At 66.1% G+C, this 57671-nt stretch carries 49 protein-coding genes, 1 tRNA gene and 1 pseudogene (1 of these 51 running past the window's edge); 16 read left to right on the forward strand and 35 right to left on the reverse strand.

Annotated elements, in window-relative coordinates; all coding sequences use genetic code 11:
• Nucleotides 1–64: 64 nt before the first annotated feature.
• The gene (locus tag RUU78_RS09470) at nt 65–556 is read left to right on the forward strand and encodes a hypothetical protein (protein ID WP_313915957.1); all 492 of its coding nucleotides are present in this window, start codon (nt 65–67) and stop codon (nt 554–556) included.
• A gap of 102 nt (nt 557–658) precedes the next feature.
• On the opposite strand, the gene RUU78_RS09475 is transcribed toward RUU78_RS09470, so the two are convergent.
• From RUU78_RS09475 to ruvC, 15 genes are all read right to left on the reverse strand, one after another.
• Nucleotides 659–733: transfer RNA gene (locus RUU78_RS09475), tRNA-Lys, on the reverse strand.
• Nucleotides 734–954: 221 nt separating this feature from the next.
• Nucleotides 955–1623, reverse strand: coding sequence for a 7-cyano-7-deazaguanine synthase QueC (gene queC / locus RUU78_RS09480; protein WP_313915959.1), 669 nt, complete (start codon nt 1621–1623; stop codon nt 955–957).
• Between the two features lie 119 nt (nt 1624–1742).
• Nucleotides 1743–2468, reverse strand: a complete 726-nt coding sequence (gene queE / locus RUU78_RS09485; RefSeq protein ID WP_313915961.1) for a 7-carboxy-7-deazaguanine synthase QueE — start codon at nt 2466–2468, stop codon at nt 1743–1745.
• Between the two features lie 33 nt (nt 2469–2501).
• Nucleotides 2502–3449, reverse strand: a complete 948-nt coding sequence (gene ybgF / locus RUU78_RS09490) for a tol-pal system protein YbgF (protein WP_313915963.1) — start codon at nt 3447–3449, stop codon at nt 2502–2504.
• A gap of 7 nt (nt 3450–3456) precedes the next feature.
• Nucleotides 3457–3972 (reverse strand): peptidoglycan-associated lipoprotein Pal, encoded by a 516-nt coding sequence (gene pal / locus RUU78_RS09495; RefSeq protein WP_313915965.1) that lies wholly within the window; start codon nt 3970–3972, stop codon nt 3457–3459.
• A 72-nt stretch (nt 3973–4044) separates the two neighbouring features.
• On the reverse strand, nt 4045–5391 hold the full coding sequence (tolB, locus tag RUU78_RS09500; RefSeq protein ID WP_313915967.1) for a Tol-Pal system beta propeller repeat protein TolB: 1347 nt from the start codon (nt 5389–5391) through the stop codon (nt 4045–4047).
• A 12-nt stretch (nt 5392–5403) separates the two neighbouring features.
• Nucleotides 5404–5769 (reverse strand): hypothetical protein, encoded by a 366-nt coding sequence (locus RUU78_RS09505; RefSeq protein ID WP_313915969.1) that lies wholly within the window; start codon nt 5767–5769, stop codon nt 5404–5406.
• A complete protein-coding gene (locus RUU78_RS09510; protein ID WP_313915971.1) occupies nt 5759–6577 on the reverse strand; it encodes a cell envelope integrity protein TolA in 819 nt (272 codons plus the stop codon). The genes RUU78_RS09505 and RUU78_RS09510 overlap by 11 nt, the downstream gene beginning before the upstream one ends.
• Nucleotides 6578–6585: 8 nt before the next feature.
• Entirely contained in the window at nt 6586–7023 is a 438-nt protein-coding gene (tolR, locus tag RUU78_RS09515) for a protein TolR (protein ID WP_313915973.1), read from the reverse strand.
• Nucleotides 7024–7063: 40 nt separating this feature from the next.
• Entirely contained in the window at nt 7064–7747 is a 684-nt protein-coding gene (gene tolQ, locus RUU78_RS09520; RefSeq protein ID WP_313915975.1) for a protein TolQ, read from the reverse strand.
• On the reverse strand, nt 7744–8157 hold the full coding sequence (gene ybgC, locus RUU78_RS09525) for a tol-pal system-associated acyl-CoA thioesterase (protein WP_313915977.1): 414 nt from the start codon (nt 8155–8157) through the stop codon (nt 7744–7746). Before ybgC ends, tolQ begins: the two co-directional genes overlap by 4 nt.
• Before the next feature lie 87 nt (nt 8158–8244).
• Entirely contained in the window at nt 8245–9279 is a 1035-nt protein-coding gene (gene ruvB, locus RUU78_RS09530) for a Holliday junction branch migration DNA helicase RuvB (protein ID WP_313915979.1), read from the reverse strand.
• The gene (locus RUU78_RS09535; protein ID WP_313915981.1) at nt 9276–11156 is read right to left on the reverse strand and encodes a potassium transporter Kup; all 1881 of its coding nucleotides are present in this window, start codon (nt 11154–11156) and stop codon (nt 9276–9278) included. The genes ruvB and RUU78_RS09535 overlap by 4 nt, the downstream gene beginning before the upstream one ends.
• A gap of 29 nt (nt 11157–11185) precedes the next feature.
• Nucleotides 11186–11779 (reverse strand): Holliday junction branch migration protein RuvA, encoded by a 594-nt coding sequence (gene ruvA / locus RUU78_RS09540; RefSeq protein ID WP_313915983.1) that lies wholly within the window; start codon nt 11777–11779, stop codon nt 11186–11188.
• Nucleotides 11776–12297 (reverse strand): crossover junction endodeoxyribonuclease RuvC, encoded by a 522-nt coding sequence (gene ruvC / locus RUU78_RS09545; protein ID WP_313916075.1) that lies wholly within the window; start codon nt 12295–12297, stop codon nt 11776–11778. The genes ruvA and ruvC overlap by 4 nt, the downstream gene beginning before the upstream one ends.
• A gap of 253 nt (nt 12298–12550) precedes the next feature.
• Between ruvC and RUU78_RS09550 the strand changes: the two genes are divergently transcribed.
• Nucleotides 12551–14080 carry a sulfotransferase gene (locus RUU78_RS09550; RefSeq protein WP_313915985.1) on the forward strand — a complete coding sequence of 510 codons (1530 nt, stop codon included), beginning with the start codon at nt 12551–12553 and terminating at the stop codon, nt 14078–14080.
• A gap of 160 nt (nt 14081–14240) precedes the next feature.
• Here the strand turns inward: RUU78_RS09550 and RUU78_RS09555 are convergent, their stop codons facing one another.
• The 6 genes from RUU78_RS09555 to clpB all read right to left on the reverse strand — a co-directional run bounded on the left by RUU78_RS09555 (nt 14241) and on the right by clpB (nt 21570).
• Entirely contained in the window at nt 14241–14846 is a 606-nt protein-coding gene (locus RUU78_RS09555) for a hypothetical protein (protein WP_313915986.1), read from the reverse strand.
• Nucleotides 14847–15184: 338 nt separating this feature from the next.
• Nucleotides 15185–15814 carry an alpha/beta hydrolase gene (locus RUU78_RS09560; protein WP_313915988.1) on the reverse strand — a complete coding sequence of 210 codons (630 nt, stop codon included), beginning with the start codon at nt 15812–15814 and terminating at the stop codon, nt 15185–15187.
• 50 nt (nt 15815–15864) lie between these two features.
• Nucleotides 15865–17637: an aspartate--tRNA ligase gene (aspS, locus tag RUU78_RS09565; protein WP_313915990.1), complete on the reverse strand. Its 1773-nt coding sequence runs from the start codon at nt 17635–17637 to the stop codon at nt 15865–15867.
• A 184-nt stretch (nt 17638–17821) separates the two neighbouring features.
• Entirely contained in the window at nt 17822–18331 is a 510-nt protein-coding gene (locus tag RUU78_RS09570; protein ID WP_313915992.1) for a DUF3011 domain-containing protein, read from the reverse strand.
• A 216-nt stretch (nt 18332–18547) separates the two neighbouring features.
• Nucleotides 18548–18880, reverse strand: a complete 333-nt coding sequence (locus RUU78_RS09575; protein ID WP_313915994.1) for a zinc ribbon domain-containing protein — start codon at nt 18878–18880, stop codon at nt 18548–18550.
• Between the two features lie 86 nt (nt 18881–18966).
• Nucleotides 18967–21570, reverse strand: coding sequence for an ATP-dependent chaperone ClpB (gene clpB / locus RUU78_RS09580; RefSeq protein WP_313915996.1), 2604 nt, complete (start codon nt 21568–21570; stop codon nt 18967–18969).
• Nucleotides 21571–21703: 133 nt separating this feature from the next.
• On the opposite strand from clpB, the gene RUU78_RS09585 reads away from it, so the two are divergent.
• Nucleotides 21704–22837 (forward strand): saccharopine dehydrogenase NADP-binding domain-containing protein, encoded by a 1134-nt coding sequence (locus RUU78_RS09585; protein WP_313915997.1) that lies wholly within the window; start codon nt 21704–21706, stop codon nt 22835–22837.
• A 52-nt stretch (nt 22838–22889) separates the two neighbouring features.
• On the opposite strand, the gene RUU78_RS09590 is transcribed toward RUU78_RS09585, so the two are convergent.
• The 3 genes from RUU78_RS09590 to rluD are packed head-to-tail and all read right to left on the reverse strand — an operon-like array spanning nt 22890 to nt 25870.
• On the reverse strand, nt 22890–23309 hold the full coding sequence (locus RUU78_RS09590) for a thiol-disulfide oxidoreductase DCC family protein (protein WP_313915999.1): 420 nt from the start codon (nt 23307–23309) through the stop codon (nt 22890–22892).
• Complete coding sequence (gene pgeF / locus RUU78_RS09595) at nt 23296–24870, reverse strand: peptidoglycan editing factor PgeF (RefSeq protein ID WP_313916001.1); 1575 nt, start codon at nt 24868–24870, stop codon at nt 23296–23298. Before pgeF ends, RUU78_RS09590 begins: the two co-directional genes overlap by 14 nt.
• Before the next feature lie 4 nt (nt 24871–24874).
• Nucleotides 24875–25870 carry a 23S rRNA pseudouridine(1911/1915/1917) synthase RluD gene (gene rluD, locus RUU78_RS09600; RefSeq protein ID WP_313916003.1) on the reverse strand — a complete coding sequence of 332 codons (996 nt, stop codon included), beginning with the start codon at nt 25868–25870 and terminating at the stop codon, nt 24875–24877.
• Between the two features lie 82 nt (nt 25871–25952).
• Between rluD and RUU78_RS09605 the strand changes: the two genes are divergently transcribed.
• Nucleotides 25953–26774: an outer membrane protein assembly factor BamD gene (locus RUU78_RS09605; protein ID WP_313916005.1), complete on the forward strand. Its 822-nt coding sequence runs from the start codon at nt 25953–25955 to the stop codon at nt 26772–26774.
• Nucleotides 26775–26849: 75 nt separating this feature from the next.
• On the forward strand, nt 26850–27386 hold the full coding sequence (locus RUU78_RS09610; protein ID WP_313916007.1) for an ECF-type sigma factor: 537 nt from the start codon (nt 26850–26852) through the stop codon (nt 27384–27386).
• A 16-nt stretch (nt 27387–27402) separates the two neighbouring features.
• On the opposite strand, the gene ugpC is transcribed toward RUU78_RS09610, so the two are convergent.
• On the reverse strand, nt 27403–28485 hold the full coding sequence (gene ugpC, locus RUU78_RS09615; RefSeq protein ID WP_313916009.1) for a sn-glycerol-3-phosphate ABC transporter ATP-binding protein UgpC: 1083 nt from the start codon (nt 28483–28485) through the stop codon (nt 27403–27405).
• Between the two features lie 119 nt (nt 28486–28604).
• On the opposite strand from ugpC, the gene RUU78_RS09620 reads away from it, so the two are divergent.
• Both RUU78_RS09620 and glk read left to right on the forward strand, forming a co-directional pair.
• A complete protein-coding gene (locus tag RUU78_RS09620; protein ID WP_313916011.1) occupies nt 28605–29957 on the forward strand; it encodes a GH1 family beta-glucosidase in 1353 nt (450 codons plus the stop codon).
• Between the two features lie 163 nt (nt 29958–30120).
• The gene (gene glk / locus RUU78_RS09625; RefSeq protein WP_313916013.1) at nt 30121–31107 is read left to right on the forward strand and encodes a glucokinase; all 987 of its coding nucleotides are present in this window, start codon (nt 30121–30123) and stop codon (nt 31105–31107) included.
• A 13-nt stretch (nt 31108–31120) separates the two neighbouring features.
• Here the strand turns inward: glk and RUU78_RS09630 are convergent, their stop codons facing one another.
• The 8 genes and pseudogenes from RUU78_RS09630 to RUU78_RS09665 form a co-directional block, all read right to left on the reverse strand.
• Nucleotides 31121–34276, reverse strand: a complete 3156-nt coding sequence (locus RUU78_RS09630) for a discoidin domain-containing protein (protein WP_313916015.1) — start codon at nt 34274–34276, stop codon at nt 31121–31123.
• Complete coding sequence (locus tag RUU78_RS09635) at nt 34273–35094, reverse strand: carbohydrate ABC transporter permease (RefSeq protein WP_313916017.1); 822 nt, start codon at nt 35092–35094, stop codon at nt 34273–34275. The genes RUU78_RS09630 and RUU78_RS09635 overlap by 4 nt, the downstream gene beginning before the upstream one ends.
• Nucleotides 35091–35969 carry a sugar ABC transporter permease gene (locus RUU78_RS09640; protein WP_313916019.1) on the reverse strand — a complete coding sequence of 293 codons (879 nt, stop codon included), beginning with the start codon at nt 35967–35969 and terminating at the stop codon, nt 35091–35093. The genes RUU78_RS09635 and RUU78_RS09640 overlap by 4 nt, the downstream gene beginning before the upstream one ends.
• On the reverse strand, nt 35966–37237 hold the full coding sequence (locus RUU78_RS09645) for a sugar ABC transporter substrate-binding protein (RefSeq protein WP_313916020.1): 1272 nt from the start codon (nt 37235–37237) through the stop codon (nt 35966–35968). The genes RUU78_RS09640 and RUU78_RS09645 overlap by 4 nt, the downstream gene beginning before the upstream one ends.
• A pseudogene (locus RUU78_RS09650) lies at nt 37237–38688 on the reverse strand (glucoamylase family protein); the annotation flags it as partial. The pseudogene RUU78_RS09650 and the gene RUU78_RS09645, both read right to left, overlap by 1 nt.
• Nucleotides 38689–38777: 89 nt before the next feature.
• The gene (locus tag RUU78_RS09655; protein ID WP_313916022.1) at nt 38778–41615 is read right to left on the reverse strand and encodes a carboxypeptidase regulatory-like domain-containing protein; all 2838 of its coding nucleotides are present in this window, start codon (nt 41613–41615) and stop codon (nt 38778–38780) included.
• 49 nt (nt 41616–41664) lie between these two features.
• Nucleotides 41665–42687, reverse strand: a complete 1023-nt coding sequence (locus tag RUU78_RS09660) for a LacI family DNA-binding transcriptional regulator (protein ID WP_313916024.1) — start codon at nt 42685–42687, stop codon at nt 41665–41667.
• Between the two features lie 267 nt (nt 42688–42954).
• A complete protein-coding gene (locus RUU78_RS09665; protein WP_313916026.1) occupies nt 42955–44586 on the reverse strand; it encodes an NAD+ synthase in 1632 nt (543 codons plus the stop codon).
• 155 nt (nt 44587–44741) lie between these two features.
• On the opposite strand from RUU78_RS09665, the gene RUU78_RS09670 reads away from it, so the two are divergent.
• Nucleotides 44742–46463 carry a hypothetical protein gene (locus tag RUU78_RS09670; RefSeq protein WP_313916028.1) on the forward strand — a complete coding sequence of 574 codons (1722 nt, stop codon included), beginning with the start codon at nt 44742–44744 and terminating at the stop codon, nt 46461–46463.
• A gap of 82 nt (nt 46464–46545) precedes the next feature.
• Here the strand turns inward: RUU78_RS09670 and sucD are convergent, their stop codons facing one another.
• Complete coding sequence (sucD, locus tag RUU78_RS09675; protein ID WP_313916030.1) at nt 46546–47421, reverse strand: succinate--CoA ligase subunit alpha; 876 nt, start codon at nt 47419–47421, stop codon at nt 46546–46548.
• Nucleotides 47422–47432: 11 nt separating this feature from the next.
• Entirely contained in the window at nt 47433–48593 is a 1161-nt protein-coding gene (gene sucC, locus RUU78_RS09680; RefSeq protein ID WP_313916032.1) for an ADP-forming succinate--CoA ligase subunit beta, read from the reverse strand.
• Between the two features lie 365 nt (nt 48594–48958).
• Between sucC and RUU78_RS09685 the strand changes: the two genes are divergently transcribed.
• The 8 genes from RUU78_RS09685 to pilB form a co-directional block, all read left to right on the forward strand.
• Entirely contained in the window at nt 48959–50635 is a 1677-nt protein-coding gene (locus tag RUU78_RS09685) for an ATP-binding protein (protein ID WP_313916034.1), read from the forward strand.
• Nucleotides 50636–50714: 79 nt separating this feature from the next.
• Entirely contained in the window at nt 50715–52124 is a 1410-nt protein-coding gene (locus RUU78_RS09690; protein WP_313916036.1) for a sigma-54 dependent transcriptional regulator, read from the forward strand.
• Nucleotides 52125–52512: 388 nt separating this feature from the next.
• The gene (locus tag RUU78_RS09695) at nt 52513–52971 is read left to right on the forward strand and encodes a pilin (protein WP_313916038.1); all 459 of its coding nucleotides are present in this window, start codon (nt 52513–52515) and stop codon (nt 52969–52971) included.
• A 187-nt stretch (nt 52972–53158) separates the two neighbouring features.
• On the forward strand, nt 53159–53611 hold the full coding sequence (locus tag RUU78_RS09700; protein ID WP_313916076.1) for a pilin: 453 nt from the start codon (nt 53159–53161) through the stop codon (nt 53609–53611).
• Nucleotides 53612–53917: 306 nt separating this feature from the next.
• Nucleotides 53918–54388 carry a pilin gene (locus RUU78_RS09705; protein ID WP_313916040.1) on the forward strand — a complete coding sequence of 157 codons (471 nt, stop codon included), beginning with the start codon at nt 53918–53920 and terminating at the stop codon, nt 54386–54388.
• 90 nt (nt 54389–54478) lie between these two features.
• Entirely contained in the window at nt 54479–55189 is a 711-nt protein-coding gene (locus RUU78_RS09710) for a methyltransferase domain-containing protein (protein ID WP_313916042.1), read from the forward strand.
• A 22-nt stretch (nt 55190–55211) separates the two neighbouring features.
• Nucleotides 55212–57026, forward strand: coding sequence for a sulfatase-like hydrolase/transferase (locus RUU78_RS09715; RefSeq protein WP_313916044.1), 1815 nt, complete (start codon nt 55212–55214; stop codon nt 57024–57026).
• Between the two features lie 93 nt (nt 57027–57119).
• Nucleotides 57120–57671 carry the 5' end (the start) of a type IV-A pilus assembly ATPase PilB gene (gene pilB / locus RUU78_RS09720; protein WP_313916046.1) on the forward strand. It continues 1170 nt past the right edge of the window, so only the first 552 of its 1722 coding nucleotides appear in the window; the start codon lies at nt 57120–57122; its stop codon lies beyond the right edge, outside the window.

The following is a 57671-nucleotide window of genomic DNA, read 5'->3' on the forward strand; positions in this document are numbered from 1 at the left end:
TGCCCGCACTGCCTGAAAACGCTCGGCTACACCCACACTGATCCGCGAAGACCCGGAAAACCTAGTGAAAGATCTCCTAGTCCGATTGCTCGCTCATGAGCGCAAAACCTTGGAACACGCGGTATTTCAGCGAATTTCCATCAAATTGAGCGAGTACTACAAGCTAAACAGAATTGAACAGATGGCGTATTTGGTAGAAATGCTAGAGAAAGATACTTCCTCAGCATTGAAGCAAGGTATAAATCGATTCGAGACACTGCTCGATGCCGTAGGGCTATCAGGCAAAGTGCCGGAAGATACGTCACGGGCAATCTTCGAGCTGCAGCAAGTACGCAACGTCATCGCCCACCGGAACGGCCGCTGCGACAAGCGACTCAGATCCCAGTGCCCATGGCTAAGGTTAAAGCTAGGTCAGAAGGTTGAGATTCGCGCGAGGCAGTTGGCGGTGTATCACACGGCGGCATCTGACTATGCGCTTGAGGTGCTATATCGCGTCGGCGATAGATACAACTGCGATCTTAGAGCAACGAAAAAGACCGCGCCGCCCCCGACGTAACGACCGGCGATTGTGCAGGCGCCGAGCCTTGTAATTTTACGGACGAAATTACGGAATGGCCTGTTATCCACAGGCAGATGCAGCGTAAGCAATTGATTCTATTGGTGGGCCGTGATGGACTCGAACCATCGACCAACGGATTAAAAGTCCGATGCTCTACCACTGAGCTAACGGCCCACGGAGGGTGCTGCGGGGCGCTGGCGGAGGCCGGCGCGCGCGAGGGACGCGAAGTTTAGAGCGTGTCTGCGGTTCGGACAAGCGGATTGAGGTGGGTGAGCCGCTGGCTCTGTCGTACTGATCACCGCTACCGAAGCATCCGCCTGGTCGAATGGCTCACCTCGACCGCTCGCGGCGGTGACCACGCCGGCGCTGTCGATCAGCGTGTGCGGCAGCAGCGCTCAGCGATACCGCGTCGGATCGATCAGCCCGGCCTCTCTGAACCCTTCGGCACGCAGGCGGCAGGCGTCGCAGTGGGCGCAGGCGCGGCCCTTGTCGTCGGCCTGGTAGCAGGACACGGTTGCGCCGAAATCGACGCCGAGGCGCGTGCCTTCGCGCGCGATGTCGGCCTTGCTCATGCGCATGAGCGGTGCGTGCACGCGGATCTGCGCGCCTTCGACGCCGGCCTTGGTCGCCACGTTGGCCAGTTGCTGGAAGCCTTCGATGAAGGCGGGACGGCAATCGGGATAGCCTGAATAGTCGACCGCGTTGACGCCGCAGAAGATGTCGCTGGAGCCGAGCACTTCGGCCCAGCCCAGCGCGATCGACAGCATGATGGTGTTGCGCGCGGGCACGTAGGTCACCGGGATGCCGGCGCCGCCCTGTTCGGGCACATCGATGTCGGCGGTCAACGCGGAGCCGCCGATGCTGCGCAGATCGATGGTGACGGTCTTGTGCGACGTGACACCGAGCATCGCGCAGACGCGGTCGGAGGCGTCGAGTTCGGATACGTGGCGCTGGCCGTAGGCGACGCTGAGCGCATGGCACGCGAAGCCCTGCTCGCGCGCGATGGCCAGGACCACGGCGGAATCCATGCCACCGGAAACGAGGACGACTGCGGGTTTGCTCATGCGGCGGCTACCTTGGTTCGGATCGATGGCGCTGGCGTGCCAGGCACTGCAGCGCGGAATTCATTGCGATCACGCCGCGCTTGCGCGCAGGCGCTGACTACGCGCACCCACGAGTTGCGCTAATGCCCTGGCTCTTCGCCCCAGAGTAGCTTGTGCAATTGCAGCTGCATGCGCACCGGCAGGCGATCGGCCAGTATCCACTCGGCCAGATCGCGCGGCTTGAGGCTCGCGTGCACCGGCGAGAACAGCACCTGGCAGCGCGCGTCCAGCGCGTGCACGCGCACGGTGTCGCGCGCCCATTCGTAGTCGGCGCGGCCGGCCAGCACGAACTTGACCTGGTCGTGCGCGCGCAGGTGATCGAGGTTGTTCCAGCGGTTGCGCTTGAATTCGCCCGAGTCCGGCGCCTTCAGGTCGACGACCTTGCGCACGCGCACGTCGACGGCGGACACGTCGAGCGCGCCGGAGGTTTCCAGCGACACCTCGTAGCCCGCATCGCAGAGCCGGCGCAGCAGCAGCAGACAGCGCTTCTGCGCCAGCGGCTCGCCGCCGGTCACGCAGACATGACGCGCGCCGTGGCTGGCGACCTCGGCGAGGATGTCGTCGATCTGGCGCCACTGGCCGCCATGGAAGGAATAGGTGGTGTCGCACCAGGTGCAGCGCAGCGGGCAGCCGGTCAGGCGCACGAACACAGTAGGCCAGCCGACCGCATCGGCTTCGCCCTGGATCGAGTGGAAGATCTCGGTGATGCGCAGGCGCTCGGCCAGCAGCGCGGCCGGCGGCGACCGCTCCGTTACGGAAGCGGTCGTCGAGGCGGGATGTGCGGGAGAGGCAGCTTCAGCCGACATGGCCGCAGCCGCCGGAATTCAGTGGGAAGGCGCTCAGCGCGCGCCTTCTGACTGGAGGGCGCGCAACCGGCCCTGGGCCAGACGCGCGACGGTCGTGTCCGGATATTTCTGCACGACGCGCGTGAGGGTTGCCTTGGCCGGCTCCCACTGCTTGAGTTCGTACTGGCAGTAGCCGGTCTTGAGCAGCGCGTCGGGCGCCTTCTGGCTGTCCGGATAGGACTTGAGCAGGGTCTGGAAGGTGTCTAGCGAGACGCGATAGTTCTGCGTGACGTAATAGGACTCGCCGAGCCAGTAGTAGGCGTTGGCGGTCAGTTCGCTGGACGGATACGCGTCGATGAAGGCCTGGAATCGGCGCGCCGATTCGGCGTAGCGGCCATCCTTCAGGGCGGCGAAGGCTTCGTCGTAGGTCGCCTTCTCGGAGGCCGGATCGAAACGCGTACCGCTGGCCACCGGGGGCGGCGTGGCGACCGCAGCTGCCGGTTCGATGGTGCGCGGAGCAGCGGCGCCGGGCATGGTACTGGCCGTGGGGCTGTCGAGCGACAGCGACGGATCGGTCGACGGCGGCGGCGGCGGCGTACTGCCGGCACCGGTCGGCGCGCCCAATTGAATATCGTCGAGTTGGCCGCTGTTCGCCGGCGCGGCGCCGGGTGCGGCTCCACCTCCACCGCCTTCGAGGCGGCCGATGCGGGAATCGAGGTCGATGTATTGCTGCTTGCTGCGCTCTTTCTGCTCGTCGAGCTGATGGCGCAGTTGCTCGACCAGGCCATTGAGCTGCTGCACTTCGGTTTGCAGCGCTTGCAACTGGTTGACGAGATCGAGATTGCCTTGGCCGGCCTGGGCCTGGGTTTCCAGAGCGGTGACGCGCTCGGCGAGACTGAGGCGTTCCGCGGCGACCGGCATGGAAACAGTCGCGGCGGCCAAGGCCGCCGCGACTGTGATGCGGACACCGATCAGGTTGGTGATCACGCGCATCGCTTTCATTTATTGCTTAGTTCTTGGTGTAGACGATTTCGACGCGACGGTTCTTGGACCAGCAATCTTCGCTGTGATCCTTGCAGGTCGGACGCTCTTCACCGTAGGAGACGACGTTGAGCTGGGTGCCCGGCGCGCCGGCCGAGGACAGGCCGCTCTGCACGGCGTTGCCGCGACGCTCGCCCAGACCCAGGTTGTACTCGCGCGAACCGCGCTCGTCGGCATTGCCTTCGAGGGTCACGTTGTAGTTCGGGAACTGGCGGATGAACTTGGAGTGGCAGGCGATCTGGGCCTGGAACTCGCCGCGGATTTCGGTGCGGTCCAGATCAAAGTAGATCACGCGCTGACGCAGGCAGGAATCGGAATTCAGGCTGGCTTCGGTGTATTCACCGGTGTCCGAGCCGCGGTCGGTCGTGGTCTGCGAGGTGCTTTCTGCCGGGGTCGGGGTCGGGGTCGGCTTGACCTTCTTGGCGCAACCAACGGCGGTGACGCAGAGCAGGGCAGCGATGGCGAGGCGGAGCGAGGTGTTCATGGGTGTAGTCCTTAGGAGGTCAGGTCAGATTACAAGGTCAGTAACTAGCGCCGGTTACCCGGCGTCTTTGATTTATCGCTGGCGGAATGGACCCCACGACGGCTCACGAACATCGCCGTCCGCCAGAACCAGACGTTGGCGAACGCGACCGTCAGCAGACACCGCATACAGTACGCCGCGCGGTCCGTCGGTCGCGGCGTACAGCAGCATGCTTCCATTCGGTGCAAAACTCGGTGACTCGTCGACGCTGCCCGGCGAGATGGGCTTCATCGTCCCCGCGCCCGTGCTACGGTCCAAAACCGCAATACGATACACATTCCCCGTGCCTTGCGCCATAGCGAACATCTTGCCGTCGTAGGAGATCGAGGACTTCGCGTTGTACTCGCCCTGGAACGTCAGGCGGGTCGCGTCGCCGCCGGAGGCGGAGACCTGATACAGCTGCGGCTTGCCGGAGCGGTCCGACGTGAATACCAGGGTCTGGCCGTCGGGCATCCACTGAGCTTCGGTGTCGATGGAGAAATGGTTGGTCAGACGCTTGGTCTCGCGGCTGCCCAGGTCCATGACGAAGATATCGGGATTGCCGAGGTAGGACAGGGTCAGGGCCAGCTTGCTGCCGTCCGGGGAGAACGCCGGTGCGCCGTTGATGCCCTTGCGGTTGGAGACGACCTGGCGCGAACCGGTCGCGATTTCCTGGATGTAGATGGCCGAATCGCCGCGTTCGAACGAGACGTAGGCCAGTTTCTTGCCGTCCGGCGACCACGACGGCGACAGCAGCGGCTCACGCGAGCGCACCAGCACCTGCGGGTTGTAGCCGTCCGAGTCGGCCACCATCAACGCGTAGTTGATGTTCGGGCTGACGCCAGCGGCGGTGACGTAGGCGATGCGCGTCCAGAATGCGCCACGCACGCCGGTGATCTTTTCGTAGATGAGGTCGGCGACCTGGTGGCCGACGCCGCGCAGGTCGCTGCGCTGGCCAGTGATGGCGAGGCCTAGCAGCCGCTCCTGCTTGGGCACGTCGTAGAGTTCGAACTCGACCCGCATCGCGCCGCCTTCGGCATCGGTCATGCGGCCGACGACGACATAGGTCTGCTTGAGCAGGTTCCAGGTCGGGAACTTGATGTCGCCGCCGCGGGAGGGGAATTCGACGACGTCCTTCTTGTCCAGCGTCCTGAACTTGCCGGAACGCGCGAGATCCATGCGCACCACGTCGGACACATCCGTTTCGGCCGGTGCACCGGCTCCTTCGAACGCAAACGGGACGACGGTGATCGGCAAGGCGGAGCCGGTACCGTCCCTGATCACGATGGTCGGAACATCACTGCTCAGGCCTGGGCCGGACGCGGGGCTTTGCGCCTGCGCGGCCGTGCCGAGCAGGCAGAGCAACAGGCTGGCAAATCGGGAAATGGAATTGGCTGGCATATCGATCCTGCTCTAGTGACCGCTGTGTTTGAAAACGAGGTGCATGCGGTGCTGAAAGACGCGTTCAAAACCGGCATACGGTAACGGGGAGGCTTTGCGCACAGCGCGCTCGAGAGCTTCGCGCGTGGCCGCATCAGCATTGCAATCGTCCCCGAAGCTAACCTGAACGACCGCTCCGCCGTCAGCTTGGTCGATGCCCAGCGGGCAATGCAGATCCGGCCGCGTCGACGGCGGTTGTACCCAAGTGCGCATGATTGCGGCGTGGACGGACTCTATGTAGGCCTGCATAGGCGCGGCCGGATCGGCACGTGCACCGACAGACCACAGCAGGAGCAGGCCGAGCAGACCGGCAGACCAGGACGCACGGTCAGCCGTCATAGGTGAACTCGAAACGAATCTTGCGCTTGAACACTTTCTCGTAACCCGAATACGGCAGCGGCGAAGCGCGGCGTGGCGCCTGCTCCAGCGTCGTTCGCGTCGCAGCGTCGGCGTTGCACGGACTGACGACCACGGCCTGGATCACGTCGCCGCCGATGATCTGCGTGATCTCCAGCGTGCAGCGCACCCCGGGAGGCGTTGTGTCCGGACGCAGCCATGCGGCCGTGACGGCGCTCTGGATCGCGGCGTAGTACTCGGCCTCGAGGCTTGAATCGGTGCCTTCCTGGCCGGTCCTGGCTTCCTCCGCGATCATCGCGGCAAGATGTTCGGCTTCCGCTTTCGCAGCGAGCTCGCGCGCCTTCTTGTCGCGCTGCTGCTGTTCCTTTTCTTCCTTGAGTTTCTTCTGCTTTTCGGCTTCGGCGGCCTGTTTCTCGGCCAGCTCGACCTGCTCTTTCTTCTTCAGCTCTTCCTGCAGCCTGGCGTCTTCCTCGGCCTTGAGCTGGGTGAGCTTGTCGGTGATTTTTTCCTGGTCCTTCTTGTCTTCCTTGGGCCGCTCGGGCGCGGGCTCTTCGGCCTGCGGCTTGGGCTCCGGCGGCTTGACCTCGACGGGCTTCGGCTTGGGCTTCACGGCCTTGGGCCTGGGCGCCTGAGCCGGACCGACCAGGGTCGCCTCGATGATGGGGCCAGGAATGCTCACGGCCACCGTCGAGCTCGTCCACCACAGGCTCACGCTGACGATGGCGAGGACCGCGAGATGTACGGCCAGCGAATACAGCCACGGCAGTAGGGGATTTTCGTCGCTGGCCATGCGCAAGCTCAGTTGGCCTTGTCCTGGGGCGGCTGGCCCATCAAGCCGACCTTGGGCACGCCAGCGGCCTGCAGCAGCGCCATCGCGTCGTAGACCTTGCTGTACTCGGCCTTGCCGTCGCCGGCGACGTAGACGGGCTGCTTGGGGTTCACGCGCACGAACGCGGCCATCTTGGTCTTCAGCGCCTCGGCGCTGACCTCTTCGCGTTCGGCCTTGGGCAGGGTCAGGAACAGCTTACCGGTCGGATCGACCGTGACGACGACCGGATCCTTGTCGACGTTGAGGCTCTTGGCGGCCTCGGATTCGGGCAGCTCGATGTCGACACCGAGATTCAGCAGCGGCGCCGTCACCATGAAGATGATCAGCAGCACCAGCATCACGTCGATATATGGCACGACGTTGATGTCGGACTTGAGCTTCTTGCGTTTGCGGCGATGGGTTTGCATCAGCGACTCCAACGGTCGGGGAAAAAACGCGGGGTCGCGCTCACTCCTCGACGTGCGCCTGGCGCTGCAGGATGGACGAGAATTCTTCGGTGAAGGCTTCGAAGCGCGTGGCGACGCGTTCGACCTTGTTGGAATAGCGGTTGTAGGCCCACGATGCCGGGATCGCGGCGATCAGGCCCATGGCCGTGGCGATCAGCGCTTCGGAGATGCCCGGTGCGACACTCGCGATCGTGGCCTCCTTCATGTTGGCCAGGCCCTGGAACGAAATCATGATGCCGTAGACCGTGCCGAGCAGGCCCACGTACGGACTGATCGAACCGACGTTGGCGAGGAATTCGAGGTTGCCCTCGAGGCGGTCGATCTCGCGCGACTGGGCGACGCGCATCGAACGCTGCGCGCCTTCGAGCAAGGTACGCGGATCAACGCCGCGACGCTGGCGCAGGCGGGCGAACTCGCGGAATCCGGCTTCGAAGATGCTCTCGATGCCGCTGATCTGTTCGCCGCGACCGGTGACTTCGCGGAACAGCGCGGCCAGGTCGGCGCCGGACCAGAAGCGTTCCTCGAACTCGTTCGCGCTGCCCAATGCCGTTTTCAGCATGGTGTGCTTGCGGAAGATGATCATCCACGACAGGAACGAGAAGGCCAGCAGGACGAGCATCACGAACTTGACGAACAGGCTCGCATGCAGCACGAGCTGCCAAAGATTCAGATCACCAGCGTTCATGCCTTGGAAATCTCCACAAACAGGTCGTCGGGAATGGGGCGGGGGCGAAAAGCGGCAGCGTCGACACAGGCAGCTCTCACGCGCGCCTCGACCAGCGGAAGGCCATCAGCCGCACGCAGGATCTTCTGTTCGAACACCAGACTGGCCGGGCGCCGCTCGGTCAATGCCACGGTGACATCCAGCAGATCGTCGAGTCGCGCCGGCTTGAGGAAGCCGATCGCGATGTCACGCACGACGAAGACGATGCCATTGTCCTTGCGCAGGGTCTCCTGCTCAATACCGAGATGCCGCAGGTATTCGCTGCGCGCGCGCTCGAGAAATCGCAGGTAGCTCGCGTGATACACCACCCCGCCTGCGTCGGTATCTTCCCAGTACACCCGGATCGGCCAGCAGAACTGGGCAGAGACCATCGACTCTTCCTTGGCGGTTGGTGTTTCTGCGCGCAAAACGATGCGGCGAGCATAGCTGCGTTCGCCTGAACGCGGTGACACCCGGACTCAAGCGGGCTCAAACAGATCCGGCGGCGCATCCGGCCGGCGCGGCGGCTTCAAGCCGAAATGATGATAGGCGCGCGCAGTAACCATGCGGCCACGCGCCGTGCGCACCAGATAACCCTGCTGGATCAGATAAGGCTCCAGCACGTCCTCGATCGTGCCGCGCTCCTCCGACAGCGCCGCGGCGAGCGAGTCAGCGCCGACGGGACCGCCGTCGAAGCTCTCCATGATGGTCTTGAGCAGGCGGCGGTCGAGCGCGTCGAAGCCTTCGGGATCGACCTTGAGCATTTCCATCGCGGCCCTGGCGACCTCCAGCGTGATGGTGCCTCCGGCACGCACCTCGGCGTAGTCGCGCGCACGGCGCAGCAGGCGGTTGGCGATACGCGGCGTGCCGCGCGAGCGGCGCGCGATCTCCGCAGCGCCGATGGGATCGCAGGCGATGCCGAGGATACGCGCGGAGCGGCGCACGATCGCGGCCAGCTCTTCCGGCGTGTAGAACTCCAGCCGCTGCACGATGCCGAAGCGGTCGCGCAACGGACTGGTCAGAAGGCCCGCGCGCGTCGTCGCCCCGATCAGCGTGAACGGCGGAAGATCGAGCTTGATCGAGCGCGCCGCCGGGCCTTCGCCGATCATGATGTCGATCTGGAAGTCCTCCATCGCCGGATACAGCACTTCCTCGACCACCGGCGACAGGCGATGGATTTCGTCGATGAACAGCACGTCGTTGGGCTGCAGGTTCGTCAGCAGCGCGGCCAGGTCGCCGGCGCGCTCGATCACCGGCCCCGATGTAGTGCGCAGGCTCACGCCGAGTTCGTTTGCGATGACGTGCGACAGCGTCGTCTTGCCCAGGCCCGGCGGGCCGAAGATCAGCACATGGTCCAGCGCGCCGCCACGCCGCCGCGCCGCCTCGATGTAGATGCCCAGTTGCTCGCGCGCGGCCTGCTGACCGAGGTATTCGGCCAGCCGCTGCGGGCGGATCGACGCTTCCAGCAGCTCGTCTTCGCGCGTGGACGCGCCCGACGCGAGCCGGTCGTTCATATTTCCACCTGTGTACCCAGCTCGATCAGGCGGTTGCCGGGTATCTTGAAGAAGGCCGTCGCCGGCAGGGCGTTGCGCTGCATGAAAGCGAACAGCCTGTCGCGCCACAGCGGCATGCCCGGCCGGTCAGTCGCGACGATGCTTTCCCGACTCAGGAAGAACGTCGTGTCCATCATGTCGAAGACCAGACCGACCTTCTCGCACTTGGCCAGCATGTCGGGCACGTCCGGGTCCTCGGCGAACCCGTAGCGCAGCGTGAGCTGATGGAACTCATGCCCCAGCGACACCAGTTCGATGCGTTCCTCGGGCTCTGCCGTCGGCGTTTCCAGCCATTCCACCGTGAGCACCACGTTCTGCTCGTGCAGCACCTTGTTGTGCTTGAGGTTATGCAGCAGCGCATGCGGCACGGCCTCGGGCTGGGCGGTCAGGAATACGGCATGTCCCGGCACGCGCAGCGGCGGGTGCTCGGCGATGGATTCGATGAACGGCTTCAGCGCGAGGCCCGCCTGCTTGAGTTCGCGGATGACCAGTTCCCGGCCGCGGCGCCAGGTCGTCATCACGATGAACACGACGACGCCGAGCACGAGCGGGAACCACCCTCCGTGCTCGACTTTTTCGAGATTCGCACCGAGGAACGCGAGGTCGACGACAAGAAACAGACCGCCAAGCGTGGCGACGCGCCAGCGCGTCCAGCCCCAGACGCGGCGAGCAACGATGATCACGAGGAACGAATCGATCGTCATCGTGCCGACCACGGCGATGCCGTAGGCCGCAGCCAGATTGGTCGAGCTGTGGAAGCCGATCACGACCGCGACAGTGAGCACGAGCAGCACGCGGTTGAGCCAGGGCAGGTAGATCTGGCCCATGGTCTCGCGCGAGGTATGCACGACTTCCATGCGCGGCAGATAACCCAGCTGTATCGCCTGGCGGGTGACCGAAAAGGCACCGGAAATGACTGCCTGAGAGGCGATGACCGCGGCCAGCGTCGCGAGCACGATCATCGGATACAGCAATACCGGCGGTGCCAGCAGGTAGAAAGGATTCTTGACGGCGCTCGGGTCTTCGAGCAGGAGCGCACCCTGCCCCAGATAATTGAGCATCAGGGCCGGCAGCACGAACGCGAACCAGGCGCGACGGATCGGCTGCTTGCCAAAATGCCCCATGTCGGCATACAGCGCCTCGGCGCCCGTCACGGCGAGCACTACCGAGGCCAGCACGAAGAATCCGATGCGGCCGTTTTCGACGAAGAACATTACGGCGTAGTAAGGATTCAGCGCCTGGATCACCTCCGGCGCCTGCACGATCTTCATGATGCCCAGCGCCGCAAGCGTGAGGAACCAGATCACCATGATCGGCGCGAACACGCGCGCCACGCGCGCCGTTCCACTGCGTTGCAGCGAAAACAGCGCAATCAGCACCAGCACGGCGACCGGAACCACGTAGCGGTTCAGCGCTGGCGCGGCCACGCCGAGGCCCTCGACGGCGCTGAGCACTGATATCGCCGGCGTAATCACGCTGTCGCCGAAGAACAGCGCGGCACCGAACAGACCCAGCACCATGATGATCCAGCGCGCGCGCGCGCTCGAACGCACGCCGCGGTGGGCCAGCGTGGTCAGCGCCATGATGCCGCCCTCGCCCTTGTTGTCGGCCGACATGATGAAGGTGGCGTACTTGACCGATACGATGACGATCAGCGACCAGAAGATCAGCGACAGCACACCGAGCACGTTGTCGTGGCTCACGGCGACGCCGTGCGGGCCGAAGGCTTCCTTGAGCGTATACAGCGGGCTCGTGCCGATGTCGCCGTAGACCACGCCGATCGCGCCGAGAGCGAGGGCGTACAGGTTCTTGTTGCCGTGTTCTTGGGTGCTGCTCATGTCGTCGCGATCGCCAGAAGGGGTAACACTCAGCGCAGCGCAGCGCGGAGGGCTTTGCGGATGATGGCTTCGGCGCTGTCGCCGGGTGCGGCGGCGTCCTTGACCAGGCGGCTGATTTCAGCCGGCTTGTAGCCAAGCTGCTGCAGCGCAACGCTGGCCTCGGTCACCGGATCGTGCGGCACGGCGCCACCGAGACTGATGCCCGGCACGCCGCCGCCCAAAGCGTCGACGCGGTCGCGCAGCTCGACGATGATGCGTTCGGCGGTCTTCTTGCCGATGCCGGGAATCCGGGTCAGCGCAGCGACGTCGCCGCCTTGCACGAGACGCGCGAATTCCTCTACCGACGCGCCTGACAGGATTGCCAGCGCAATTTTCGCGCCGATGCCGCTGACTTTTTGCACATGTCTAAAAAGGCTGCGCTCGGCCTCGCGCAGGAATCCATACAGCGCGACTGAGTCTTCCTTGACCGCATAATGCGTGCACAAGGTGACTTCGCGACCGGTTTCCGGCAGGTCATAGAACGTCGACATCGGCGCTTCGAGTTCGTAGCCGACGCCGTTGACGTCGACCATCAGCCAGGGTGGCTGCTTGGACACGAGTACGCCTTTCAACCGACCGATCATCGCCTGCGCCTCCATGCGGTGCGCGGTATGCCGATGCGCTGCGTCGTGGCCCGCGTATGCGCGTGGGTCAGCGCGATCGCGAGCGCATCCGCCGCGTCGGCCTGGAGTTTACCCGTCAATTGCAGCAGCACGCAGACCATGTGCTGGATCTGGGTTTTGTCGGCACCGCCACCGCCGACCACGGCCTGCTTGATCTCCTTGGGCGCGTATTCGGCCACGGTCAGATTGCGTGTGACCACCGCGCAGATCGCCGCGCCGCGGGCCTGGCCGAGCTTCAGCGCCGAGTCGGGATTCTTGGCCATGAAAACGCGTTCGATCGCCGCTTCGTCAGGCTGGTAGGTTTCGATGATGGCGCTGGTCTCTTCGAAGATCTGCTTGAGGCGCAGCGCGAAACTGTCGTTGTCCAACAGCTTCAGGGTCGCATGAAAGACGTGCACGGCCTTGCCGGAAACATCGGTGTCGATGATGCCTATGCCGGTACGCTGCGAGCCGGGGTCGATGCCGAGAACGCGCGTCATCGCCGGGCCGCCACGCCCGAGGTACGGCTCGCCGGAGCGATGCGCGTCGTTCGTGTCGTGGAATCGCCACCGGCCATCGTCGTACCGCATCCTTCGCCCACCCTGAGCCGACGAGTCTAGCAAGAGCTTCGCTGCGGTGCAGCGTAAACCCGGCCGCGGTTGCCGGGCCGCGGACTCGCGTGCGAGCATCATCGATTGGCTCAATCCGGCCGTTGCCGGCGTCTGCTTTCGTTGCGGTACCGAACTCATGCCGATGAAATCCCCGGCGGACTCCGATCCGCACGCACTGGCCCTGCGCCGACTGGTGCGCGATGCCGAGCGCTTTCTGGCCGCCAAGGACCTCACCGGCGCCGAAAAAGCCGCCGTCTGCGCCCTGGCCATGGACCCGGACCACGTGCAGGCGCTGCGCTGTTTCGCGCGCGTGCAAATGGTGCGCGGACGGCCGGCGGAAGCGGTCTCCGCACTGCAGCGCGCGCTGGTGCAGCAGTCCGACGATGTCGATGTGCTGCGGGAGCTGGCCCAGGCGCAGGCTTCGAACGGCGCACTGGACGATGCTGCTGCCACGCTGCGCCGGGCCGTGGCATCAAGGCCTGATGCCACGAACTGGTTCGAACTCGGCCTGATGCTCGACCGCAACGCGGAATGCGCCGACGCGCTGGACGCTGCCCTGCGTGTCGTGCAGATGGCGCCAAAACGCCATGCCGCGCGGTTTCTCGCAGCCCGCGCACTGACGGGGCTGGGCCGTATTGCGCAGGCCGCCGAGGAATATCGCCGGCTGAGCACGGTCGCCGGAGAATCCGCCAAGGCCTGGTTCGGCCTGGCCGACCTCAAGACCGTGGCATTCGACGACCGTGACGTCACTGCCATGGAGGCGCTGATCGCCGACCGGCGCAGCAGCGAGGAGGACCGCATGCTGACCAGCTTCGCGGCCGGCCTGGCCTGCGAGACACTCGGCCGCGCCGCCGACGCGATGGCGCATTTCCGGCGCGCCAATCAGCTGCGGCGCAAAGGTATTTCCTGGGACGGCGCGGCGCACCGACGTTATTGCGACAGCATCCGCGAGGCCTTCAACGCGCCGCATGCGAGCGCACCGGCGCCACTCGGAGACCAGGTGATCTTCATCGTCGGCATGCCGCGTTCCGGCACGACGCTCGTGGAGCAGATGCTGTCGGCACACCCGGACGTGGTGGGCGCGAGCGAACTGCCGCACCTCGCCACGGTCATCCAGGAAGAATCCGCGCGCCGTGGGCAACCCTTTCCGCGCTGGGTCGGCTCGGCGGGCGCGGCGGATTGGGAGCGCCTCGGCCGGCGCTACCTGCAGCTGACCGAACGCTGGCAGACCGCCACCCGCTTTACCGACAAGCTGCCAGAAAACTGGCCATACGTGGGCGCGGCGCTAGCGATGCTGCCAGGCGCGCGCGTGATCGGCTGCGAACGCAGCCTCGTGGAAACCTGCTGGTCCTGCTACAAGCAGTTGTTCGCACCCAATCGCGTGGCCTACAGCTACGACCTCGACGAACTGGCCGGCTATGCTCACGACAGCCGCCGCCTCTGGGCCTGGTGGCAGCAGCAGTATCCTGAGCGCTGCCGCACGCTCGTCTACGAAACCTTGCTTGCCAGTCCCGAAGCCGAGATACGCAGCCTGCTCGACTTCTGCGACCTCCCCTTCGATCCCGCGTGCCTGACGTCGCAGGACAGCCCGCGCGTCACCCGCACGGCGAGCGCCGCCCAGGTGCGTCAGCCGCTGTTGCGTACGACGGCGCGCGGGGACCGCTACGGCTAACTCTACCCGCCCCTGCGCGACGCACGGGCACCAACCGCCCACCCCTGACGGCTCGTTTCCCCCGATCGCCGAAATAAACAAAGGGCGCCACCCGGCGGTCGCGCCCTTTCAGAGGTATTGCCGACATCCGCGATCAGAATCGCGGCACGGGCTACCGTTCTCAGTCGATCGAGAACTGCTGCAGCGAGACCGGCGTCGTACCCGCATTGAGCGTGGCACCGGTGTTGTCGTAGCAGTACTGGTTGATCGTCGCCGGGAAGCCGTTGGACGCGCCGGTATCGATCTGGAGCCAGCCGAAGTTGATCGCCGACGTCGCTTCGTTGAAGAAACGCACGCCGAGGTAACGGCCGGTCTGGGCGGTCGTGGTCTGCCAGTTGACGTACGGAGGTGCACCGCCGCCGCCGGAGCTGACGATGTAGGTCTGCGCTGCACCGATCGGGGCGCCGGTCGTCAGAGAGTCATAGACAGTACCGGTGGCGACACCGCCGAAGCTGTTGGCGGGCGACGACGGCCAGAAGAAGTACAGGGCGGCCGGGGTACCGGTCTGATACAGGTTGATGTCCCAGCCGGTGACACTGCCGCCAGCCGTGCCGGTCGCACCGGTCACGAGATTCATGTAGACGCCGTCGATGTTGGCCGGCACCGGGACCGCAGCCGAGCTGCACAGCACAGCGGCCATGCTCGAAGCGGAAGCGAAGGACAGGACGAGGGCACCGGCTGCGAGACCGAGATTCTTACGAACGGAATTCGACAATTCAAAGCGCATTATTTTTACTCCCCACGGGCGAAGAGGGCAGGTGTCTGGACAAACACCGGAACTCAAAAATGTAGCTACTGGAAATGACTTACTGCTGAAACCGCTTCCCTGGCCGCGCCAACAGCTTCCGGAACCGCTTGTGCGCGAGTACAAAGCGTACCGTCTCCAAGCCTGTCGGATTGGCGCAGGGGTGTCAAGAATGGGCGCATGGCTTTTTCCTGTCGGGCCCGCTCTATCCGGGCATCGTGACGTAAGCGGCGCTACGGGGCGTGAAGGAGGTCGATCGCGTTCTTGCACGATCGACCTTGGGCGCAGGCGGCGGCTATTGCCGATCAATCCAAAGGAAATCAGTTACTTCCCTCGAAACGCCCGGTGCGTAGAAAGCGCGCCGTCAGTTCGGCGGCCTCGCGTGAGAAGGTCAGTCCGGTATGCGAGGTGTTCACCTCGCGATGCGCGCTGGCGCCAGGCCAGCGGGTTTCGGCCACGCCGACAGTACCGTCGTTGGGGCCGTCGAACGCGCCCATCAATTGCCCGAGCCCGAGCGCCCGCGTGCCGGCGATGACACCCACGCTCGCCGCGGAAGCTTGCGGCGGCAGGCCACTGCATAGCACTTCGGTACTGCAGCCCAGCAACTGCGCGCCACTGCCGCGGCGGGTGAGCCGCTGTGCAACGGCGCTGCCGTTCAGTGGTGAACCCAGGCAGACCACACGCCCGTTGAGTCCCTCCGGCAGCAGGCCGAGGGCTCGCAGCGCAACCAGCCCGCCAAGACTGTGGCCGACCAGATGCACCGAGCGTGCACGCTGCGCGTGTATGCGACGGCTCAGCCGGTCGAGGCTGCGCTCGTCACGGCCGAACACACTTGCATAGTCGAACAGTTCGGTATGAAACCCGGCTTCGCGCAGGCGCCTGCGCAAAAGCAGCAGGCTGAACGCCCGCATCCAGACGCCGTGAATCAGGATGACTGCCTCGTCGCGCATGCCGCATCCTGCCCTCGCGGCGGCCGCGGCCGCAAGCCGTGGCCGTTGCATCAGCCCTTGACCGGCTTGACCACGCGTACATGCAGTTCCTGCAGCTGCGCCTCGGGCACGCTCGACGGCGCCGAGGTAAGCAGGCACTGCGCGCTCGCGGTCTTGGGGAACGCGATCACGTCGCGGATCGACTCGGTGCCCGCCATCAGCGCAGCAATGCGATCGATGCCGAAGGCGATGCCGCCGTGGGGCGGCGCGCCATACTTGAGTGCCTCGAGCAGGAAGCCGAACTTGGCTTCCGCCTCTTCGCTGCCGATGCCGAGCAGATCGAACACCGTGCTCTGCATGTCCGAACGGTGGATGCGGATCGAGCCGCCGCCGATCTCGTTGCCGTTGAGCACCATGTCGTAGCCGCGCGACACCGCGTTCGCAGCGTTCGCCCGCAAGTCGGCAACGTCGTCCACCTTGGGCGCCGTGAACGGATGATGCAGTGCGACGTAGCGCTTGGCGTCGTAGTCGTATTCGAACATCGGGAAATCGACGACCCAGAGCGGCCGCCAGCCTTCGGCGACGCGACCGAGGTCGCGACCGACCTTCAGGCGCAGCGCGCCGAGGAAATCGCTGACCGTCTTGTACGGACCGGCACCGAAGAAAATCACGTCGCCGGTCTGCGCGCCGACGGCACTGAAGATTGCCTTGACCACGTCTTCGCCGAGGAACTTGACGATGGGCGAGGTCAGGCCTTCGAGGCCTTTGGCCAGATCGTCGATGCGGATCCAGGCCAACCCTTTCGCGCCGTACTTCTGCACGTACAGACCGTAGTCGTCGAGCTGTTTGCGCGTGAGTTCCGCACCCTTGGGCACGCGCAGCGCCGCAACGCGGCCGCCTGGATCGTTGGCCGGACCGGAGAACACCTTGAAGTCGCAGCTTTTCACCGCGTCGGCCACGTCGACCAGTTCCAGATCGATACGCAGGTCGGGCTTGTCCGAACCGTAGCGGCGCATCGCTTCGGCATAGGTCAGGCGCGGGAACTGCGCGTCCAGCTCCACGTCGACGACCTGCCGGAAGATCGTGCGGATCATGTCCTCGACGAAATCCTGCACGTCGCGTTCGCCGACGAAGGCGAATTCCATATCGAGCTGAGTGAATTCGGGCTGGCGGTCGGCACGCAGATCCTCGTCGCGGAAGCAGCGCGCGATCTGGTAGTAACGGTCCATGCCGGCCATCATGAGGAGCTGCTTGAACAGCTGCGGCGACTGCGGCAACGCGAAGAACTCGCCGGGATGCACGCGGCTGGGCACAAGATAGTCGCGTGCACCTTCGGGCGTGGCCTTGGTCAGGATCGGCGTCTCGATGTCCTGGAAACCCTTGGCGTCGAGATGATGGCGCAAGGCGGAAACCAGCCGCGTGCGCATGCGCAGCTTGCGCTGCATGTCGGGACGGCGGATGTCGAGGTAGCGATAGCGCAGGCGGGCGTCTTCGCCGACGTTGTCGTCGAGCATGAAGGGCAACGGCGCCGCGGCATTGAGCACCTCGACCGTGTCGGCGACGACTTCGATCTTGCCAGTCCCCAGGCGATCGTTGATCTGGCTGGCCGGCCGTGCGCGCACCGTGCCGGTGAGGCGCAGGCAGAACTCGTAACGCACGCCCTCGGCCTGTTTGAATGCGCTGGCGTTGTCGGGCTCGATCACGGCCTGGACGATGCCTTCGTGATCGCGCAGATCGATGAAGATGACGCCGCCATGATCGCGCCGGCTGTCCGCCCATCCGCACAGGGTGACGGTCTGACCGATCAGGGTCTCGCCGACGAGACCACAGTAATGGCTGCGCATACGCTAAAGGCTCCGGAATCAGAAGTCCGCCCAGAACAGGCGGAAAGGCCGGAATCCTACGGAGGAATTTGTTGCGCTGCAAACAAAACAAAGGCCTATGCGCGGCTGGCGCGGCCCCAAAAACAAAGCGCCATGCCCGGCTCGCCGGGCATGGCGCTTTGTCTTACCGGATTGTCAGACCGTTTCAGTCGCGCCAACGGCGCTCGACGACGAACTGCGCGGCACAGCCCTGGTCGACCCAGACGCCAGCGCGGTTGAAGCCCCAGGTGCGGCCCTGCACACAACGCGTGCCGGAGATCTGGCGCGCGAGGCGGACTTCGCCGCCGCGGCCGACGTCGACCTGACACATGTTGTAGCGGAAGTCGCGGCTCTCGCAGACGAAGCTGATGTCCTGGTCCCAGCCAGGACCCGGCCGCCAGCCACCACCACCACCACCACCGCCACCGCCACCATGTCCACCGCCACCGCCGCCGGCCTCGGCGAACACGCCGGCGCAACCACGATCGACCCAGACGTTGCCGCGGCGATCAACGCCCCAGGTCTGGCCTTTGATGCAATTGCTACCCGACAGCTGGCGGACCAGGCGCGCATCGCGCCAGTTGGTATCGCAGCGGGCATAGCGGTAGTCGTTACTACGGCATTCGATCGTGTCGCGTCCTCCTCGCTGGGCCTGGGCCACAGACGACGTCCCCAACAGCGATCCCAGTAATACAGCGGCTAATCCCAGCACTCGCGTGATCATTGCACCTTCTCCTTTGGCCAAACGCGGCGCCAGTGTACGCGCTGGGGAGCGGACGGGTCTGTGAGCGTTACGTGCATGGCGGGCTTTTGTTCAGCGGACGCTGAAGGCGGGCAATCGCTGCGTCTGGCCGCTCTGGACAAAGCAAACGCTGTCCGCGGCGTGTATGACTCAACTGGTGCTGTTGCCCGCCGGCTTGTCCGCCGCCGCAGTCGTGCTGGCGGTGGCCGGCGCGTCGGACTTGGCCGCATCCGGTTTGGCCGTTTCGGCCGGCTTGGCGTCGCCCCCGCCTTCGCCGGCCAGATTGCGCTTCTTGTCGCCATCCTTCTTGAAATCGGTTTCGTACCAGCCGGAACCGGCCAGACGGAAAGACGGTGCTGTGATGCGCCGGCGAACGGACGGGCGGGCGCAGGCCGGACAGTCGGTGGGATCGGGATCGGACAGTTTCTGCAGGCGATCGAAGCGCTTGCCACACTCGCCACATTCGAATTCATAGATTGGCATTGCATTTCCCCGGAAGCGGAAGCCCCCGCCATGCGGGAGCCGGCCCGCATTGTGCGGTCCGGCTCCGGGTTTTCAAGCAGATTCGCTTACGTGGCTTCGACCGAGGTGCCGCGGCCGAAGTTGAGGTGACCGTCCTGTACGTCGACCATGACTGTTTCACCGGCGGCGTAGCGGCCTTCCAGAATCTGCCGCGCGAGTGGATTCTCCAGTTGCTGCTGTATCGCGCGCTTGAGCGGCCGCGCGCCGTAGACCGGATCGAAACCGGCCTGCCCGAGCGCGTCCAGCGCCGCATCGCTGATGACCAGCCGGAGCTGGCGCTCGGCCAGCCGCTTGGCAAGGCCGGCGGTCTGGATCCGCGCGATCGCGCGAATCTGCGCTCGTTCGAGCGGCCGGAACACGACGATTTCGTCGAGCCGGTTGATGAACTCCGGGCGGAACTGCGCCTGCACCACGCCCATGACCGCGGCCTTGATCTGCGTGTAGCCCTCTTCGCCGCCGATGCTCGACGCCTCCTGGATCAGCTGCGAACCGAGGTTCGACGTCAGCACGATCACGCTGTTGCGGAAGTCCACGGTACGGCCCTGACCGTCGGTCAGGCGACCATCGTCGAGTACCTGCAGCAGCACGTTGAACACATCCGGATGCGCCTTCTCGACTTCATCGAGCAGGATCACGCTGTAGGGACGGCGGCGCACGGCTTCCGTCAGATAGCCGCCTTCTTCATAGCCGACATATCCCGGCGGCGCGCCGATCAGCCGCGACACCGAATGCTTTTCCATGAACTCGGACATGTCGACACGCACCATTGCATCGGTGGAGTCGAACAGGAAATCCGCGAGCGCCTTGCACAGCTCGGTCTTGCCCACACCGGTCGGCCCCAGGAACAGGAACGAGCCCGACGGCCGGTTCGGATCCGAAAGACCGGCGCGCGCGCGCCGGATCGCGTCGCTGACCGCGCGCACGGCCTCATCCTGACCGATCACTCGCGCGTGCAGTTCGTCTTCCATGCGCAGCAGCTTTTCGCGTTCGCCTTCCAGCATCTTGCTGACCGGTATACCGGTCCAGCGCGCGACCACCTCGGCGATTTCCTCGGCCGTGACCTTGTCCTGCAGCAGTGTGAAGCCGGCCTTCTCCGCTTCCTGCGCAGCCTTGAGCTGCTTTTCCAGCTCCGGCATGCGGCCGTACTGGATTTCGCTCATGCGCGCGAAATCCTGGTGGCGCTGCGCCGCTTCGAGCTCGAGCCGCGCCTGTTCGATCTGCTCCTTGATCCGCGTCGCCTCCTGCAGCGTCGCTTTCTCGGACTTCCAGACTTCTTCCAGGTCGGAGAACTCCCGCTCGAGTACCGCGATCTCCTTTTCCAGGTCGGCCAGGCGCTGCCGCGATTCGCTGTCCTTTTCCTTCTTCAGCGCCTCGCGCTGGATCTTCAGCTGGATCAGGCGGCGCTCGCGCCGGTCCATTTCCTCGGGCTTGGAGTCGATTTCCATGCGGATACGCGACGCCGCCTCGTCCATGAGGTCGATGGCCTTGTCAGGCAGCTGACGGTCGGCGATATAGCGATGCGACAGCGTCGCTGCGGCGACCACGGCCGGATCGGTGATCTCCACGCCGTGATGAACGGCGTAGCGCTCCTTCAGTCCACGCAGGATCGCGATCGTGTCCTCGACGCTGGGCTCACCGACGAACACCTTCTGGAAGCGGCGCTCGAGCGCCGCATCTTTTTCCACATATTTACGATATTCGTCCAGCGTGGTCGCGCCGATGCAGTGCAACTCGCCGCGCGCGAGCGCGGGCTTGAGCATGTTGCCCGCATCCATGGCGCCCTCGGCCTTGCCCGCGCCGACCATGGTGTGCAGCTCGTCGATGAACAGGATCACGCGACCTTCCTGCTTGGACAGATCGCTGAGTACGGCCTTGAGGCGCTCCTCGAACTCGCCGCGGAATTTCGCGCCGGCGATCAGCGCACCCATGTCGAGACTGAGCACGCGCCGGTCGCGCAGGTTTTCCGGCACCTCGTGATTGATGATGCGCTGGGCGAGTCCTTCGACGATCGCGGTCTTGCCGACGCCGGGCTCGCCGATCAGCACGGGATTGTTCTTGGTGCGCCGCTGCAGCACCTGGATGGTCCGGCGGATTTCCTCATCGCGGCCGACGACGGGATCGAGCTTGCCGCGTTCGGCGCGCTCGGTCAGGTCGATGCAGTATTTCTCCAGCGCCTGGCGCTGTTCCTCGGCGCCCTCTGATTGCACCTTCTCGCCACCGCGCATCTTGTCGATCGCAGCCTCGAGGCCAGCCTTGCTGGCGCCGGCTGCCTTGAGTGCGGTGCCGAGCTCACCCCGGTCATCGAGTGCGGCAAGCACGAACAGTTCGCTCGCGATGAACTGGTCGCCGCGCTGCCCGGCCAGCTTGTCACTGAGATTGAGCAGGCGATTGAGATCGCCGGACAGGTTGACGTGGCCTTCCTGCCCCTTGGTCTGCGGCAGACGCTGCAGCGCTTCGCTGACGCGCTGACGCAGCAGCGGCACATTGATCTGCGCCTGACTCAGCAGCGGCACGGTGGAACCACCTTGCTGGTCGAGCAGCGCCGCCATCAGGTGCAGCGGCTCGAGCATATTGTGGTCTCGGCCGACGGCGAGGCTTTGCGCATCGGCCAGAGCTTGCTGCAGGCGCGACGTGAATTTGTCCAGACGCATGGATCACCCGGAAGTATTGAGGAGGGGCCGCTATGCGGCGATGCCCGTTGTATGTGGCTGGCACGCAGCCGATTCAAGCGCCGCCGGGAACGGTTCGGCCCGCGCTACCATGACATTTTGCGGAGACGGCGCAATGGCGTGGACCGTACTGCTGCTGGGTGCCTACGGCCTGTTCGGCTCGCGCATCGCCGGCCGCCTCGCGCGCGAGCAGGGCTGGCGGCTGCTGCTGGCCGGCCGCGACGCCCGGCGCGCGGCCGCCGTGGCCGCGACGCTGCAGGACGACAGCCGTACGCGGGCAGAATTGCACGGACTTGCCGTCGACGCGCACACGCCGGATTTCAGCCGCGTGCTGCAGCAGCACCGGCCCGATCTCGTCATCAACTGCGCGGGGCCGTTCCAGGGCCAGGACTACACCGTCGCGCGATGGTGTATCGAGGCTGGCGCACACTATGTCGACCTCGCCGACGGCCGCGACTACGTCGGCGGATTCGGCGCCGCACTCGACGCGCTCGCGCGGCAACACGAGCGCCTCGCGGTCACCGGCGCGAGCAGTGTTCCAGGCCTCAGCGGCGCGGTCGTCGATGCACATCGCGCCGCGTTCGCCAGCCTCGACGCCATCGACATCGGCATCAGTCCCGGCAACCGCACCGAACGCGGCCTCGCTACTGTCGCCGCGATCCTCAGCTACGTCGGAAAACCGCTGCCCTGGCGCCGCAACGGCGCCCCCATGCCAGTGTTCGGCTGGCAGCGCCTGCAGCGCCGGCGCTATGCCGATCCGGTCGGCGCTCGTTGGCTGGCCGCTTGCGACGTGCCGGATCTGGATCTGTTCCCCGCCCGCTACGGACTGAAAGCGCTGAGCTTTCGCGCCGGGCTGGAACTGAAGGGTCTGCATTTCGGCCTTTGGCTGCTGTCCTGGCTCGCGCGCGCCGGTGTGCTGCGCAACCTGCCGTCACACGCCACGGCGCTCAAGCGCGCCAGCGAGTGGTTTCTGCGCGCCGGCACGGACTCGGGCGCGATGCATGTGGAGCTGTCCGGCTTGAATTCGTCCGGAAATCCCCATCGAGTCCATTGGGAAATCATTGCCGCTGACGGTGACGGTCCGCAGATCCCGGCCACGGCCTCCGTCGTGATCGCCGGCAAGCTCGCACGCGGTGAGCTGGGTACGCGCGGCGCGATTCCGTGCCTGGATCTGTTCACGCTCGACGAGTGCCTGGCGTCGCTCGCAGGCTATGCGATCCGCACGCACACGCGGTCGGAACCACACTGATCGTCGCTGTCTCGCGACCACCCGGGCCCGATGCGGGAAACGAAAGTCCGCCTCAGTCCAGAAACCGCGCTCGCACCGCCTGATCCGGCATCAGGCAATGATCGCGCCGACCGAACCAGCGATAACGGTTGCGCGCGATCAGGCGGTACAGCGCATCGCACAGAACGGCCGGCAAGACGCGCAGCATCGCGACGAGCCGCCAGGCGCCGCCAAAACTGCCGACGAGGCGCAGGATCGCGTCGCTCTGCGTATGCCCCTTCCCTTCCGAGACGAACAGGAAGGACAACGGATCGTCGGCATCGAGTCCATGCGCTTGGAGCAGGCTCTGCCCCGCGGACGACTGCATCGCGGCGAAGCGGATGCGCCCGCTGCGATCGTGCCGCAGCACGAACGCGACCCAGGCGCTGCAGAGCAGGCAGACGCCGTCGAAGACGAGCACGGGCGGCTGCGCGCCGCGGTCAATCGCCGCCATCGCCGCCACCATCACCGTTGCCGTCGGCATCGCCATCGCGGTGGAACAGGCGCCTGAACCCATGCATCCCGCCGCCGTGCGTGTCCGTGCCGGCGTCCCGTCCGTCCGCGCGATTCGCCGGAACACTGTCGAGATCGAGATCGACATCGTCCTCTTCCTCGTCGTCACGACGCGGCGTCATCGGCAGGGTGAGACCGCGCGGCACATCCAGCCAGCCGCTGTAGTGCACGAGTTCGCCGGCCAGCGGCAGCGCCGCGGCGACCTCGAAGCAGTAGCGCCCCTCGCCATCCTCGGACTCGCGCGCATGCACGCCCCGGAACCACCGTGCCGGTAGTGGAATGCCGAGCGCGCTGACCTTGTCGACATGCCAGCACAGCGCCGCGCCGTCGACGCGAAGCGTGAATGCGAAGGTGACGAGGCCAAGCCGCTCGCACAGACGACCCTGCTTGCGCCACAGGCGCGACCGCATGCGATGGCCATCGAAGTTGCGCGTCCACTGCTCGCCGTCGGGCGAGGCGAGGATATCGACGAACAGCGGCGCGTCCTGCATCGCCGGCGGCATGCCGGTGACGAAACCGCACAGCCGCGCGAGCCAGTTGCGGCCGCGGCGTATCGTCGCCGCACCGCTATAGCGGCGCTGCCCCGGCTGGAGGTGCAGCGTCCGCACGGTCGGCGGCAAGTGTGCGAATGCGCGGCCGAGCAATCGTGGAAAAGTCAACTTGGACGCCACGATGCGCGCATCCGGCAGCAGTGGACCGCGCCCGTGCACGCCGGACGGCTGGATCCAGATCAGACTCGCGAACCGTCCCGTCGGACGCGCGCGCCGATGCGAGTAGAAGCGTTCGTCGCTGAACGTGTCGAAGCCGCCGCCCGAAACCTCGCGTACGCCGGCCGAATTCAGGCGCTGCCGCGCAAGTTCGTAGAGATCGCATAGCCAATGCCCCGGCCGCGTCGCGGTGAAGGCGTATTGCGCCGTGGCGTCGTGTTCGATGAAGGCGGCGCGAACCTCGTCGCCGACTTCGTAACTATTGGCCGCTATGGCCGGCCCGAGCCAGACACGCAACAGGACAGGTGACGCATCGAACTTCGCCAGCGTGGCCTCGATGATGCCCGCCGCCAGGCCGCGCCAGCCCGCATGCACGGCGGCGACCTCGCGGCCGTCGGCGCTGGCGATCAGCAGCGGCAGGCAATCGGCCGTCTGCACCGCGCAGACCAGTCCAGGCCGGCTCGTATAGGCCGCGTCGGCGACCGGATCGTCGTGGTGATCGCGCGCCGGATCGCCGGGCGCGTCGAGGACATGGACCGCAGTCCCGTGCACCTGACGCAGCCACACCGGTTCCGACGGCAGGTCCAGCACGGCGTGCAGCGCCGCGCGATTGGCGGCGACGTTGTCGGGCGCGTCGCCGCAGCGCGAGCCGAGATTGCAGTCATCGAACGGAGACGGCGACGCACCGGCCAGCCGGCGTGTCGTCACGAGCGCCGTCACGCCGGGCGCCAGCGGCACCTCGGGAAAAACCGGCTCGGAGGCAGTCGCTGCTGTGCCCGCTGCGAGGCGTTTCATGCGCTCAGCGCCGCGACCGCGCGTTATCGGCCTCGCCGTTGATCTTGGTGTCGCCGCGCAGCGCCTCGATCAGGCCGGCCAGGTCCTGCGGGCGCTCGGCCTCGACCGAGATCGTCCTGCCGCCGGCCGGATGGGCAAACTCCAGCTTTTCCGCATGCAGTGCCTGACGCTTGAACGCGCGCAGCACCTCGGTCAGCTCCGGCGTCGCGCCCTTGGGCAGGCGCAGGCCGCCGCCGTAGAGCGTGTCGGCGACCAGCGGATGGCGGATATGCGCCATGTGTACACGGATCTGGTGGGTGCGGCCGGTCTCGAGATTGCACTGCACCAGGGTGTGCGCGCGGAAGCGCTCGCGGACGCGGTAGTGCGTGACGGCCGGCCGGCCGGCCGGTTCGTCGATGACGGCCTGCTTGACGCGGTCCTTGGGATGCCGGCCGATCGGCGCATCGACCGAACCACCGGAAATCATCGGGCCCATGACCAGCGCCTCGTACTGGCGGTGCATGGCGCGTTCGGACAATTGCTCGACCAGCGTCGTATGCGCCCGCAGCGTGCGCGCCACGACCATCAGCCCCGACGTGTCCTTGTCCAGCCGATGCACGATGCCGGCGCGCGGGATCTCCACGAGTTTCGCGTCGTAATGCAGCAACGCGTTCTGCAGGGTGCCGGCAGGATTGCCGGCGCCGGGGTGCACCACGAGACCGACCGGCTTGTTGATCACGAGGACGTCGGCGTCCTCGTAACGGATGTCGAGATGGATGTCCTCCGGGGCCAGCGGCACCTCTTGCGAGGCGATCGCCACGACACTGACGGTCTCGCCGCCCTTGAGGATCTGCCGGGGCGCCGCCGGGGCGCCGTCGAGCAGGGCGTCCCCGGATTTGATCCAGGCGGTCAGGCGCGAGCGCGAATAGTCAGGAAACAGCTCGGCCAATACCTGGTCGAAGCGGCGGCCGGCCTGGTCCAGCGGGACTTCCAGGGTCTGAGGCTTTACGGAGTCATTCATCGGGGATTTGGCCTGGCCGGGGCGAGGCGGAACTCTTTGGGCTATGATCGCGGCCCGCATTTTCGCAGAGCGTGGCCGTCCCATGCGAGTTTCCCTGCTGATCCGACTGGTTTTTTTTGCTGCGTTGCTGAGCCTGGGCGCTTGCTCGCGCGGTGGCAAGAAGACCGACCCGGTCGAGACCCTGCCGGTAGACCAGGTCTATGCCCTGGCCAAGGAGGCCCTGCAGAACGGCAATCTCGAACGCGCCGCTCGCACCTATGAACGCCTCGTCGCGCGCTTTCCGTTCGGTGCCTATACCGAACAGGCCCAACTCGAACTGGCCTACACCCAGTTCAAGGACCACAAGGAAGAAGAGGCGTATTCCGCGGTCAACCGCTTCATCAAGACCTACCCCACGCACAAGCACATCGACTACGCCTTCTACCTGCGCGGCCTGATCAACTTCGCCCGCTCCGATGGCTTGCTCGAGCGTTACATCAACCGCGACGAGACCAAACGCGACCAGGCCTACGCGCTGCAGTCCTTCGAGGATTTCGGCGAAATGGTCAAGCGCTACCCGGACAGCCGCTACGCCGGCGACGGACGCCAGCGCATGATCTATCTGCGCAACAACATGGCCCAGGCGGAAGTCGGCGTCGCCCTGTTCTACCTGCGCCAGAAAGCCTACGTCGCCGCAGCGAACCGCGCCGAGAAAGTCGTCGAGACCTACCAGCGCACGCCGCAGGCCGGCGACGCGCTGGCGATCATGACCGAAGCCTACGCCCGCCTCGGCCAGGACAAGCTCAGCGCCGACACGCGCCGTGTGCTCGAACTCAATTACCCCGAGCATCGCTACCTCAAGGGCGAGTACCCGCCCAAGCGGCAGAGCTGGAAGCGCCTGGTCCCGTTCACCGATCGCGGCTGAGCGCGACATGCGGTGCCGCGTCGCGATGCGGCACCGCCTTGAGGGCAGCGACATCATCCAACCAGGAAACCCGCGGTGAGCGAAATCACTCCGCTGCTGGAGCAGGCCCATGCCGGCGATCGGGCCGCCTGGGAACGCGTGGTCGCCCTGCTGCATGACGACCTGCTGCGCCTCGCACGCTGCGCCAGCACGTCCGGCCTGCCTGACACGCTGGATGCGCCGGCGCTGGTGCGTGACTGCTACGAACGTATCGCCGGAGAGATCGGCGGCCGCGCCGTGGTCAACCGTTCGCATTTCCTCGCCCTCGCCGGCCGCGCGATGCGCCAGATCCTCGTCAGCCATGCGCGCGAGCGCGTCGCCGGAGACCGCGCCGGCGCGTCCGATCCAGCCACGGCCGAGGCACTGCGCGAGGCCGCCGAACTGCTCAGCCTCGACGCCGTGCTCGAGGAGTTCGGCCGCGAGGACGAACGCCTGGTCCACGTCCTCGACGGCCGCATCTTCGGTGGCCTGAGCGAAGTGGAGATCGCCGAAGCCCTGCGCCTGCCATTGCGCACGGTGCAGCGGCTGTGGGATCGCTCCCGCGAACGGCTGCAGTCGCTGCAGGACGCCTGAGCCTCGAGCGCCCTGGTCAGTCCAGGCGCAGACCGGTATGTGCGTCGAATCGGTGCAGCCGTGCCGGATCGTAGAACAGGCGCAGGCACGAGCCTGCGGCGGGCGACTCGCCGGGCGGTACGCGCGCCACGACGGCCTGGCTGCCCACGCGGAGATTGAGGAAGGTTTCGTTACCCACCGGCTCGGCCAGGTCGAGCACGGCCTCGAAGCCCACGCCCGCGACGCCGCTGGCGAGGCTCAGATCTTCCGGCCGCAGCCCGACCACGAGCGCGTCGCCTGGCGCCGCCGGCACCTGTGCGACCGGCCCCAACGGCAGCATCGTGCCGTCGTCGAGCCTTAGCGTCGCGCCGTCCGCGGCCACCTCGCCGCGCAGCAGGTTCATGCCGGGACTGCCGAGGAATGCGGCGACGAACACGTTCGCCGGCTTCGCATACAGGCGCAGCGGCGTATCGATCTGCTGGATGACGCCGTCGCTCATGACCACGATCCGGTGGCCCAGCGTCATCGCCTCGACCTGGTCGTGCGTGACATAGATCATCGTCGCAGCCAATTCGCGATGCAGCCGCGCGATTTCCACGCGCATGGCCAGTCGCAGCTTCGCGTCGAGATTGGACAGCGGCTCATCGAGCAGGAACACCTTCGGCTGGCGCACCAGCGCGCGGCCCAGCGCGACCCGCTGGCGCTGGCCGCCGGACAGCTCGGCCGGGCGCCGCTGCATCAGGTCCTGCAATCCCAGCAGCTGCGCCGCGGTCGCGATACGGCGCTCGACCTCCGTGCGCGGCGTGCCCTTGAGGCGCAGACCGAAGGACAGGTTTTCGGCAACGCTCATGTGCGGATACAGCGCGTAGTTCTGGAACACCATGGCGATGTCCCGATCGCGCGGCGCGAGATCGTTGACCCGAACGCCGTCGATGGCGAGCTCGCCGGCGCTGATCGTTTCCAGCCCGGCCACCATGCGCAGCAGGGTGGACTTGCCGCAGCCCGACGGGCCGACCAGCACGACGAGCTCGCCCGCGGCGATCTCGAAGCTCGCCCCAGCCACGGCGATGCGGCCGTTGCCATAGACCTTGCGTACGGCGTCGAACTTCACGGTGGTCATGCCCCAGCCTTCCTCTGCGCGGCGTCCGCACGACACCGTCGCGGCCGTGCCTCTTTCGTCCGAAACGCCATTATGCTGGAATGTAATCGTTTTCATCGAGCCAGGGCCAGCACACCACCATGACCGCCGCCAGCGAATTTCCGCGCGACTTCCTCTGGGGATGCGCGACCTCGGCCTACCAGATCGAAGGCTCGCCACTGGCCGACGGGGCAGGTCCCAGCATCTGGCACCGCTTCACCCGCACGCCTGGGCTGGTCCGCGACGGCGACAATGGCGACGTGGCCTGCGACCACTATCGCCGCTATGCCGACGACGTGAAGCTGATGCAGCGGCTGGGACTCAACGCGTACCGCTTTTCCATCGCCTGGGGTCGCGTCATGCCCGAAGGCAAGGGCCGTATCAACGCCGGCGGCCTGGATTTCTACGAACGGCTCGTCGACGCGCTGCTCGACGCCGGCATACAACCAATGGCTACCCTGTACCACTGGGACTTGCCGGCCGCGCTCGACGATCGCGGCGGCTGGCTCAACCCCGACATCGCCGGCTGGTTCGCCGACTACGCCACGGCGGTCTATCGCCGGCTCGACGATCGCATCAAGCTCTGGGCCACCTTGAACGAACCCTGGGTCGTGACCGACGGCGGCTACCTGCATGGCGCGCTGGCACCGGGACACAAGAACCGCTTCGAGGCACCGCTCGCCTCACATCAGCTCATGCGCGCGCACGGCGCCGCCGTGCAGGCATACCGCGCGGTCGGCAAACATCAGATTGGCCTGGTCGTGAATATCGAGCCGAAGTATCCGGCCTCGGATTCGGCGCAGGACAAGGCTGCGACCCAGCGCGCCGACGCCTACATGAACCGGCAATACCTCGATCCGGCCTTGCTCGGCCACTATCCGCCGGAGATGAAGGAAATCTTCGGCGAAGCCTGGCCCGACTGGCCGGCCGAGGATTTCGATCTCATCCGGCAGCCACTGGATTTCATCGGCCTCAACTACTACACGCGCAGCGTCACGCGCCACGACGACAAGGCCTGGCCGCTCTACGCGAGCGGCGTGCGCCAGCCGCAGGCGACCTACAGCGAAACCGGCTGGGAAGTGTTTCCGCAAGGACTCACCGACACGCTGAACTGGATCCGCGAACGCTACGGCAATCCGCCGCTGTACATCACCGAAAACGGTTCGGCGTTCTACGACCCGCCGGTCGCGCCCGCCGACGAACTGCCCGATCCGCTGCGCGTGGACTACCTGCGCAAGCACCTGCGCGCGACGCTACAGGCACGCGCGGACGGCTGCGATATCCGCGGCTATTTCGCGTGGTCGATGCTCGACAATTTCGAATGGTCGCTCGGCTACTCCAAGCGCTTCGGCATCGTCCATGTCGATTTCGCGACGCAGAAGCGCACGCTGAAATCCAGCGCGAAACTCTACGCGGAGATCATCGCGAGCCATGGGGCTGTGCTGGATCGGTAGCTGATCCACTCGACACGCAAAACGACCGCGCGGCTTGGCGGCCCTCTGGCCCGTCGGGCCTCAAGGACGGTGAGAACCTGCATTTCCAGACCATCGTCCTTCACCCCCTTGAAGGGGAGGGCTTGAAAGCTATGCTTGCCGATCCCGACCCACGGAACCGGCCATGCCCGATGCCAACCTGATCCTGCTCGCCGACATCGGCGGTACCAACCTGCGCTTCGGCTTGTGCGAATCGGCCGAGGTGCCGCTGAGACCCGACAGCGTGCGCCGCTACCGCGCGGCCGAGCATGCCAGCCTCAGCGAAGCGGCGGCGCGCTATCTGGACGAGATCGGTGCGCGACCGGGCCAGGCGGTGTTCGCGATTGCGGGCCGCGTCGATGCAGGCGAAGTGAAGATTACCAACCTGCCGTGGACCGTATCGGCGAGCACTGTGGCAAAGCAGCTCGGCCTCGCATCGGTGCGGCTGGTCAATGACTTCGCCGCACAGAGCCGCTGCCTGCCGCTGCTGCAGGTGCAGGATCTCGAATGCCTTGGCACGCCGGCAGCGCCCAATCTGGGGGGGCGGCACGATCGGTGCGTCGCCGTCGTCGGACCGGGCACGGGTCTGGGCGTCGGCGCGCTGCTCCTGCGCGAGGGCCGCGCCATCGTGCTCGAGACCGAGGGCGGCCATCTGAGTTTCGCGCCGGGCACCGACGAGGAAATCGCTGTGCTCAACAGCCTGCGCCGCGACTTCGGCCGCGTCTCCAACGAACGGCTGATCTGCGGCAGCGGGCTGGTGAATCTCTATGGAGCGGTCTGTGAGATCGCCGCCGCGCCGAAGCGCGCAGCGACACCCGAGCAGGTGATGCAGGGCGCGACCGATGCCAGCGACGCGCAGGCCGTGCGCGCGGTCGACCTGTTCGCCGAAATCCTCGGCGCGATCGCCGGCGACCTCGTGCTTGCCTATGGCGCCTGGGACGGCGTCTTCCTTGGGGGCGGCCTGCTCGAACCGCTGCTGCCGACCCTGCGCCGCGGCGGTTTCCGTGCGCGCTTCGACGCCAAGGGCCGCTTCACGCCGACCATGACGCAGATCCCGACCGTCGCAGTGCGGCATCCGAACCCAGGACTGCTCGGCGCGGCAGGCATCGCACTGGACGCGCGCGCCGTCTGAGCCGGCGCGGCCGTCACGCCGCCGGCTCCGGCACGCGCCGTATTTCCACGCGCGCCGGAAATGCGTCGATTGTCAATTCACCATTTTTCCACTCCGCAGCCTTGCCGTTGACCGTCGTCGCACCCGGTGTTCCGTCGATGGGCCAGGGCAATACCACGCCGCCGGGCGGGGCGAGGCCGTCGCCTTCGATGGCCAGTTTCAGGCCGATGCGGTCGCGCCACAGCGCGTAGCTCAGCGTGCCATACGGCGTGCGCAGACCACGGATCGCGATGCCTTTGCCGTCGAGCCACGCCGCCGGCACGCCGGCGGCGACGACCAGCGCCTGGTGTTCGTAGCGTTCGTAGGCGAACAGGTCGAGCGCGGCGCGGATGAAGTCCGAGCTGACCCAGGCATGCGGCATGTCGCCGATGAAGCGCGGCTCGCGCGGCAGCCGGCCGACGACTTCGGCCCATTGGTTCCAGGGCAGTGGACGCCGGTCGGCAAGGAAATACTCGGCAACCGCCCAGGCGCGCTCGCGCTGCCCTAGCCGCACCAGCGCCGACACGTTGCGCCATTCGTAGGGCGTGTAGTCCTTCCAGTCGCGCCGGCCGTCGCGGCGCGCGGCGAATTCGGTCCAGTAACGCTCGAACGTGTTGCGCAGCAGTTCCGGCGACAGGCTGGCCTGTTCGCCGGCCGGCGACAGCGCGATCGTCGTGGAGGTCGGGTCGAAGTCGCCCAGTTCGGCGCAGCCCGGCAGGAACCCGATGCCGTGACGCGCCGTCGCCGCGCGCAGCGACGCGTGCAGGTCGCTGCGGAATTCGTCGCGCGCCGCGGACATCGTCTGCGCCTCGCGCGTGTAACCCAGCGCTCCCGCGATTGCCGCAGCATCCTTGTAGCCCGTCAGCGCCCAGAAATTATCCCAGTACGAATGCATGGGCTTGGCCGAATAGCCCTCGTGACTGATCGACGCCGGCATCATTCCGAAGAATGCCTGGCGCTCTGGTGTGCGGTTCGCGGCCGTGCGTTCGCTCACGCGCAAGGTGTCCATGTAGCGCACCGCGGCCTGCACGTTCGGCCAGTATTTGCGCAGCGCGGCCGTGTCGCCGCCATAGCGCCAGACCAGCGCGGCCAGGTGGACGAACTCGCCATGGCTGTCGTTCTCCGGCACCGGGTCGGAGCCGCGCACATCGACGCAGCACGGTACTTTTCCATTCTTGAACTGGTACGGCGCATACCATTCCAGGTACTCGCGCGCGACGGTGATGTCGCCCAGGCGCAGCAGCCCCTCGGCGATCATCGCGCCGTCGCGTATCCACGAACGCGCATAGGAGCGTGTGCCCGGCCGCAACATCGGTCCGTCGCGCGACAGCAGGATATGCGCAAGCGAACTGCGCACGCTGTCGGCCAGCGCCTGGCCTTGTGCCGGCACGACGAGTTCAACGCGGTCCAGGCGCGCGCGCCACTGTGCGGCGCTGGCTTGGTATTGCTGCTGCAGCCAGGCCTCGGCGGCGGACTGACCTGCGTCGGGCGGCAGTGTGGGCGCGCCGATCAGCGGCGCGACGAGGCCCACCGCCGTTTCGGATCCGGCGGCGAGTTCGGCCTCGTACAGCAGCGCCGCGGACGCCAGACCATCCGGGTCGCCTGCCCACACCGCCGATGGCAGCGGCGCTTCGCCGAAGCGCGTTTCCGCAAAACCGCGCGCCGAGTCACTCGCAAACGCAGCGACCGGCTCCATCAGCGCGTGCACGCGCACCTTGCCGTCGACGAGCAGCTGGCGCGCCTGTGGCGCCCAGCCGGCCTCGCGCAGCGGCGCCACGCCGCCCGGCGTGGACAGGAACTGCGTCGGCGGGTTGACCTGGAATGGCCGCAGCGCGAGCACGAGTCGCACACGCCGCGTCTGCGTGCCTTCATTGCGCAGCGTGTAGCGCGCCTGCAGTTGCGCGTCCTTCGAATCGCCGTTTGCGAACGCGTCGATGTAGAGACTGATGTCATTCCAGCGCCAGCCCACGCGCGGCAGCGGCAGGTAGCCGTCGGCCAGCGACTGCGACGTCGTCACGTCGGCCCAGCTGATGATCCTGCCGTCGTCGTCGAGCAGGAACGGTTCGATCGACACGTCGCCACGCGCGAGCTCGATCGCACCGTCCTCGCCGATCAGCGCGCTATGCGCGCCGCCGTCGACACCGACCAGGGTCCAATACGACTGCTCGCCGTGAAACCCGCGCGGCAGGCTTCCGCGCGGCAGGTCGCGCGCGCTGCGCTGCAGGAAGCGCGTCAGCGTGCTGCCCTCGGCGACATCGGCGAGCTCGAGTTCGGCCAGCGCGAACTCGTCGCCCTGGCCGCGCTGCAAGGTCAGACGCAGGTGACGTGCCTCCGCTTCAGGCAGCCATAACGCATCCTCCCCACCATTGCCCTGCTGTACCCGTCGCACCTCGCGCCAAGCCACGGCGTCGTCGGACAATTCGACCGCATAGTCCGTCGCCGCGCGTTGCGGCAGCCAGTGCAGCAGGAGGCCGCCGAATTCGCGCGGCTGGCCGAAGTCGAGCGTAAGCGTGGTGCCGGCTTTCGCGCGGCTGCGCCAGGCCGTCGCGCGATCTCCATCGACGGACAGCGACGCGCCAGCTCGCCGCTTCTGCGCGCTGGCACGAGCGGCGATCGGCGGCGACGCAGCCACCGGCGGCAGTTCACGCAGCTCCAGATGGGCGATGCACAGCTCGCCGCTGCCGCCGCTGTCCGCGTAGACAGTGAATTCGATCGCGGCGCTGCGCCGCAGCGTCTTGTCTGCCGCCGGTCCCCAGGCGAACTCGATGTGCCGACGCCGCAGGCGCAGCATCTCCCAGTCCGGCGTCAGATGCGTGCCGGGCCGGTTCACCCACCAGACGTTCTCGCCGCTTGCGTCGATGAGCTTGAACTGGAACGCGTTGTCCGGCCCGCTGCCGCGGCGGCGCAGGCGGAACTCGTAGTTCTCCGGATACTCCAGGTCAATCTCGCGGCGCAGGGTCGCGTAGCCGGATACGCGGTTGAAGTCGTAGACGAGGCAGGGCTGGCCGTCCGCCACGCGCACGCTTGCGCTGACCTGGTCGGAAGCCAGCGCCTTCCAGTCGGCCGCATCGTCCATCAGCCGCGCGGCCTGCAGCGGCGTCACCGCCCACAGCGCGAGGACGAGCATCGGAGCAGCGAGGATGGCCCTCAACCCTTGACCCCGCCGAGCATGAGTCCCTGCAGGTAGTGCCGCTGCAGCGCGAGGAAGAGCGCGAGCACCGGCAGCACAGTCACGACCGCTCCCGCCATCATCAATTCGTTGTCCATGACGTGCTCGCGCGACAGCGACGCGAGCGCCACCGGCAGGGTCTGGTAGTCCTGGTCGCTGAGCACGATCAGCGGCCACATGAAATCGTTCCAGCTCGCGAGGAAGGTCAGGATCGCGAGCGTGGCGATGATGGGCCGCAGCAGCGGCAGCACGATGACGAAGAAGATGCGCGCCTCGCCGGCACCGTCGATGCGCGCCGCCTCCAGCAGTTCGTCGGGTATCGAGCGCGCGTACTGGCGCACGAGGAACACGCCGAATATCGACGCCAGCGCCGGCAGCACGACACCGGCGTACGTGTTGACAAGGCCCAGCGTCTTCATCAGAAGAAACAGCGGCATCATCGCGACCTGACCCGGAATCACGAGCGCGCCGAGCAGGGCCTGGAACAGGGCATCACGCCCGCAGAAGCGCAGCTTGGCGAACGCATAGCCGGCGGCAAGATTGAACAGCAGCGACGCCAGCGTGACCGCAGTAGCCAGCAACAGGCTGTTGAGCAGATAGCCGCCCATGCGGTCGCGCGCGAACAGCTGTACGTAGTTGGCCAGGCTCGGCTGCTGTGGCAGCAGCGGCGGCGGGAATGCCGCGGCCTCGCCAGGCGCCATGAAGGACACCGACAGCATCCACGCGAGCGGCGCGAGCGCGAACAGTGCGAGCAGCGTCAGTGCCCCGTTCACCGCAATCGCCGCGCCGGTGGACTTCATGCGGCGTTCCAGCGCCGCGACAGGCGCAGCAACACCAGGGTCGCGACGAGAATCAACGCGAACAGCAGGAACGCGATGGCCGAGGCGCGGCCGAGATTCCACCACTTGAAGCCTTCCTCGTACATGTGGAACAGCACGCTGAAGGTGCTCTGCAGCGGACCGCCGCGTGTCATGACATAGGGTTCGGCGAACAGCTGGAAATAGCCGGCGACGGTAATGATGGAGACCACGAGCAGGGTCGGCGCTAGCAGCGGCAGCGTGATATGGCGCAGGCGCTGCCAGGCGTTGGCGCCGTCGATGCGCGCGGCTTCGTAGAGTTCGGCCGGAATCGCCTTCAGCCCGGCGAGCAGGATGATCATGTTGTAGCCGAAGTTCTTCCAGGCGGCGAACGCGATGATGGTCGGCATCGACCAGTGCGCGTCGCCGAGCCAGTCGACGGGCTCGAAGCCGAGCCAGACCAGGCCGTAGTTCACGAGTCCGTAGCGCGTGTGGAACAGATAGCGGAACACCACCGCGACCGCGACGACCGTCGTCACCACCGGCGCGAACAACGCCGTACGGAAGAAGCCCTTCCAGCGCGCGAGGCGCGAATCGAGCAGCAGTGCGGCGCCCAGCGACAGCAGCATCGACAGCGGCACGCCGACGCCGACGAAATACAGGGTGTTGCCCAGTGCCTTCCAGAACAGCGCCGTCTGCAGCACCTCGACATAGTTGCCCAGGCCGACGAAGCGCAGGTTGCCGCGATCGGCCAGCGCGTACAGGTCGAAATCCGTGAAGCTCAGCAGCAGTGCCGAAACCACCGGCAGCACGAAGAACAGGCCGATCACGCTCAGCGCCGGCGCCACGAAGCCCCAGGCCGCGCGCTCCATCCTCATGGCGCACCGGCCTGCGCGTGCATCCAGCGCCGCTTCTCGAGGATCGCATCGACTTCGGCGTCGAGGCGGCGCAGCGCCTCCTCGCTGTCCATGCCGCCGCGCACCACGCGTTCCGCGGCGAGCTGCATGGCGATCGCGATGCGCTCCCACTCGGCCACTGCCGGCGCCGGTCGCGCCTGTTCGAACTGCACGCGGAACGCCTGCGCGTATTCGTCGCCGGCCAGCGCGGGATCGCGCCACGCGCTGCGCCGCGGCGGCAGGTCACCGGTCAACGCATGCAGGCGTAGCTGCTGTTCGGGTCGTGACAGGAACTCGACGAGCTGCCAGGAAGCGTGTTTGTGCCGCGAGCTGCGAAACACCGCGAGGCTGGTGCCGCCAGCCACGCCGCCGCCGCGCCCGTCGATGCCCGGCAGCGGTGCCGTGCCCCAGGCCTGCTGCAGCTCGGCCGGCAGACGGCGTTTGAACTCGCCGATGTTCCACGGCCCGGTGATGTAGAACGCATTGAAGCCGCGCGCGAATTCGTTCCAGACATTGGATATCTGCGTATCGCTCATGCGCGGCGCCCAATCCTCGCGGAACATCCCGACGTAGAACGAGAACGCGCGGCGGAAGCCAGGGCTGCGGAAGTTCGCGCGTGTGCCGTGATCGACCAGCAGCGGCTCGTCCTGCTGCAGCGCGAGCTGCAGCAGCGGCTCGAATTCGTCCAGCGGCAGCAGGATCGCGTAGGCATCGGTGCCGGCCAGTCGTTTCACCGCGGCCATTGCGCGGCGCCATTCGTCCCAGTCACGCGGCGGCACGGCGAAGCCGGCGCGTGCGAGCAGATCCTTGCGGTAGAACAGCACGCGCGTGTCGAGATACCACGGGATTCCGTAGAGGCGGCCGTCGACGACGTTGGTATCCCAGGCCGCGGCGAAGAAATCGGCACGATCGATCACCCGCGACCCGGCGACGGCCGCATCCAGGGGTTCGAGCGCGCCGAGCACGGCGAACTCGGCGAGCCAGGTATTGCCGAGCTGGCAGACATCGGGCAGAGCGTCGCCGGCGAATGCGGTCAGCAGTTTTTCGTGCGCGGCAGTCCACGGCAGCTGCTGCACGTCGACGCGGATGTCCGGATGCTCGCGCTCGAACTGCGCGATCAGCTCGGCCACGACCTCGCCCTCCCGGCCCATGCCCCAGAAGCGCAGCACGGTGCGCTCGTCGGTGCGGCTGCAGGCGGGGAGTACCAGCGCCAGCACCAGGCAGGCCAGGAAGGCGAAGCGTGGACTCACCGGCGCGGCACCGGTCGCGGCTGCGGACCTTCGTCCAGCCAGCCGCCACGGAACCCTGCGCGCATCAGGCCGCGCCGGACATACGGGTTGCGCCGCATCACTTCCCAGACGAAGCCATCGCGGTAGTTCGCGATCATGGCGACGATCGGCCCCTGATCGATGCCGATGTAGTCGCTCGCGACCCAGCCCAGCTCCGGCACGATGCGTCCGGTCTTCAGCGGCACCTCGTAGGAAAAGCTCGGGTTGAACGCGTCGAGGAATCCATATTTGGAATAGATCTCATGACCGTAGCGCCGGTGCATCTCCTCGATCGCCGGCATGACGATCTCCGGCGCGAACGGCAGCGACGCCACCGCCGCGGTCGGCGCGATCGTGCCGTCGTCGAAGGCATCGGCGATGCCAGCGCCGCGTGCCGAATAGTGGCGGAACTCGCGCGCCTGGCCTTCGAACAGCTGTTGCGCGATCTGCGGACCGTCGCTCGCGGTGAGGCCCCAGACGTTCTCGCCATAGCCTTTCCAGCGCATCGGATTGGCGATCGCGTAGTTGCGCTGGGCATAGGTCGCACGCCGGCTGTTCTCGAAATAGTCCAGGCCTCGGCGCCGCATGTAGTCGTCGCGGATGCCGCGGAAGTCGATCCACACATGCGAATACTGATGGCCGAACAGTGGGCCGAAGCCGAGGTATTCCTGCTTCTGGTACTCGCCCCAGGCCCTATCGTAATTGCGTGTCCACGCGTTCCAGCCGTCGTCGCCGATCGGATGCGTCGGCGACCCCAATGCCAGGATGTAGACCAGCATCGCTTCGTTGTAGCCCTGCCAGTCATGCGGGATGAAGCCCGACTCGGGAAACCACCCCATCGACAGCAGCGGTTTTCTCACCTGCAGCCAGGGCCAGTCCGCGCGCGCATAGATCGCGTCGGCAAGGATGCGGATTTCCGCCTCCGGCGGTTCATCGCGGTCGTAGTAGGTCTGGGCGAACAGTACGCCGGCCAGCAGCAGCGCCGTATCCACCGACGACAGCTCGACCCACGACGCGTAGCGCGTTCCGCTGTCCAGTTCGAGGAAATGATAGAAAAAACCGTTGTGCCCGGCCTTGCCGGTCGCGTCCGGTCCCTGCGGCGCCGTCGCGAAGAACCGCAGTGTCGTCAGCGTGCGCTCGCGCGCCTGTTCGCGCGTGATCCAGCCGCGCTCGACGCCGACCGCGTACGCGGTGAGGCCGAACCCGACCGCGGCGATGCTCGAAAACGGTTCGTCGTATGGATAGCGATCCGGCACCAGCGCATTGGGCCGGTCCGAGGTTTCCCAGAAATAGTTGAACGTGCGCTGCTCGAGGTCTTCCAGCAGCGGCGTCAGCGGTGGATGCAGCAGCGCGACCGGCACCTCGCTCGCCGCCGGCGGCGGCGGATCGCTGCAGGCGGCGAGGGTCAGCGCGAATGCGGCGAGCAGCGCCATCCAGGCGCGCTGCCTCGGCCGGATTGCCTCTGCGCCGTGCGCACACGGGGCAGAGGATTCCGGCTCTTTTCGTCTTCTATTCCACATCGTCAGAAACGGTACCGTGCGCTCACCTGATAGCTGCGCGGCGGCCCCTTCGTGCAGTTGGGCTCACCGAAGCTCGGCTCGGCCGAATTGCCGTTGAAGCAGCCGTAGTTCGTGAAGTTGAACAGGTTGAACGCGTCGGCGCGCACTTCCACGGCCTGACTGCGGCCGAAGCGGAATTCCTTGGACAGGGCCAGATCGAACTGGCGGTAGGCCCAGAAGTTGTCCAGCACGAAATCCTGGCGGTCCGGATACGCGCCGCCGAGCAGGATGCCGCCGTTGTAGGCATAGCCGTTGCGCCCGACGTCGAACGGTTCGCCCGAGTTGAGCGTGAGAAGACCGGTCAGGCGCATGTCCCAGGGCATCTTGACGGAGCCGTTGACGACGACGTTGTGCTTGGCACCCACGCGATTGGCCAGGTAGTCCGCCGGTGTCGGATAGTCGAGCGAATACGCGTCACCGCCCTGCTTCTTCGCAAGCTGGAACGTCCAGTTGAGGCCGAAGCCCCAGCCCGACTGATCGGTGTAGGGCTTTTCCAGCGTGAAGAACAGGCCTTTCGACGAATAGTTCTTGGTCGAGGAGATCAGCACCGGGCTGTAGTTGCCGGGCAGCGGATTGATGAAATCGCCGTTCGGGCGACGGTTGCCCCACACCCAGGTGAACTGCCGGTAGCCGAGCACGCGGCTGTAGGTCAGCGTCGCGATCCAGTCGCCCAGCGACTGCTTGATGCCGAGCGAGAACGCGTCGCTGTACGGCGGCTTGGTCTTGTTGTTGAGCAGATTGATCTCGCCGCTGCCCGCGTTGCCGCCGGCAATGAGTTCCTGCAGCCCGGCCGCGGTCAGGTAGCGCGGATCCCATACCACCGACGGATTGCCGTCGACCGGCGATCCGTCACGCGAGAAGTAGATGGCGTAGTACGGATACTGCGAGTGAAAACTTTCCTGGATCGGGTTGTCCAACGGCGTGCGGTCGTAGTAGCGGCCCGCGCCACCGGTCAGGATGGTCGACTGGTCGGCGTCCTTGCTCACGTCGAGGGAGAAGCCCAGGCGCGGCTGGAACGCGCCCTTGTAGCCTTCGCGTTCGTTGCCCGTGCTGATGTAGTCGCGCGACAGGCCGAGGAATTCGATGGCGGCGTACTGGCTTTGCGGCGTGACGTAGTCGTTGTCGTAGGCATTGGACTCGTAGTCCCAGCGCAGGCCGAGATTGAGCTGCAGCCGCTCGTTGACGTCCCAGTCGTCCTGGATGAACAGGCCGGTCTGCGCGTTGTCGATATTGGCCTGCTTGCCGACCGGCGAGTAGTTCGCGCGATAAGGGATCTCGAAGCCGGTCGGATAGCGGAAGTTGTACGAGTAGCGCGGATTGGCCGTGTTGTTTTCCAGCAGCTCGAGCTTGTACTTCGCGTGCTTCACGCCGAACTTGACGATGTGATCGCCGTGCCAGTCGATCGCGTCGAAGGTCACGTCGTTGCGAAAGGTCCAGTGTTCCTGGTGCTTGTCCTGCAGACTGGCCGCGCCGCCGACGATGCCGGTGCCCTCGTAGTCGCGCGAGACCTCCGTAGTCACCGCCGGTCGCGGCGAATAAGTGTACTCGCCGACGTTGAGCAACATGTCGTTCACGAAGTTGCGGCCGCGGAACTGCCATTTCAGCAGCGCGTCGTTGACTTCGTTGTCGCGGTCCTGGCGCGCGATGTACGCCGTCGTCGTGCTGATGCCGATGACTTCCGTGTCCTTGCGCCGCGACATGGTGAAGTCGACCGAGTTGTCGTCATTGGGCCGCCAGGTCAGCTTGCCGAACGCGACCTTCTGCTCGAATGGGACGTCGAAGTTGCCGTTGTACTGGGTGAAGTCGGGCGTGCCGGTATACGCGGGATCGGTGGGGTTGCGGAAGAAGATCGGCTGATTGCCGTTCTCGTCCTTGGCCTCGTAGCTGACGAAGAAATGCAGCACGTCGGGAATGATCGGTCCCCCGAGCGTGGCGCCGTACTGCTCGCGCGAATAGTCGGGCTTGGGCAGCCCGCGACGCTCGCTGAAATAGTCGTTCTCGACCATGCCCTTGTCCTGGTAATAGGCATAGGCCGTACCGTGGAACTCGTTGGTGCCGGACTTGGTCACCGCGGTGATGATCGCGGTGCCGGCCTGCTCGTACTCGGCCTTGTAGTTCTGCGTGAGCACGCGGAACTCCTGGATCGCCTCCTGCGAGAACGGGTTGCCGCGGCTGGAATCCTGACCAACGAGCCCGCCCTGCAGGATGTTGTTCTTGAGGTTCGCGCCGTCGATGAAGACGTTGGTCTGGCTGGCGGGCTGGCCGGCTGCGGAAATGGTCTTGCTGTAGCGGTCGTTGGAAACGACCACGCCCGGCGCGAGCGCGGCGAAGGAGAGGAAGTTGCGGTCGCTCTGCGGCAAGGTGCGCATCTGCTCCTGAGTGATGTTGGTCGCGATCTCGGAGGTCTTGAGCTCCACCGGCGCCGTGGCGACGACCTCCACCTGTTCCAGCTCAACGGTATCCTTGCCAGCCGCCAGATCCAACGTGAGCTGCTGACCGACCAGCACGCTGACCCATTTGGAACCCAGCGGCGTTCCGCCGGCGTTCGCACTGATCTCGTAGTTGCCCGGCCGCACGCCGCTGAGCACGTAGCGGCCGTCGGCGCCGACCGTGGCGCGCGTGGTGTAGCCGGTCGCGATGTCGCGCGCGACGACTTCGGCGCCGCTCGCGGCGCCATCGACCTTGCCGCGTATGGTCGCGTTGACGTTCTGCGCGAGCGCACCGCCGGCGGCGAACAGCGCGCACACAGCTCCGACTGCGGCCGCGAGCAGTTTTCTTGTGTATTTGTTTTTGAATTTCATTGTATAGCGCCTCCCCATGAGGACTCTGCAACGAGCGAATGTGCGCGGTTCAACCCGGTTCGGCCGGCGCGCAGGACTGGCGCACGACGAGTTCGCAGGCCAGCACCTCGGCCTGCGTATCGACGTGCTCGGGTTGTTCCAGGCAGGTAATCAGTCGTGCCATGGCGCGCTCGCCGAGCTCGGCGATGCGCACGCGCACCGTGGTCAGCGGCGGCGTCGTGTAGCGCGCCATCGGAATATCGTCGAAGCCGACCAGAGCCAGGTCCTGCGGCACGCGCACGCCGAGTTCGTTCAGCGCGAACAGGCAGCCGACGGCCATCGCGTCATTGGCGGCAAAGATCGCGTCGGTCTGCCGGCCGGCCGCCTCGATTGCACGCGCCGCGCGGTCGCCGCCAGCCTCGGTGAAGTCGCCGTCGAAGACCTGCGGCGCAGCGCCGGGCAACAGGTCGGCCAGCGCCTGCTCGTAGCCGCGGCGCCGTTCCCGTGCGTCGAAATTGTCCGCCGGGCCGGCGACGAGCGCGATGCGGCGGAACCCGCGAGCAACGAGGTGCTGCACCATGGCGTAGGCACCAGCGAAATTGTCGACGTTGAGCGAGGCATAGTCGCTGCCGGCGACTTGCGTGTTCATGAGCACCGTCGGCACGGCCGACGGCAGGTTGTCCGACAGCAGCGGCACATCGGCGTGCGGCGACATCACGAGCAACCCGTCGACGCGGCCCTGCAGCGCGCGCAGCGCGAGCGCGGTCTCGTCGGCCGAACCGTGCGAACTCGACACCAGCAGGTGCAGTCCGCTGCGCCGTGCAGCGACGTCCATGCCGCGGATCAGTTCGGAGAAGAATTCACCATAGAGATCGGGCAGCACCGCACCGACGGTCTGGGTGCGCCGCGTGATCAGGCTGCGCGCCGCACCGTGCGGCATGTAGCGCAGCTCGCGTGCGATGTCGAGGATGCGCGCGCGGGTTTCCGGCGTGACGCTCTCGTGGCCGTTGAGCGCACGCGACACCGACGCCACCGACACGCCGGCGTGGCGGGCAACGTCCTTGATCGTGACCGTGGCGCTGCGTGCGGACATGGGACGGGGACCACCTCAAGTGGATGTAAACGTTTTCATCATGGCGCGCAGCAGCGGGATTTGTCATGTTGCGGCACGGAAAAAAGTGGCGAACGCAGCGTTTCCTCTGCGGGAAACCGAAATTATTCAATCACATGGAGCAATGAATCGCGCGTTTGCGCGGAGCAACGCCTGGCTGCGGCGGCGCAAAGGCCGCGGCAGCGCCTCATGAACAGGAACGCCGGGCCGTCAAGGCAACCTTTACCGCCCGCGGCCGGTAATCGGCGGCTAGCGCCAGCCCGACGTGATCGGATAGCGCCGCTCGCGCCCGAACGCACGCCGCGACACCTTGGGGCCGGGCGCGGCCTGATGACGCTTCCACTCGCTGATGCGGACCAGGCGCAGCACGCGGTCTACGACCGCCGCATCGAAGCCGGCGCGGACGATGTCGTCGCGCGACTGTTCCTGGTCGACGTGGCGCAGCAGGATCGCATCGAGCACGTCGTAGGGCGGCAGCGAATCCTGGTCGGTCTGGTTCTCGCGCAGTTCGGCCGACGGCGGGCGCGCGATCACGGCCGCGGGAATGACCGGCGCGCCGGCGACCGCGTTGCGCCAGCGCGCCAGCGCGAATACTTCGGTTTTATACAAATCTTTTATGGGCGCATAGCCGCCGCACATGTCGCCGTAGATCGTGGCGTAGCCGACAGCGTATTCGCTCTTGTTTCCGGTCGTCAGGACGAGGCCGCCGAATTTGTTCGACAGTGCCATCAGGATGCAGCCGCGACTGCGCGATTGCAGGTTTTCCTCGGTCGTGTCGGCGGCGCTGCCGGCGAAGGCCGGCGCGAGCGCGTCGAGGAAGCCGCGGAACGGCGCCTCGATCGCCACTTCGATGATGTTCACGCCGAGTACCTGCGCCTGCTCGTCGGCGAGGTCGTTGCTCAGGCCCGAGGTATAGCGCGAGGGCATGCGCACGCCGGTCACGTTCTGCGCGCCGAGCGCATCGACCGCGACGCACAGCACCAGCGCCGAATCGATGCCACCGGACAGGCCCAGCCAGACCTTGTCGAAGCCATTCTTGCGGCAATAGTCGCGCGTGCCGCGCACGATCGCGCGCCAGGCCAGCGAATCGCGGCCTTCGTCGTTTTCTGCGGGCCAGTCGCGAGGTGTGAAGCGGCGCGTCGCGGCGTCGTAGTCGGCCGTGAGCCAATGATCCTCGAACGCGCGCGCGGCCGGATGGATGTGCCCGTCCGCGTCGGCCAGGACCGAGGCACCGTCGAACACCAGCGCATCCTGACCGCCGACGACGTTGAGATAGGCCAGCGCGACGCCGGCCTCGGCCACACGCGCGGCGAGCAGGGCATCGCGCTGGGCGTGCTTGTCGCGCTCGAACGGCGAGGCATTGGGCACCAGCACGAGTTCCGCGCCGGCGCGCACGCTGGCCGCGAGCGGCTCGGAAAACCAGAGGTCTTCGCAGATGACCAGACCGACGTTGACGCCGTTGACCTCGACCACGCAGGGCTCGCCGTCGGGATCGACCTCGAAATAGCGCCGCTCGTCGAACACCGCGTAGTTCGGCAGCTCGCGCTTGCGGTAGGTGCGTTCGATCACACCGTCGCGCAGCACACTGGCTGCGTTGTAGACCACCGAGCCAACGCTTTCCGGCCAGCCGACCACGGCGACGATGCCGTTGACCTGCCCAGCCACGCGCGCTATCGCGGCGGCGCATTCGGCAAGGAAACCCGGACGATAGAGCAAGTCTTCGGGCGGATAGCCGCTGAGTGACAGCTCGGGAAACAGCACGAGATCGGCGCCATGGACGTCGCGTGCCTGTGCGATCAGCTCGACCAGACGCGCCTCGTTCTGCAGCACGGCGCCGACCGGGAAATCGAACTGAGCGAGGGCGATACGGAGTGCGGGCATGGCCTTACCAGCGGATGCGCTTGGGAGGCCGAATCATAGCCCAGCGCATCGCCGCGACACCCGCGCGCGGGAGACGTTGGGATTCCCGGCCCGCCGCTGCGTAACAGAAGCTCGTGCCGCGCGATTGCGGCTATGCGCTCCCAGGAGAATCATCGATGCCGTTCCTCCGTCTCGCCCGCGCCGCATGCGCCACCGCGCTGGGGCTCGCTGCCGGCGCGGCACAGGCCGTGCCGCAGTATTTCATCGTCGGCGACATTGCCGATCCACGCTGCCAGTACGCGACGATTGCCCAGGCCATCACCGCGGCCCAGCTCAACGGTCCGGGCCTCGACTACGTAATGGTCGCCAACAATGCGAGTTACAGCGCACAGGCGCTGAACGTCTACGGGCAATCGGTGCTGATCGAAGGCGGTTACGCCGACTGCGACCTCAATCCCGACATCGGCACGCCTTACACGCCGATCGGGGGCAACGGCAATGCGCCGGTACTCAACATCGAACCGGGCGCGGCGGGCAGCTACGAGGTGCGTCTGAGCCGCCTTCTCCTCAGTGGCGGCGGCAACACGTCCGCGGACGGCGGCGGCATCCGGCTGCGTCCGGGTACCAACACCTTCGTGAAGCTGTCGCTGGACGACACCGAGGTATCCGGCAATCGCGCGAGCCGCGGCGGCGGTATCCATGCCGTCCGCGGCACCAGCCCCGGCGGCCAGTACACCGTCATGTTGAGGGCGGGCACGCGCATCAGCGGCAACACCGCCAGCAGCAGTGGCGGCGGCCTGGAGCTCATCGACGGCAACCTGCATATCGAAGCCGACGGCGTGCGCATCGACGGCAACAGCGCCGCTGGCGCTGGCGGCGGAATCTCCCTGCTCGGCGGCACGCTGCTGGTCGGCAACCCCGAGCTGCGCGCGCCGCGCAACGACGCGACCGGCGCGCGAATCGACCACAACAGCGCAGGCACGATCGGCGGCGGCATCTATCTGTTTGGCGCCTCGACGCGAATGAACGCGCAGGAGCTCATCGTCGAATGGAACGATGCGGTTACCAGCGGCGGTGGCATCGCCGCGAGCAACGGTGCAAAGGTGCGCCTGACGCGCGATTCCAGCGACGGCCTCGGCTGGCTGTGCCCGCGCGAGCGCGAATGCACGCGCCTTAGCCAGAACCGCGCCGGCGGCGGTACCGCAACCGGCAGCCGCGGTGGCGCGCTCGCGATCTATTCGTCTGAAGCCGAACTCGCGCAGGCCGTGGTACGGCACAACGAGGCGCAGGACGCTTCGGCCATCTACGTCGACGGTGCCTCGGTGCTGCGCGCCGAAGGCGTGGTGTTCTCCGGGCATCGTTCGGCCGATCAGCCCAGCCAGGCCAGCGCCGTCATCCGCGCGTACTACGTCGCGCCGGCACAGGCGCCGGAACTGCTGATCGCCTACAGCACCTTCATGGGCAACGTGCGGCGCGGCACCGACGGAAACCTTCAGCGCGGGCTCGATGTCGCCGGCTGGAACCAGACCGTGTTCTCGGCCTACAGCTCGGCCTTCCTCGATTCACCGTATCCGTGGGTCATGTACGGCCCGCACCGCAGCGACTGCATCATCCAGCGCAGCGGCGGCCTGCTCGACGGCAACGGCACGCATACGCGCAACACCGCCGTCACGCAGACGGACACCGGTGTGTTCCTCAACGGCGCGCTGACCGACTGGCGGCCACGGCACTCCTCGCCGCTGGTCGACTTCTGCAACAGCGACGCCTACATCCCGCGCTATCGCGACCGCGACCTGCAGCCGCGCTGCCGCAACGATGCCAAAGTCGATACTCACGGCCCGTGCGATGCGGGCGCCTGGGAGAACGACCAGCTGTTCGCCGACGGCTACGGCGGCTGACGCTCGGCCGCAACACGACAAAGGCCGCGGATCGCTCCGCGGCCTTCGTCAAAACGTCACGTTTGAAGCGGCGGGACTTCGCTCAGCCGCCCAGACGCGCGGTGATGGCCTTGCCGAGATCCGCCGGCGACTTGACCGTCGTCACGCCGGCCTTCTCGAGCGCGGCGAACTTCGCTGCCGCAGTGCCCTTGCCGCCGGAGATGATCGCGCCGGCATGACCCATGCGCTTGCCTGCCGGAGCGGACGCACCGGCGATGAACGCCACGACCGGCTTGGTCACGTACTCGGCGATGAACTCGGCGGCTTCTTCCTCGGCGCTGCCGCCGATTTCGCCGACCATGATGATGCCTTCGGTCTGCGGGTCATCCTGGAACAGCCGGATGCAATCGATGAAATTGAGGCCGTTGATCGGATCGCCGCCGATGCCGATACACGTGGACTGGCCCAGGCCCGCATTGGTGGTCTGGAACACGGCTTCATAGGTCAGCGTGCCCGAGCGCGACACGATGCCGACCTTGCCCGGCTTGTGGATGTGGCCCGGCATGATGCCGATCTTGCATTCGCCCGGCGTGATGACGCCGGGGCAGTTCGGGCCGATCAGCACGGAGTCCGGATAGCCCTTGAGGGCGTTCTTGACGCGCAGCATGTCGAGCACCGGAATACCTTCCGTGATCGCCACGATGACGCGGATGCCCGCATCGGCTGCTTCGAGGATCGCGTCGGCCGCGAACGGCGGCGGCACGAAGATCATCGACGCGTCGGCACCGGTTTCGTCGACAGCGTCCTGCACCGTGTTGAACACTGGCAGGCCGATGTGCTGCGAACCGCCCTTGCCCGGGGTCACGCCACCGACCAGCTTCGTGCCGTAGTCGACCGCCTGTTCGGAATGGAAAGTGCCCTGCTGGCCGGTGAAGCCCTGGCAGATGACCTTGGTGCTCTTGTTGATCAAAACGCTCATGGCTGGATTCCTTACGCTACGGCCGCAACGGCTTTCTGGGCCGCATCGTTGAGATCGGTCGCCGGCGTGATCTTGAGACCGCTGTTGGACAGCAGCTCCCGGCCTTTTTCCACATTGGTGCCTTCGAGGCGCACGATCACCGGAATCGTGACGCCGACTTCCTTGACCGCCGCGATGATGCCCTCGGCGATCATGTCGCAGCGGACGATGCCGCCGAAGATGTTGACGAGGATGGCCTGCACCTTGTCGGAGGACAGGATCAGCTTGAACGCTTCGGTCACGCGTTCCTTGGTCGCGCCGCCGCCGACGTCGAGGAAGTTGGCGGGCTCGCCGCCGGCGAGCTTGATCACGTCCATCGTGGCCATGGCCAGGCCGGCGCCATTGACCATGCAGCCGATGTTGCCGTCCATGGTCACGTAGTTGAGGTTGTGCGTGATCGCAATCGCCTCGGCCGCGTCTTCCTGCGATTCGTCGCGCATGGCGGCGAGCCGCGGATGGCGGAATTCGGCGTTGTCGTCGGAATTGACCTTGCCGTCGAGCGTGATCAGGTCACCCGAGCCGACGATGGCGAGCGGATTGAGCTCCACCAGGGCCAGGTCCTGCTCGTTGAACAGCTTGTACAGCGCCAGCATCATCTTGGTGAGCTGGTTGACGTGCTTGGCCGACAGGCCCAGCGCGAAACCGAGCTTGCGGCACTGGTAGGGCTGCAGCCCCTGCACGTAGTTCACATCGAGGGTCTGGATCGCGTCGGGATTCTCTTCGGCAACCTTTTCGATCTCGACGCCGCCCTCGGACGACGCGATGAAGGTGATCGCCTTGGTCGAGCGGTCGACGAGCACCGACAGGTAGAGTTCCTTGACGATGTCGTTGGCTTCGGTCACCAGCACCAGGTTCACCGGCAAGGCGCGGCCGGCGGACTGGTAGGTTTCCATGCTGCGGCCGAGCATGCCGGCGGCGGCGGCCTTGACCTCGTCCAGCGACTTGCAGAATTTGACGCCGCCGGCCTTGCCGCGGCCACCGGCGTGGATCTGGGCCTTGACCATCCACTGTTCGCCACCGACGGCCTTGGCCGCTTCGACAGCCGCCTCCGGCGTTGCGGCGACCTTGCCGGCCGGCACGAAAATGCCGTACTCGGCGAACAGTTCTTTGGCCTGGTACTCGTGGAAGTTCATGCGAACACCTTGCGGGAAGTGAATCGGATTGCTGGGCGAGGAAACCAGCGCCAGCGCATCGCGCCGACACCTGCTGGCCTCCCGGTTGCTGCGCGACGAGGGGGCGGACCGCACCCCCGGCAGAATGGCCGCGTATTCTGGGCAAAGGTGGTGGCAAAGGAAAGTCCGGCGTAGCTGACTTCGGGATAGGCTGGCCTCGCGGCTTCGGAATGTCGCTTCCGTCACCGCGCCCCGACCATCCGGATCGCCCCCCGATATCGCGGCGACGAGCTTGCGCGCACGAATACGGCCCCTCATTTCTCGTGTCTGTACACTCTCTATTCGCCTCCTGTCGCCCGGGGGACATCATTGTCCCGGCGAGCATCTTGCCAAGCCGCGCAAAACTCGCGACGCTGCGGCCCATGGGCACAGTCGCGCGGCCGCGCAGCGTCATTTCCGTGGGGTCCGCCACGACCGGGGAAGCAACCCGGCGCGAACTCTATTTCTTCAACCTGTTCCGCGTATTGCAGTCGTGCATCTACGCGGGCCTGGCATTCAGTCCGCTGGCGATCAACTGGCTGGACCTGCGCTTCCCGCTGGTCGGACGCATCAGCGCGCTGCTCTACATGGCGTTCGCGACGATCCTGTTCCTGCGCACAGAACACGTGCTGTCGCGGGTCGTCCCGACGGTCACGACCGCGGTGCTCTGCGACATCGTCGCGGCCATCGTCGCGATCGCGAGCATCCGCGAGCCGCAGTCCGGCATCGCGATCCTGCTGATGTTCAATATCGGGGCCGGCGCGCTGCTGTTGCCGCCCCGCCGCGCCGGACTGCTGGCGCTGTTCGGCGCCATTGCGCTGGCATCGGGCGCTGCCCTGGTACGCCATTTCGACGCCAGCTACGAGATCGGCCCGCTGGAATCGGTTCTGTTCGGCACGGCCTACATCGCCTCGTATGGCATGTTCAACGTGCTCGGCAAGCAGATGCGCGCGACCGAGGCGCTGGCCGAGCAGCGCGGCACCGATCTGGCCAACCTGTCCCAGGTCAACGACATGATCATCCGGCGCATGAAGACCGGCGTGCTCGTGGTCGACGACGCCAACCGTATCCACCAGATCAACGAGTCGGCCTGGATGCTGGTCGGCAGCCCCAAGCCCGATCTGCGCGACCTAGGCACCGTCGCCCCCGAGCTGTCGCGCCGTCTCTACCACTGGCGTACGACCGGCAAGACCGACACGCGCGCGGTCGCCCTGGCCGAGGACGTTCCCGAAGTGCTGCCGCGCTTCACGCGCCTGTCGCCGAATGAGGCGACGAATGTCCTGATCTTCCTCGACGATACCTCACTGGTGTCGCGGCGCGCCGAGGAACTGACCCTGAGTTCGCTGGGCCGGCTGTCGGCATCGATCGCGCACGAGATCCGCAATCCACTCGCCGCGATCAGCTACTCGGCCCAGCTGCTGGCCGAATCCGAAGACCTGATCGTCGCCGACCAGCGCATGGTGGAGATCATCAACAACCACTGCGCGCGCGCCAATGACGTCGTGGAAAACATCCTGCAGCTGTCGAGGCGTGAACGCTCGAGGCCCGAACTGGTCGACGTAAACGCCTGGGTGACCAATTTCATCGAGGAATACAAGGCCAGCAACGACTTAGGCATGGACCAACTGCGCGCGGTGACCCAGCCGCGCCTGATCGACGGCCTGTTCGATCCGCAGCAGCTGCAGCAGGTGGCCTGGAATCTGGTGCAGAACGCGATCCGCTATGGCCGCCTTCCGGGCGAACCGGCACGCGTCGCGGTGATTGCGCGCATGCTCGGCGACAAGGGACCACCGGTGGTCGAAGTGGTCGATCGCGGTCCAGGCATTCCGCCCAAGGTCGCCGCGCAGATCTTCGAGCCCTTTTTCACCACGCACGAGTACGGTACCGGCCTGGGGCTGTATCTCGCCCGACAGCTGTGCGAAGCCAACCAGGCGGCACTGGAATACGTGCCCGTGGCCGGCGGTGGCAGCTGCTTTCGCATCACGCTCGTGACGCAGATGGCGCCGACGCCGATGCGCCAGTGAGATCGACGTCTTTACCCGTACGGGTCCGGGCATTACCCTGCCGGGACAGGGGCGGACGTCAGGCAGGATTGCACACGCGATGAGTAAACAAACCGCTCTTGTGATCGATGACGAACGCGATATCCGCGAACTGCTGACGATTACGCTGGGCCGCATGAATCTCGACGTCACCACGGTCGGCAGCGTCGGCGAGGCAAGGGCACGCCTGAGCGAGCGTCGCTTCGACCTGTGCTTCACCGACATGCGGCTGCCGGACGGCTCCGGCCAGGAAGTCATCGAGCTGGTGGCGCGCCAGTGCCCGGAAATGCCAATCGCGATGATCACAGCCTACGGCAACGTCGACGCCGCAGTGGTCGCGCTCAAGGCCGGGGCCTTCGACTTCGTGTCCAAGCCGGTCGATCTGGCGATGCTGCGCCGCCTCGTGCAGACCGCGCTGAAGCTCGGCGAGGAGCGCCGCAGCGGCACTAGCGCGACGGAAAGCAAGTTGATCGGCGATTCGCCGGCGATGGAGCAGGTGCGTGCGACGATCGGCAAGCTCGCGCGCAGCCAGGCGCCGGTCTACATCAGCGGTGAATCCGGCGTCGGCAAGGAGTTGGTCGCGCGCCAGATCCACGAACTCGGCCCGCGGGCCAGCGGTGCGTTCGTCCCGGTCAACTGCGGCGCGATCCCGTCGGAGCTGATGGAGAGCGAGTTCTTCGGCCACAAGAAGGGCAGTTTCACCGGCGCGCATGCGGACAAGGACGGCCTGTTCCAGACCGCCCAGGGCGGCACCCTGTTCCTCGACGAAGTTGCCGAACTGCCCCTGCACATGCAGGTCAAGCTGCTGCGCGTGATTCAGGAAAAATCCGTGCGCCCGATCGGCGGTCGCGGCGAAGTGGCGATCGATGTGCGCATCCTGTCGGCTACACACAAGAACCTGGCGCGTCTGGTCGAACTCGGCCAGTTCCGCCAGGACCTGTTCTACCGCATCAACGTGATCGAACTGCGCGTGCCGCCGCTCCGCGAGCGCAAGGAAGACATACCGAAGCTCGCCGGCCGCGTGCTCGAACGCCTTGCGCGCGACCACGGCAGCAGTCCGGCGCGACTCAAGCCCGAGGCGCTGGCCTCGCTGCTCGCCTACAACTTTCCAGGCAATGTGCGCGAACTGGAAAATGTACTCGAACGCGCGGTTGCACTATGCGAGGGCAATACGATCGAGGTTGACGACCTGCAGCTCGTGCAGCAGTTGCGCAGCCGCGTCGCCAACGAAGGTGTCGGCCCGCCGCCAGCGCAACCGCACAACCCGATACCCGCAGGCAACCAGGCGATCGATCCCGACGAGGACGACGGCCAGCCGCAGGGACTCGACGATTTCATCAGTAACATCGAGCGCGAGACCATCATGAAAGCGCTGGTCGAGACGCGCTACAACAAGACGGCGGCGGCCAAGAAGCTCGGCATCACGTTCCGCGCGCTGCGCTACAAGCTCAAGAAGCTCTCGATCGACTGAGCGCCTGCCGAGGACAGTCCAGCGGCGCAGCAGATCGCCGAGGTCGTCTGACGCCGCGGAAGGCCGCGAGCCGACGGATCGATCGGCTGCGGCGACGCGTGCAGCCATACGGCAGAGGGCGCCAGGGTCGACGCGCGACCCAACGTTTGGCACGGTCTGTCAGTTTGTGACGCATAACGGCGAGCCCTGGAAATCGGTTGACCTGTACCGTCCCGTTCTGTGATGGGGGTCCGGATCCTGGGCCACTCGGTGATGGCATGAAACGTGCTCTACTCTGGTCGGGCATCGACGTCGGTGTCGAACGGCCGCTGACACGGGCCCAATCGGCCGATGTAAGCTCAGGGGCAATACTTCGAAGCAAGTGACCAGGCTGCACAAGGAAAACACCATGAAAGTCAATAACGCGAAAGGCTTCACCCTGATCGAACTGATGATCGTCGTCGCGATCATCGCCATCCTGGCCGCCATCGCTCTTCCGGCCTATCAGGACTACACCATCCGCTCGCAGGTGAGCGAGTGCGGCGTGCTGGCCTCGGGCGCCAAGACCGCAGTTGCCGAGACGTTCATGAACACCGGTGTGGCTCCGGCCGACAACGCCGCTGCGGGCCTGGCTGCGGCCGCTGACATCACCGGCAAGTACATCAGCCAGGTTGCCGTCGCCGCTGGCGCCATCACCTGCACTTACGCGTCGGCCGCACCGCGCCGCGCAAACGCCCGCATCGACGGCCAGACGCTGACCCTGACCCCGGTCCTGTCGACGACGCTCGGTAGCGTGACCTGGACCTGTGCCAGCGCCACGATCGACCAGAAGTACCTGCCGACCGCTTGCCGTACCGGTACGAACTAATTCGGTGGCGTGTGTCCGAACGGGTTGGGCCTCAGCTCCGCTCTACGTGGCACGAAGTATGCTCAGCAGCACGGGCATGACCAGGGCCGCAGCGGCAAACCAACCTTACTGACGCCGCGTCTCCAGGCACTACTTCGAAGTTTGAAAATTCCAAGAAACCTACCGCTCAAAGGGAACCATCATGAAAATGAACAAAGCTAAGGGCTTTACGCTGATCGAACTGATGATCGTCGTCGCGATCATCGCCATCCTCGCCGCTATCGCTCTGCCGGCGTACCAGGACTACACCATCCGCTCGCAGGTGAGCGAATGCGGCGTGCTCGCTTCCGGTGCCAAGACCGCTATCGCCGAAACGTTTATGAACACTGGCGTGGCTCCGGCCGACAACGCCGCTGCGGGCCTGGCTGCGGCCGCTGACATCACCGGCAAGTACATCAGCCAGGTCGCTGTCGCTAACGGCGTCATCACCTGCACCTACGCGTCGGTCGCTCCGCGCCGCGCGAATGCCCGCATCAACGGCCAGACGCTGACCCTGACCCCGGTTCTGTCGACGACGCTCGGTAGCGTGACGTGGACCTGCGCCAGCGCCACGATCGACCAGAAGTATCTGCCGACCGCGTGCCGTACCAATACGAACTGATCAGCTCGTAGCCGCCACACGAAACGACCGCCGCAAGGCGGTCGTTTTTTTTTGCCCTGTGGAACGCAAAGTCGCTCAAGAAGACTGGCGCGGCGCTCGCTCGTGGCGGGAAGGCCCTGGCGTTGGCGCAGCGCGGACGGGCCACACTCGCATCGGCTTCCGCACACAGCAGCGGAGACTTTACTTCAACGACGCCGATGGAGGCGCCCCGACCGCCTGTCGCCGCCGACGAACGGCGAATACCTTGGCATGCCGCATGCAACCGAATTTGACGAAATCTACACGCGTTTTCCTGGGGAATCAGCCATGAACGATTTGCTTGCGTCGCCGCGGGACAGCAAGGGGTTCACGCTCATCGAGCTTATGATTGTCGTCGCGATCATCGCGATTCTGGCGGCGATAGCCTTACCCTCCTATCACGACTATGTCGTCCGCACGCAGGTCGGAGAATGTGGCGTGCTGGCGGGCGGTGCGAAGACGGCGGTCACCGAAACCCTGACGAATACCGGCGTATTGCCGGCCGACAACGTCGCCGCGGGACTGGCGCCACCGGCGCAAATCGTCGGCAAGTACGTCGCCTCGCTCACGGTCGCCAACGGCGACATCACTTGCCAGTACGCGAGTGCAGCACCGCAGCGCGCGAATGCGCTGATCGACGGGCTGACCCTCGTATTGAGGCCGACGTTCGTTGCTACGGCCGGCAGCGTGGTCTGGACCTGTTCGGGCACTGTGCCGCAGAAATACCTGACCACGATCTGCCGCACAGGCAACAATTGAACGACGGGAATCCGCGCTGCCGCTGCGCGGATCTTGTCTTGCCGGCACGAGTTCGGCACGATGCCGCACCGCAGGCCGGACAGCACACTCATGTCGCGAAATCCTTTCGACACGACTCGGTCGACGACCGGCGTCGAGACCGTGGTGTTGCCGTCGCCACGACAGGCCGGCCAGCGAATCGACGATTCGCTGACGCAGGAACAGGTCCGGCGTACCTACGGACGCTATGCACCGATCTACGATCAGTTGTTCGGCGCCGTCTACGCCCACGGACGTCGCCGCATGGCGGCGGCGCTGCGTTCCGTCGCGCCGCGCCGTGTGCTTGAGGTCGGCGTCGGCACGGGCCTGACGCTCGACTGCTATCCGTCGACCAGCGAAGTGGTTGGCATCGATCTTTCCGACGCGATGCTCGCGCGCGCACGCCGGCGCGCGAACGCGCTGAATCTGGCCAACGTCGCGCTTCACGTCATGGACGGCGAAGCGATGCCGTTCGACGATGCGAGCTTCGACTGCGTCACGATTCCCTACGTGCTGTCGGCGACGCCGGAGCCGGCGCGGCTCGTACGCGAACTGCGCCGCATCTGCCGGCCGGGCGGCCACATCGTCATCCTCAATCATTTCAGCGGCAGCCGTTTCTGGTGGCTGCTCGAGCGTGCGGCGCAGCCGTTGTCCAGCAAGGTCGGGTTTCGCTCCGACTTCCACTTCGACGAACACGTCGCTCGCCATGACTGGAAAATCCTGTCGGTCGAATCCGTCAACCCGTTCGGTCTTTCGCGCCTGGTCGTCATCGAAAATGTCTGAACGGGGTTGGCGGCGGATTGTCGTGCCGGTCGTCGCGGAACTCACATTCTTCGCCACACTGGCCGCGGTTTTTCTTTATTTTTATATTTCGCGTTTTTCGCAGCCGCCTACGTCGATCGTGCCGCACCTGCTGGTGCTGTCGGCGTTCTGGGTCGGGCTCGCGACGCTGCGCCTCGCCGCCGCACGCCTGCCCGCAGGCGCGCGCCTTATCTGTGCCGTCCTGACTGCTTGCGCCGTCCTGCTGGTCTGCAGTTACTACGCCGTCGTCGCCACCGGCCTGATGTCCTGGGGGCGGGTGACGTCATGGCAGCTCATGTCGACCTACGCCAGCCAGATCACCGGCCTGCTGGCCGTCCTCGACATCCCCTTCGCGCTGGCCGCGTGGACCAGTGCGGGTGTCGTCGCGGTCGCCGTCGCGGTGTTCGGGCTCGCGCAGCCCCGCATCGACGGCGTTGCCGCGCTGTCGCGGCGGCTTTCGCCGCAGATGCTCGGTGCGCTGGTGCTGTGCGGCACCACCTATGTCGCCATGCGCGTCGTGATGTTCACCGACGTGTCCTACGCGATGCAAGGCGAGCCGGTAAGCCTGACGTTCTACGCGGAGCAGGCTGCCCGCAGCCTCCAGGCGCACACGACCGACGGTGCCGGCGCGCTGGATCGCATCGAGGATGAAGTGCGCCGGAACTACCGGCCGCCGGATACGGCCAGGAAACGCAATGTGTTCGTGTTCCTCGCCGACGCGCTGCGTCCCGACCACATGGGCATCTACGGCTACGCCCGCGATACGACGCCGCGCGTGGCCGCACTGATGCAGTCCACGCGAGCCCAGAAACTCGACCGCATGACCGCCGCCTGCGCCGAGTCGACCTGCGGCGTGCTCGCGAGCCTGACGTCGAAGTACACGCATCAATTCTCGAACCGGCCGTTCACGCTGGCCGACGTGCTCAAGCGCAACGGCTATCACGTGCAGATGATCCTCGGCGGCGACCACACCAATTTCTATGGCGTGCGCGAGGCCTATGGCGCGCTCGACGGCTACTACGACGGTTCGATGGCGAAGGGTTTCTACATGAACGACGATCAGCTGGTCGTCGACCGTATCGCGCAGCTGCCGCACTGGGACGGGCAGCCAACCATGGTGTGGTTTCACCTCATGTCCTCCCATGCGCTGGGCAAACGCCACGAGGAGAACGTGCGCTATCTGCCGGCGGAGTCGTACGCCAAGCCCGTCGGCCGGACCGGACCTCCGCAGGAGTCCACGACGAACTATTACGACAATGGCGTGCTGCAGATGGACACAACGTTCGCACAGGTCATCGAACAGCTTCGCGGCAAGGGGTATCTCGACGATGCGGTCGTCATCCTCGCCGCGGACCACGCGGACATGCTCGGCGAGCACAACGAATTCATGCACGCCAAGTCAGTTTACGAGAACGTACTGCGCATTCCTTTCGTGATGCTGTCGTTCGGCTACGAGCCCAAGCGCCCGCTGGTGCCGGTGCGGCTCGCGTCGCAGGTCGACATTGCGCCGACGATCCTGGCCGAGCTCGACATCCCGTCGCCGCCGACCTGGGTCGGCATGGCGCTGCAGGAGCCGGCGCCGCGGCGCTACGTCCATTTCCAGCAGGGCGCCGAAGTGGGGCTGTACGACCTCGGCGACGAGAGCCGCATCATCAAGTTCTGGCGCGACGTCAAGAATCAGCGCGACCACATATTCGACGTGACTACCGACTCAAGCGAGAGCGTCGATATCGCCTCGCAGGTCGCCACGTCGACGAAGGCGGCCTGGATGGTGGAAATCGCCGCGGGCGTCGGCACCGTGATGCGTCGAGACGACTGAGGCCATCGCATCCGAGCCTGCGCTGGCCGCAATGTCCGTGAACGGCGGCTTTGCGCTATATTGGCGGTAACGCGCCAATACGTAGGTTTTGCCATGGCCCTGGCCAGTCCTTCTGCGCTCGTCGGCCTCACCGGCGTTGCGCGCCGTCTCGTCGCCGAGGGGTCCCTCTCGGAAATCGATGCGCGCCGTGCGGTGGAGACGTCGACGAAGCAGAAGATTCCGCTTGCGACTTACCTCATCGACAACGGCATGGCCGACAGCCGCACCGTGGCCATGGCGTCTTCGGCGGAATTTGGGGTTCCGCTTTACGACGTGAGCGCGATCGACTTCGCCCAGCTCCCGCTGAAGCTGATCAGCGAGGAGCTCATCACCAAACACCGCGCGCTGCCGCTTTTCAAGCGTGGCAATCGCCTGTTCGTCGGACTGTCGGACCCGACCAACCTGCGTGCGCTGGACGAGATCAAGTTCCAGTCCAACCACAGCGTCGAACCGATCCTCATCGACGAGCAGGGACTTGCCCGCATCATCGAGCAGGCGCTGAGCCAGAGCAGCACCTCGGTCGACGTCGAAGGTGACGAAGGCCTCGAAAGCCTCGACATGAACACCGGCGACGACGAAGGTGATGCGAGCGGCGGCCACGATGCC

It is taken from the genome of Tahibacter sp., from assembly GCF_032229445.1.
GTDB lineage: Bacteria > Pseudomonadota > Gammaproteobacteria > Xanthomonadales > Rhodanobacteraceae > Tahibacter.

What these genes read in the sequence shown, in the direction of transcription:
- queC (WP_313915959.1), bottom strand. Translation starts at nt 1,623, where the DNA reads ATGAGCAAACCCGCAGTCGTCCTCGTTTCCGGTGGCATGGATTCCGCC.
- RUU78_RS09590 (WP_313915999.1), bottom strand. Translation starts at nt 23,309, where the DNA reads ATGGCGGCGATTGACCGCGGCGCGCAGCCGCCCGTGCTCGTCTTCGAC.
- RUU78_RS09635 (WP_313916017.1), bottom strand. Translation starts at nt 35,094, where the DNA reads ATGAAGTCCACCGGCGCGGCGATTGCGGTGAACGGGGCACTGACGCTG.
- RUU78_RS09705 (WP_313916040.1), top strand. Translation starts at nt 53,918, where the DNA reads ATGAACGATTTGCTTGCGTCGCCGCGGGACAGCAAGGGGTTCACGCTC.
- RUU78_RS09550 (WP_313915985.1), top strand. Translation starts at nt 12,551, where the DNA reads ATGAAATCCCCGGCGGACTCCGATCCGCACGCACTGGCCCTGCGCCGA.
- ybgC (WP_313915977.1), bottom strand. Translation starts at nt 8,157, where the DNA reads ATGGTCTCTGCCCAGTTCTGCTGGCCGATCCGGGTGTACTGGGAAGAT.
- clpB (WP_313915996.1), bottom strand. Translation starts at nt 21,570, where the DNA reads ATGCGTCTGGACAAATTCACGTCGCGCCTGCAGCAAGCTCTGGCCGAT.
- RUU78_RS09535 (WP_313915981.1), bottom strand. Translation starts at nt 11,156, where the DNA reads ATGAGCAGCACCCAAGAACACGGCAACAAGAACCTGTACGCCCTCGCT.
- RUU78_RS09690 (WP_313916036.1), top strand. Translation starts at nt 50,715, where the DNA reads ATGAGTAAACAAACCGCTCTTGTGATCGATGACGAACGCGATATCCGC.
- RUU78_RS09700 (WP_313916076.1), top strand. Translation starts at nt 53,159, where the DNA reads ATGAACAAAGCTAAGGGCTTTACGCTGATCGAACTGATGATCGTCGTC.
- ruvB (WP_313915979.1), bottom strand. Translation starts at nt 9,279, where the DNA reads ATGAACGACCGGCTCGCGTCGGGCGCGTCCACGCGCGAAGACGAGCTG.
- RUU78_RS09640 (WP_313916019.1), bottom strand. Translation starts at nt 35,969, where the DNA reads ATGAGGATGGAGCGCGCGGCCTGGGGCTTCGTGGCGCCGGCGCTGAGC.
- queE (WP_313915961.1), bottom strand. Translation starts at nt 2,468, where the DNA reads ATGTCGGCTGAAGCTGCCTCTCCCGCACATCCCGCCTCGACGACCGCT.
- RUU78_RS09605 (WP_313916005.1), top strand. Translation starts at nt 25,953, where the DNA reads ATGCGAGTTTCCCTGCTGATCCGACTGGTTTTTTTTGCTGCGTTGCTG.
- RUU78_RS09670 (WP_313916028.1), top strand. Translation starts at nt 44,742, where the DNA reads ATGCCGTTCCTCCGTCTCGCCCGCGCCGCATGCGCCACCGCGCTGGGG.
- sucC (WP_313916032.1), bottom strand. Translation starts at nt 48,593, where the DNA reads ATGAACTTCCACGAGTACCAGGCCAAAGAACTGTTCGCCGAGTACGGC.
- RUU78_RS09695 (WP_313916038.1), top strand. Translation starts at nt 52,513, where the DNA reads ATGAAAGTCAATAACGCGAAAGGCTTCACCCTGATCGAACTGATGATC.
- RUU78_RS09710 (WP_313916042.1), top strand. Translation starts at nt 54,479, where the DNA reads ATGTCGCGAAATCCTTTCGACACGACTCGGTCGACGACCGGCGTCGAG.
- RUU78_RS09560 (WP_313915988.1), bottom strand. Translation starts at nt 15,814, where the DNA reads ATGCGCGACGAGGCAGTCATCCTGATTCACGGCGTCTGGATGCGGGCG.
- sucD (WP_313916030.1), bottom strand. Translation starts at nt 47,421, where the DNA reads ATGAGCGTTTTGATCAACAAGAGCACCAAGGTCATCTGCCAGGGCTTC.
- pgeF (WP_313916001.1), bottom strand. Translation starts at nt 24,870, where the DNA reads ATGAAACGCCTCGCAGCGGGCACAGCAGCGACTGCCTCCGAGCCGGTT.
- aspS (WP_313915990.1), bottom strand. Translation starts at nt 17,637, where the DNA reads ATGCGCAGCCATTACTGTGGTCTCGTCGGCGAGACCCTGATCGGTCAG.
- RUU78_RS09510 (WP_313915971.1), bottom strand. Translation starts at nt 6,577, where the DNA reads ATGGCCAGCGACGAAAATCCCCTACTGCCGTGGCTGTATTCGCTGGCC.
- pal (WP_313915965.1), bottom strand. Translation starts at nt 3,972, where the DNA reads ATGAACACCTCGCTCCGCCTCGCCATCGCTGCCCTGCTCTGCGTCACC.
- RUU78_RS09555 (WP_313915986.1), bottom strand. Translation starts at nt 14,846, where the DNA reads ATGCGCTTTGAATTGTCGAATTCCGTTCGTAAGAATCTCGGTCTCGCA.
- RUU78_RS09585 (WP_313915997.1), top strand. Translation starts at nt 21,704, where the DNA reads ATGGCGTGGACCGTACTGCTGCTGGGTGCCTACGGCCTGTTCGGCTCG.
- tolR (WP_313915973.1), bottom strand. Translation starts at nt 7,023, where the DNA reads ATGCAAACCCATCGCCGCAAACGCAAGAAGCTCAAGTCCGACATCAAC.
- rluD (WP_313916003.1), bottom strand. Translation starts at nt 25,870, where the DNA reads ATGAATGACTCCGTAAAGCCTCAGACCCTGGAAGTCCCGCTGGACCAG.
- ugpC (WP_313916009.1), bottom strand. Translation starts at nt 28,485, where the DNA reads ATGACCACCGTGAAGTTCGACGCCGTACGCAAGGTCTATGGCAACGGC.
- ruvA (WP_313915983.1), bottom strand. Translation starts at nt 11,779, where the DNA reads ATGATCGGTCGGTTGAAAGGCGTACTCGTGTCCAAGCAGCCACCCTGG.
- ruvC (WP_313916075.1), bottom strand. Translation starts at nt 12,297, where the DNA reads ATGACGCGCGTTCTCGGCATCGACCCCGGCTCGCAGCGTACCGGCATA.
- RUU78_RS09660 (WP_313916024.1), bottom strand. Translation starts at nt 42,687, where the DNA reads ATGTCCGCACGCAGCGCCACGGTCACGATCAAGGACGTTGCCCGCCAC.
- ybgF (WP_313915963.1), bottom strand. Translation starts at nt 3,449, where the DNA reads ATGAAAGCGATGCGCGTGATCACCAACCTGATCGGTGTCCGCATCACA.
- glk (WP_313916013.1), top strand. Translation starts at nt 30,121, where the DNA reads ATGCCCGATGCCAACCTGATCCTGCTCGCCGACATCGGCGGTACCAAC.
- tolB (WP_313915967.1), bottom strand. Translation starts at nt 5,391, where the DNA reads ATGCCAGCCAATTCCATTTCCCGATTTGCCAGCCTGTTGCTCTGCCTG.
- RUU78_RS09665 (WP_313916026.1), bottom strand. Translation starts at nt 44,586, where the DNA reads ATGCCCGCACTCCGTATCGCCCTCGCTCAGTTCGATTTCCCGGTCGGC.
- RUU78_RS09655 (WP_313916022.1), bottom strand. Translation starts at nt 41,615, where the DNA reads ATGAAATTCAAAAACAAATACACAAGAAAACTGCTCGCGGCCGCAGTC.
- tolQ (WP_313915975.1), bottom strand. Translation starts at nt 7,747, where the DNA reads ATGAACGCTGGTGATCTGAATCTTTGGCAGCTCGTGCTGCATGCGAGC.
- RUU78_RS09575 (WP_313915994.1), bottom strand. Translation starts at nt 18,880, where the DNA reads ATGCCAATCTATGAATTCGAATGTGGCGAGTGTGGCAAGCGCTTCGAT.
- RUU78_RS09505 (WP_313915969.1), bottom strand. Translation starts at nt 5,769, where the DNA reads ATGACGGCTGACCGTGCGTCCTGGTCTGCCGGTCTGCTCGGCCTGCTC.
- RUU78_RS09620 (WP_313916011.1), top strand. Translation starts at nt 28,605, where the DNA reads ATGACCGCCGCCAGCGAATTTCCGCGCGACTTCCTCTGGGGATGCGCG.